This window comes from Pseudomonas sp. GD04019 (genome assembly GCF_029837695.1).
Classification (GTDB): domain Bacteria; phylum Pseudomonadota; class Gammaproteobacteria; order Pseudomonadales; family Pseudomonadaceae; genus Aquipseudomonas.
Genome location: NZ_JAOEEA010000008.1, coordinates 223,211 through 275,542 on the forward strand (window position 1 = coordinate 223,211; position 52,332 = coordinate 275,542).

Below are 52,332 nucleotides of genomic sequence, written 5' to 3' on the forward strand. Positions count from 1 at the left end.
GCGGCCTGCCACGAGCACAATGAGCGCGATCAGGGTGGGCGTTTCCTCGCCCGTTTACAGGCGGGCGAGGATGTGGCGCTGATCTCCGATGCCGGCACGCCGCTGATCTCAGATCCGGGCTTTCATCTGGTGCGCGCCGCGCGTGCCGCCGGCATTCGCGTGGTGCCGGTGCCGGGGGCATGCGCGCTGATCGCCGCGTTGTCGGCGGCGGGGCTGCCGTCCGATCGTTTCAGTTTCGAGGGTTTTCTGCCGGCCAAGACGGTCGGGCGCCGCTCGCGTCTGGAGCAGGTCAGGGAGGATGGTCGCACGCTTATCTATTACGAGGCGCCGCATCGCCTGCTCGAATCCCTCGCCGATATGCGCGACATCTTCGGTGCGGATCGCCTGGCGGTGCTGGGACGCGAGCTGACCAAGACCTTCGAGACCCTCAAGGGCCTGCCGCTGGGTGAGCTGCACGACTGGGTGACGGCGGATAGCAATCAGCAGCGCGGTGAGTGCGTGATTCTGGTCGCCGGCTGGCAGGCGCCGGAGGGCGACGAGGCGGTGAGTGGCGAGGCCTTGCGTGTGCTTGATCTGCTGCTTGCCGAACTGCCGCTCAAGCGCGCGGCGGCGCTGGCAGCGGAGATCACCGGAGTGCGCAAGAACCTGCTGTACCAGGTTGCTCTCGATCGGCATAAAGACGCTTGAGCTTGTCCTGAGTCGCCTGGATCGCTACCCTTGGCGGCGGAGAGTCGATCGGACAGTCGCCGCCTTCTTTATTGAGGGGGGAGGAAAGTCCGGGCTCCATAGGGCGGAGTGCCAGGTAACGCCTGGGAGGCGCGAGCCTACGGAAAGTGCCACAGAAAATAACCGCCTAAGCGTTTCGGCGCCGGTAAGGGTGAAAAGGTGCGGTAAGAGCGCACCGCACGGCTGGTAACAGTCCGTGGCTAGGCAAACCCCACTCGGAGCAAGACCAAATAGGGTTCCATCGGCGTGGCCCGCGCTGGAACCGGGTAGGTTGCTAGAGGCGTGCAGTGATGTACGTCGTAGAGGAATGACTGTCCTCGACAGAACCCGGCTTACAGATCGACTCTCCTCCTTTCTTCTATCTGCTTCGCCCCTCAATACCGAAAAATTCTTACTCTTAAGAAATCACTTTAAGTTCGAAGTTTAGCTTCATGAGCTTGAAGAATTTCGCCTCCGAAATACCTCTGTTTTGTTGCTGAAAAAGCCCCGCTAAGTTCGCTAAATCACCGTCCCATAAGGATTTTTCCTAGTTTGCGCGCCTTGACGCTAGGGTGTGCGCATTCCTATAGTGTGCCGAAGTGGCACAAAGTGGAAAAAAGTGGGTCATAAGGGCACGGAAAGCTAATAACAGTGGGGAAGCGCAGCCTTGTTTCGTGGAGCTAACGCCATCAGTCTCGACGCCAAAGGGCGACTCGCGATGCCGAGCCGGTATCGTGACGAGCTCGTTTCGCGTTGTGCTGGCCAGCTCATCGTCACCATCGATGCCGTAGACCCCTGCCTGTGTGTTTATCCCCTGCCAGAGTGGGAGCTGATCGAAGCCAAGCTCCGCGACCTGCCTTCCCTGCGTGAAGAAACCCGCCGCCTACAACGCCTGCTGATCGGCAACGCCGTGGATATCGAGTTGGACGGCAGCGGCCGCTTCCTCGTGCCGCCGCGTCTGCGCGCGCACGCGGGGCTGGATAAGCACGCGATGCTGGTCGGCCAACTGAACAAATTCCAACTGTGGAACGAGGATGCCTGGAACGCACTTGCCGATGCCGACCTGGCCGCCATCAAACAACCCGGCGCTCTGCCGGATGACCTGCGCGACCTGATCCTGTGACCACGACCAGCAGCTTCCGCCACATCACCGTGCTGCTCGACGAGGCCGTCGAGGCCCTCGCCGTGCGCGCCGATGGCTGCTACCTGGATGGCACTTTCGGGAGGGGCGGGCATAGCCGGCTGATCCTCGAAAGGCTCGGTCCAGAGGGCCGGTTGCTCGGGTTCGACAAGGACCCACTGGCAATCGCAAGCGGAAATGCACTGGCGGCCGAAGACGGCCGCTTCGTCGTTGTACAGCGCAGCTTCGCCGACCTCGGCGAAGAGGCTGCCGCCCGCGGCCTGGTCGGCAAGGTCGACGGCCTGCTGCTAGACCTCGGCGTGTCCTCGCCGCAGCTGGACGACGCCGAGCGTGGTTTCAGCTTCCTCAACGATGGCCCGCTGGACATGCGCATGAATCCGGATGCCGGCGTCAGCGCCGCCCAGTTCATCGCCACCGCCAGCGCCGACGAGATCGCCCGGGTATTCAAGGAATACGGCGAGGAGCGCTTCGCCAAGCGCATGGCTCGCGCCGTGGTCGAGCGTCGCGAGCAGAAGCCATTCGAGCGCACCGCCGATCTGGCAGCCGTGCTGACCGAGGCCAATCCTGCCTGGGAAAAGGGCAAGAACCCGGCGACCCGTGCCTTCCAAGGCCTGCGTATCCACGTCAACAACGAGCTGGGCGATCTCGAGCGTGGCCTCGATGCGGCCCTCGAGTCGCTGGCAGTGGGCGGTCGCCTGGTGGTGATCAGCTTCCATTCGCTGGAAGACCGCATCGTTAAACAGTTCATGAAGCGCCAGGCCAAGGGCGAGGCGGACAACCTGCCGCGCGACCTGCCGATCATCCCCAAGGCGTTCGAACCGCGCCTGAAGCTGCTGGGCAAGCCGATCTACGCCGGCGAGGCGGAGCTGAAAGCCAACCCGCGCTCGCGCAGCGCGGTGATGCGCGTGGCGGAGAAGCTGCGTTGAGCCGCCTGTACGCCAAGCCCCTGCCGCCCGGCAGCCTGCTGCTGGCGCTGCTGTTCGGTGGCGTGCTGCTGTCGGCTATCGCCGTGTCCTATAGCGCGCACTGGAATCGTCAGCTGCTCAATGCTCTTTATGCCGAGCTCAGCGTGCGCGACAAGGTGCAGGCCGAGTGGGGCCGTCTGGTGCTGGAACAGAGCACCTGGACCGCGCACAGCCGCATCGAGACCCTGGCCGCCGGTCAACTGAAGATGCGCATTCCCGAGCCCACCGAAGTCCAGATGGTGGCGCCATGATCGGCCTCGAAGGCGCTCTCTATCCCTGGCGCTTCCGCCTGGTGCTGGTCCTGCTGGCGCTGATGGTCGGCGCCATCGTCTGGCGCATCGTCGACCTGCACGTGATCGACCACGACTTCCTCCAGGCCCACGGCGACGCGCGCAGCGTGCGGCATATCCCGATTCCGGCGCACCGCGGCCTGATCACCGACCGCAACGGCGAGCCGCTGGCCGTCAGCACCCCGGTGACCACCTTGTGGGCCAACGGCAAGGAGCTGGCCAAGGCGCCGCAGCGCTGGAGCGATCTGGCCACCGCCCTGGGTCAGGAGCCACAGGCCTTCGCCCAGCGTCTGCAGCAGGCCAAGGAGCGCGAGTTCATGTACCTGGTGCGCGGCCTGACCCCCGAGCAGGGCCAGCGCATCCTCGATCTCAAGGTGCCGGGCGTGTACGGCCTGGAAGAATTCCGCCGCTTCTACCCGGCTGGCGAAGTGACCGCCCATGTGGTCGGCTTCACCGACGTCGACGACCGTGGTCGCGAGGGCGTCGAGCTGGCCTTCGAAGACTGGCTGGCCGGTGTGCCGGGCAAGCGCCAGGTGCTCAAGGATCGTCGCGGTCGCCTGATCAAGGATGTCCAGGTGGCGCAGAACGCCAAGGCCGGCAAGGCCCTGGCGCTGTCCATCGACCTGCGCCTGCAGTACCTGGCCCACCGCGAGCTGCGCAACGCGCTGATCGAGCAGGGTGCCAAGGCCGGCAGCCTGGTGATGATCGATGTGAAGACCGGCGAGATCCTCGCCATGGTCAATCAGCCGTCCTACAACCCGAACAACCGCCGCAACCTGCAGCCGGCCGCCATGCGCAACCGCGCCATGATCGACGTGTTCGAGCCCGGCTCCACCGTCAAGCCGATCTCCATGGCCGCCGCCCTGCAGACCGGGCGCTGGAAGCCGGAAGATAAAGTCGAGGTCTACCCGGGCTCGCTGCAGATCGGGCGCTACACCATCAAGGATGTGTCCAAGACCCAGGGGCCGATCCTCGACCTGACCGGCATCCTGATCAACTCGTCCAACGTCGGCATGAGCAAGATCGCCTTCGATATTGGCGGCGCGACCATTCACGACATGATGAGCAAGGTCGGCTTCGGCCAGGACACTGGTCTCGGCTTCCCGGGGGAACGTGTCGGCGAGCTGCCCAGCCATCGCGAGTGGCGCAAGGCCGAGACCGCGACCCTGTCGTACGGCTATGGCGTGTCGGTGACCGCCATCCAGATGGCTCACGCCTACGCCACCCTGGCCAACAACGGTCAGGTGCTGCCGCTGTCGATGACTCGCGTGGACAACAAGCCGGTCGGTGCCCAGGTGGTGCCGCCGGAAGTGGCCAAGAACCTGCAAGCCATGCTGCAGCAGGTGGTCGAGGCGCCGCGTGGGGTATTCCGTGCCCAGGTGCCGGGTTATCACGTGTCCGGCAAGAGCGGCACCGCGCGCAAGGCTAGCGTCGGTACCAAGGGTTACACCGAGAACGCTTACCGCTCGATGTTCGCCGGCTTCGCGCCCAGCTCCAACCCGCGCATCGCCCTGATGGTGGTGATCGACGAGCCGAGCAAGGGCGGCTACTACGGTGGCCTGGTCTCCGCACCGGTGTTCAGCAAGGTGATGGCCGGCTCCCTGCGCCTGATGAACATCACTCCAGACAACCTGCCGCCGCCAGTCGATCCGGCTGCGGCGCCGCAGCCGCAGCCGCAGACTGCCGACGCGGCCGCCAATCCGGGAGGGCGAATCTGATGCCCATGCCCCTCAATCAACTGCTGCCGCAGGCAAGCGGCGCCACCCTGATCCGTGAACTGACCCTGGACAGCCGCAAGGTGCGCCCGGGCGACCTGTTCCTCGCCGTACCCGGCCTAGCCCAGGACGGTCGCGCGCATATCGCCGATGCCATCGCCCGCGGGGCCACTGCCGTGGCCTATGAGGCTGAAGGCGCCACCGCCATGAGCGCGAGCAGCGCCGAGCTGGTGCCGATCAAGGGTCTGGCCGGCCAGTTGTCGGCCATCGCCGGACGCTTCTATGGCGAACCGAGCCGTGGCGTGCGCCTGGTCGGCGTTACCGGCACCAACGGCAAGACCAGCGTCAGCCAGTTGCTGGCCCAGGCCCTGGACCTGTTGGGCGAGCGCTGCGGCATCGTCGGTACCCTCGGCACCGGCTTCTTCGATGCGCTGCAGAGCGGCCGCCACACCACGCCGGACCCGATCGCCGTGCAGGCCACCCTGGCCGACCTGAAGCAGGCCGGCGCTCGCGCCGTGGCCATGGAAGTGTCGTCCCACGGCCTGGATCAGGGTCGTGTGGCGGCCCTGGACTTCGACGTGGCGGTTTACACCAACCTGTCCCGCGATCACCTCGATTATCACGGCTCGATGGAAGCTTACGGCGCGGCCAAGGCCAAGCTGTTCGCCTGGCCGGAACTGAAGTGCCGGGTGATCAACCTGGACGACGACTTCGGCCGCCAACTGGCGAGCGAAGAGCGCGAGTCGCGCTTGATCGGCTACAGCCTGAGCGATGCTTCCGCCTACCTGTTCTGCCGCGAGGCCCGGTTCGACGATCACGGCGTGCAGGCCAGCTTAATCACTCCCCAGGGCGAAGGTCATCTGCGCAGCCCGCTGCTCGGTCGCTTCAACCTGAGCAACCTGCTGGCCGTGGTCGGCGCATTGCTCGGCCTGAACTACGGCCTGGACGAAATCCTTCGCGTGCTGCCGCAGCTGCACGGCCCGGTGGGCCGTATGCAGCGCTTCGGTGGTCAGCAGCTGCCGCTGGTGGTGGTCGACTACGCCCATACCCCGGATGCGCTGGAAAAAGTGCTGGAGGCCCTGCGCCCGCACGTCACCGGCCGCCTGCTGTGCCTGTTCGGCTGCGGCGGCGACCGCGACCGCGGCAAGCGCCCGCTGATGGCCGCCGTGGCCGAGCGCCTGGCCGACGCGGTCCTGGTCACCGACGACAACCCGCGCAGCGAAGACCCGGCGCAGATACTGGCTGACATTCGCGCCGGTTTCGCCAAGCCCGAGGCGGCCGAGTTCGTCCATGGTCGCGGCGATGCCATCGCCCGCCTGATCGCCACCGCCCAGGTGGGCGATGTGGTGCTGCTGGCCGGCAAGGGTCACGAGGATTACCAGGAGATCGCCGGCACTCGCCATGCCTTCTCCGACCTGATTGAGACCGCCAAGGCTCTGCAGGCCTGGGAGGCCGCCCATGCTTAAGCCATTGCTGCTTAGCGAAGTGGCCCCGGCGCTGGATGCCTACGTGGTGGGCGCCGATGTGGCGTTTTCCGCCGTGTCCACCGATAGCCGCAAGATCGCCAGCGGCCAGCTGTTCATTGCCCTGGTCGGGCCGAACTTCGACGGCCACAACTACCTGGCCGAAGTCGCCGCCAAAGGCGCCGTCGCCGCCCTGGTGCAGCGTGAAATCGCCGATGCCCCGCTGCCGCAGCTGGTGGTTGCCGATACCCGCATCGCCCTGGGTCAACTCGGCGGGCTCAATCGCGCAGCCTTTGACAAGCCGCTGGCTGCCGTCACCGGCTCCAGCGGCAAGACCACGGTCAAGGAGATGCTCGCCAGCATCCTGCGTGCCGGCCTGAGCGGCCCGGTGCTGGCCACCCGTGGCAACCTGAACAACGACCTCGGCGCGCCGCTGACCCTGCTGGAGCTGGCTCCGGAGCACGTCGGCGCGGTGATCGAACTGGGCGCCAACCATGTCGGCGAGATCGCCTATACCGTCGACCTGACCAAACCGCAGGTGGCGATCATCACCAACGCCGGTCTGGCCCATGTCGGCGAGTTCGGCGGGCCGGAGAAGATTGTCGAGGCCAAGGGCGAGATTCTCGAAGGCCTGGCCGGCGACGGTGTGGCCGTGCTCAATCGCGACGACAAGGCCTTCGCCACCTGGCAGGCCCGTGCCAAGGGCCGCCGGGTGCTGAGCTTCGCCCTGCGCGACCAGGCGGCCGATGTGCATGCCAGCGAGCTGTGGCGTGATGCCCGCGGCTGCGCCGGCTTCGCTCTGGCTGGCGCTGCCGGCGAGGCGCGCATCCAGCTCAATCTGCTCGGCGAGCACAGCGTGGCCAATTCCCTGGCCGCCGCCGCCGCTGCTTACGCCCTCGGTGTGCCGCTGGTCGGGATCAAGCAGGGCCTGGAAGCGCTGCAACCGGTCAAGGGCCGCGCCGTGGCTGACCTGGCGCCGAACGGCGTGCGGGTCATCGACGACAGCTACAACGCCAACCCGCTGTCCATGTGCGCGGCAGTGGATATACTCGCCGCCTTCTCCGGCCGCACCGTCCTGGTGCTGGGAGATATGGGCGAGTTGGGCGAATGGGCCGAGCGGGGCCATCGCGACGTCGGCGCCCATGCCGCCGGCAAGGTCGATGCGCTCTATGCCGTGGGCCCGCTGATGGCGCATGCCGTCGCTGCTTACGGTGCCAATGGCCGCCATTTCGCCGATCAAGCCAGCCTGATCGAAGCGCTTCGCCTCGAGTCGGGCGACACCACCATTCTAATTAAAGGCTCGCGCAGCGCGGCGATGGAACGAATCGTCGACGCGTTGCTGCAACGGGCATCGGGGGAGGCTCACTAATCATGCTGCTGCTGCTGGCCGAGTACCTGCAACAGTTCTACACCGGCTTCGGGGTGGTCCAGTACCTCACCCTGCGCGGAATCCTCGGCGTGCTCACCGCGCTGGCGATGTCGCTGTGGCTGGGCCCGTGGATGATCCGCACCCTGCAGATCCGCCAGATCGGCCAGGCCGTGCGCAACGACGGTCCGCAGTCGCACTTGTCGAAGAAGGGCACGCCGACCATGGGTGGCGCGCTGATCCTCACCGCCATCGCCGTCAGCACCCTGCTCTGGGCCGACCTGACCAACCGCTACGTGTGGACCGTCCTGGCCGTGACCCTGCTGTTCGGCGCCATCGGCTGGGTCGACGACTACCGCAAGGTGATCGAGAAGAACTCGCGCGGCCTGCCGAGCCGCTGGAAGTATTTCTGGCAGTCGGTATTCGGCCTGGCCGCCGCCGTCTTCCTCTATATGACCGCGCAGAGCCCGGTGGAAACCACCCTGATCGTGCCGATGCTCAAGGATGTGGCCATTCCGCTGGGCGTGGGCTTCGTGGTGCTGACCTATTTCGTCATCGTCGGCACCAGCAACGCGGTGAACCTGACCGACGGCCTCGACGGCCTGGCCATCCTGCCGACCGTGATGGTGGCCGGCGCGCTGGCGATCTTCTGCTACCTGTCAGGCAACATCAAATTCGCCGAATACCTGCTGATTCCCTACGTGCCGGGCGCCGGTGAGCTGATCGTGTTCTGCGCCGCGCTGGTCGGTGCCGGTCTCGGCTTCCTGTGGTTCAACACCTACCCGGCCCAGGTCTTTATGGGCGATGTGGGTGCGCTGGCCCTTGGCGCCGCGCTGGGCACCATCGCCGTGATCGTCCGCCAGGAGATCGTGCTGTTCATCATGGGCGGCGTGTTCGTCATGGAAACCCTGTCGGTGATGATCCAGGTCGCCAGCTTCAAGCTGACCGGCAAGCGCGTGTTCCGCATGGCGCCTATCCACCACCACTTCGAACTCAAAGGCTGGCCGGAGCCGCGCGTGATCGTGCGCTTCTGGATCATCACCGTGATCCTGGTGCTGGTCGGCCTGGCTACGTTGAAACTGAGGTAATAGAGAGTGTCGCTGATCGCTTCCGACCAGTTCCGCATCGTTGTCGGCCTCGGCAAGAGCGGCATGTCTCTGGTGCGCTTCCTCGCGCAGCAGGGCGTGCGCTTCGCCGTGGCCGACACCCGCGCGAACCCGCCGGAGCTGGCGACCCTGCAGCGCGACTACCCGCAAGTGGAAGTACGCTGCGGCGAGTTGGACGTGGACTTCCTGTGCCGCGCCTCGGAGCTGTACGTGAGCCCCGGCCTGGCCCTGGCTACCCCGGCGCTGCGTGAGGTGGCCGCCCGTGGCGTGAAGATGTCCGGCGATATCGACCTGTTCACCCGCTATGCCAAGGCGCCGATCGTCGCCATCACCGGCTCCAACGCCAAGAGCACCGTCACCACCCTGGTCGGCGAGATGGCTGCGGCGGCCGGGCGCAAGGTCGCCGTCGGCGGCAATATCGGCACGCCGGCGCTGGACCTGCTGAGCGATGACGTCGAGCTGTATGTGCTCGAGCTGTCCAGCTTCCAGCTGGAGACCACCGAGCGCCTGGGCGCCGAGGTCGCCACCTGCCTGAACATCAGCGAAGACCACATGGATCGCTACGACGGCATGGCCCAGTACCACCTGGCCAAGCACCGGATCTTCCGTGGGGCGCGCCAAGTGGTGGTGAATCGTGACGACGCCCTGTCGCGTCCGCTGATCGCCGACCAGGTGCCGTGCTGGTCCTTCGGCCTGGGCAAACCCGACTTCAAGCGCTTCGGCCTGATCGAAGAGGGCGGCGAGAAGCAGCTGGCCTTCCAGTTCGAGACGCTGATGCCGACTGCCGAACTGAAGATTCGCGGCGCGCACAACCAGTCCAATGCCCTGGCGGCTTTGGCTCTCGGTCATGCCGTCGGCCTGCCGTTCGAGGCCATGCTGCAGACCCTGCGTAGCTTCGCCGGCCTGCCGCACCGCTGCCAGTGGGTGCGCGAGCTGCGCGGCGTGGGCTACTACGACGACTCCAAGGCCACCAACGTCGGCGCCGCCCTGGCCGCCATCGAGGGCCTGGGCGCAGACATTACCGGCAAGCTGGTGCTGATCGCCGGTGGCGACGGCAAGGGTGCCGACTTCTCCGCGCTGAAAGCGCCGGTGGCCAAGTTCTGCCGCGCCGTGGTGCTGATCGGTCGTGATGCCGATCTGCTTGCCACCGCCCTGGGCGATGCCGCGCCGCTGGTGCGGGTGAAGACTCTGGAAGAAGCGGTGCAGCGCGCCGCCGAGCTGGCCCAGTCGGGCGACGCCGTGCTGCTGTCGCCGGCCTGCGCCAGCCTGGACATGTTCAAGAACTTCGAAGAGCGTGGGCGTCTGTTCGCCCAGGCGGCGGAGGGCCTGCAATGACCCTGCTGGCCCGCCTGCTCGCCGCCCCGTCGCCGCTGCGCACCCGTCGCGGCATCGACCTCGACTTCCCGCTGCTGGCCGGTTGCCTGGCCCTGCTCGGCCTGGGCCTGGTGATGATCACCTCGGCCAGTTCGGAAGTGGCCGCGGCCATGTCCGGCAACCCGCTGTACCACATGATCCGCCACCTGATTTACCTCGGCTTGGGCATCTCCGCCGCGCTGCTCACCCTGCTGATCCCGATGTCGCTGTGGCAGCGTTTCGGCGGCAGCCTGCTGATCGTCGCCTTCGTCCTGCTGGTGCTGGTATTGCTACCGGGCATCGGTCGTGAAGTGAACGGCGCCAAGCGCTGGATCGGCTTCGGCCTGTTCAATCTGCAGCCGTCCGAACTGGCCAAGCTGTTCACCCTGGTGTTCATCGCCGGCTACCTGGTGCGTCGCCAGGAAGAAGTACGCGAGAAGCTCTCCGGCTTCCTCAAGCCGATGCTGGTGCTCGGGCCGATGGCCGTGCTGCTGCTGGCCGAACCGGACTTCGGCGCCACCGTGGTGCTGTTCGGTTCCTGCATCGCCATGCTGTTCCTCGGCGGCATCAACCTGGTGCGTTTCATTCCGCTGGCCGGCGTGGTGCTCGGCCTCGGCGTGCTGGTGATGACCAGCCAGGCCTACCGCCTGGAGCGCCTGACCAACTTCGTCGACCCCTGGGCCGACCAGTACGGCGCCGGCTACCAGCTGAGCCAGGCGCTGATCGCCTTCGGCCGTGGCGAATGGCTCGGCGTGGGCCTAGGCAACAGCATCCAGAAGCAGTTCTACCTGCCGGAAGCGCACACCGACTTCGTCTTCGCCGTGCTGGCCGAGGAACTGGGCATGGTCGGCGCGCTGGCCACCGTCGGTCTGTTCGTCTTCGTCGCCGTACGCGCCCTGTACATCGGCCTGTGGGCGGAGAAGGCCAAGCAGCTGTTCTCCGCCTACGTGGCCTACGGCATCGCCATGCAGTGGATCGGCCAGGTGCTGATCAACATCGGCGTGAACGTCGGCCTGCTGCCGACCAAGGGTCTGACGCTGCCGTTCCTCAGCTATGGCGGCAGCTCGCTGATCATCTGCTGCGTCAGCCTGGCCATGCTCCTGCGCATCGAGTGGGAGCGTCGCACCCAACTGGGCAGCGAGGAAGTGGAGTTCACCGAGTCGGACTTCTTCGACAGCGAGGAGGCCGGCCATGCGCGGTAATGTCCTGATCATGGCTGGCGGCACTGGCGGCCACGTGTTCCCGGCCCTGGCCTGCGCCCGCGAGTTCAAGGCGCGTGGCTATTCCGTGCACTGGCTGGGCACCCCGCGTGGCATCGAGAACGAACTGGTGCCGGCGGCCGAGCTGCCGCTGCACCTGATCCAGGTTTCCGGCCTGCGCGGCAAGGGCAAGCTGTCCCTGCTCAAGGCACCGTTCCAGCTGATCCGCGCGCTGTGGCAGGCGCGCAAGGTGATGCGCGAGCTGCAGCCGGTCTGCGTGCTGGGCATGGGTGGCTATGTCACCGGTCCGGGCGGCCTGGCCGCGCGGATGAACGGCGCGCCGCTGGTGATCCATGAGCAAAATGCTGTGGCCGGCACTGCCAACCGCAGCCTGGCGCCGTTCGCCAGCCGTGTGTGCGAGGCCTTCCCGAACACTTTCTGCAAGGGCGACAAGCTGCGCACCACCGGCAACCCGGTGCGCGAGGAGTTGTTCCTGGAAACCCCGCGCGATGCCCTGGGCAAACGCCGGCCGCGCCTGCTGGTGCTGGGTGGCAGCCTGGGTGCCGAGCCGCTGAACAAACTGCTGCCCGCGGCCCTGGCCAAAGTGGCCGGCGAGCTGCGCCCGCAGGTGTTCCACCAGGCCGGCAAGCAACATGATCAAGTCACCGCGGAGCGTTATCGCGAAGCCGCGGTCGAAGCCGAGGTCGCGCCGTTCATCAAGGACATGGCTGCTGCCTACGCCTGGGCCGATCTGGTGATCTGCCGCGCCGGCGCGCTGACCGTCAGCGAGCTGGCCGCCGCCGGCCTGCCGTCGTTCCTCGTGCCGCTGCCGCACGCGATCGACGATCACCAGACCCGCAATGCCGAATATCTGGCCAAGGAGGGCGCCGCCTTCCTTCTGCCGCAACATGCCACTGACGCGGACAAGCTCGCCGCGCAGTTGACCGAGGTTCTGATGCATCCCGAAAAACTCAAGGCCATGGGCCGCACCGCGCGCAGCCTGGCCAAACCGGACGCCACCCGCACGGTGGTCGAAATCTGCCTGGAGGTGGCCCGTGGCTAAGTCTCCCGCTGCTGCCCGTTCGGAAATCCGCCGCATGCGCCGCATCCGCCGCATCCACTTCGTCGGTATCGGCGGCGCCGGCATGTGCGGCATCGCCGAGGTGCTGCTCAACCTGGGCTACGAAGTCTCCGGCTCCGACCTCAAGGCCTCGGCCGTGACCGAGCGCCTGGAAAGCTTCGGCGCGATCATCTTCATCGGCCACCGTGCCGAGAACGCCGAGCAGGCCGACGTGCTGGTGGTATCCAGCGCGGTCAACACCAGCAACCCGGAAGTCGCCACCGCCCTGGAACGCCGCATTCCGGTGGTGCCGCGCGCCGAGATGCTCGCCGAGCTGATGCGCTACCGCCACGGCGTGGCCGTGGCCGGCACCCATGGCAAGACCACCACCACCAGCCTGCTGGCCTCGGTATTCGCCGCCGGCGGCCTGGACCCGACCTTCGTCATCGGCGGCCGCCTGAACGCTGCAGGCACCAACGCCCAGCTCGGTAGCAGCCGCTACCTGATCGCCGAGGCCGACGAGAGCGACGCCAGCTTCCTGCACCTGCAGCCGATGGTCTCGGTGGTCACCAATATCGACGCCGACCACATGAGCACCTACGGCGGCGACTTCAATGTCCTGAAGAAGACCTTCATCGAATTCCTGCACAACCTGCCGTTCTACGGCCTGGCCGTGCTCTGCGTAGATGACCCGGTGGTGCGCGAGCTGCTGCCGCAGGTGGCCCGCCCGACCGTGACCTACGGCTTCGCCGAGGACGCCGACGTGCGCGCCATCAACGTGCGCCAGGAAGGCATGCGTACCTTCTTCACCGTGTTGCGCCGCGACCGCGAGCCGCTGGATGTGTCGGTGAACATGCCGGGCAACCACAACGTGCTGAATTCCCTGGCCACCATCGCCATCGCCACCGACGAGGGCATCGACGATGCCGCCATCGTCGCCGGCCTGTCCGGCTTCCAGGGTGTCGGCCGGCGCTTCCAGGTCTACGGCGAACTGCCGGTCGACGGCGGCAGCGTGATGCTGGTCGACGACTACGGCCACCACCCGCGCGAAGTCGCGGCGGTGATCAAGGCCGTGCGCGGCGGCTGGGCCGAGCGTCGCCTGGTGATCCTGTATCAGCCGCACCGCTACAGCCGTACCCGTGACCTGTACGACGACTTCGTCCAGGTGCTGGGCGACGCCAACGTGCTGCTGCTGATGGAGGTCTACCCGGCCGGCGAGGAGCCGATTCCCGGTGCCGACAGCCGCCACCTGTGCCACAGCATTCGCCAACGCGGCCAGCTCGACCCGATCTACGTCGAGCGTGGCACCGAACTGGCCCCGATCATCAAGCCGCTGCTGCGTGCCGGCGACATCCTGCTGTGCCAGGGCGCCGGCGATATCGGCGGGGTAGCCCCACAACTGATCAAGCACCCGCTGTTCGCTGTTCAAGGTGAGTCGAAATGAGCCTGCATTCCACCCTCGATCCCAAGGCCTTCGGCCGCGTCGCCGTGCTGTTCGGCGGCAAGAGCGCCGAGCGTGCGGTGTCGCTGAAGTCCGGCGCTGCCGTACTGGAAGCCCTGCAGAGCGCCGGTGTGGACGCCTTCGGCATCGACGTGGGTGATGACTTCCTGCAGCGCCTGGTGGCCGAGAAGATCGACCGCGCCTTTATCGTGCTGCACGGCCGTGGCGGCGAAGACGGCGCCATGCAGGGCCTGCTGGAGTGCGCCGGCATTCCTTACACCGGCAGCGGCATCCTCGCCTCGGCCCTGGCCATGGACAAGCTGCGCACCAAGCGCGTGTGGCTGAGCCTGGATCTGCCGACGCCGGCCCACGCCGCCCTGGTCTGCGAAGAAGATTGCCGCACCGCGGCTGCCGAGCTGGGTTTCCCGCTGTTCGTCAAACCGGCCCACGAAGGCTCCAGTATCGGCATGGCCAAGGTCGCTGATGTCGACGCGCTGATCGCGGCGTGGAAAGACGCCAGCCAGTACGACTCGCAGGTGCTGGTCGAGCAGATGATCGACGGTCCCGAGTACACCGTGGCCATGCTGCGCGGTCAGGTGCTGCCGCCCATCGGCCTGGGCACCCCGCATAGCTTCTACGACTACGACGCCAAGTACCTGGCCAATGACACCCAGTACCGCGTTCCCTGCGGCCTGTCGGCCGACAAGGAAGCCGAGCTGAAGGAGCTGACCGCGCGTGCCTGTGAGGCCGTGGGCACCCAGGGCTGGGCGCGCGCCGACGTGATGCAGGACGCCGCCGGCAAGTTCTGGCTGCTGGAAGTCAACACCGTGCCGGGCATGACCGATCACAGCCTGGTACCGATGGCCGCACGCGCCGCCGGCCTGGACTTCCAGCAACTGGTGCTGGCGATCCTGGCCGACAGCGTCGAGGCAAGGGGCTAAGTCATGGTCGCCACTCTCCGTCACCACTCGCAGCCGATAGGAGGCGCCACCCGGCGTCAGCCTATCGCTGCGCGTGGCGCGAGCCGGATGGTGGCCAAGGCACCGCTGTCCGCACGCCTGCCGAAGGCGGATTTCGGCGGTGTCGGCCGTGGCCTCAAGCGCCTGGGCTGGCCGTTGCTGCTGGTGGCCCTGGGCCTCGGTACCTACGAGGGCGCCCAGCGCCTGCTGCCATACGCCGACCGGCCGATTGCTCGGGTCAGCGTGCAGGGCGAGCTGAGCTACATCAGCCAGCAGGCCGTACAGGAGCGCATCGCGCCGTACGTCTCGGCCAGCTTCTTCACCATCAACCTGGCCGGCATGCGTGCCGAGCTGGAGCAGATGCCGTGGATCGCCCACGCCGAAGTGCGCCGGGTGTGGCCGGACCAGGTGTCGATCACCCTGGAAGAGCAACTGCCGGTGGCCCGCTGGGGCAACGAGGCGCTGCTCAACAACCAGGGCCGCGCCTTCGCCCCGCGCGAGGCGGCCAATTACGAACACCTGCCGATGCTGTCCGGGCCGCAACGCGCCCAGCAGCAGGTGATGCAGCAGTACCAAGTGCTCAGCCAGTTGCTGCGGCCGATGGGTTTCACCATCAGCAGCCTGGAGCTGCGCGAGCACGGCAGCTGGTTCATCAGTACCGCCCAGGGCGTGGACATCCTCCTGGGCCGGGATCACCTGGTCGACAAGATGCGCCGGTTCGCCGGCATCCACGACAAGGTGCTCAAGCAGCAGATCGCGAATATCGCGCGCATCGACCTGCGCTATGCCAACGGCCTGGCCGTGGCCTGGCGCGAGCCGGTGCCGCCGACGGCAACCGAAACGACGGTCGCCGTCCAGTGAATCGAGGAGAACAGTAGAGATCATGGCAAGCGTGCAGAGCGGCAAGATGATCGTCGGCCTGGACATCGGCACCTCCAAAGTGGTGGCGCTGGTGGGCGAGGTGACGGCCGATGGCGAGCTGGATATCGTCGGTATCGGCACCAGCCCGTCGCGCGGCCTGAAGAAGGGCGTGGTGGTGAACATCGAATCCACCGTGCAGTCGATCCAGCGCGCCATCGAAGAGGCACAGCTGATGGCCGGCTGCCGTATCCACTCGGCCTTCGTCGGCATCGCCGGCAACCACATCCGCAGCCTGAACAGCCATGGCATCGTCGCCATCCGCGACCGCGAAGTGAGCCCGGCCGACCTGGAGCGCGTGCTCGACGCCGCCCAGGCCGTGGCCATCCCGGCCGACCAACGCGTGCTGCACACCCTGCCGCAGGACTACGTGATCGATAACCAGGAGGGCGTGCGCGAGCCGCTCGGCATGTCCGGCGTGCGTCTGGAAGCCAAGGTGCACGTGGTCACCTGCGCCACCAACGCCGCGCAGAACGTCGAGAAGTGCGTGCGTCGCTGTGGCCTGGAAGTGGACGACATCATTCTGGAACAGCTGGCTTCCGCCTACTCGGTGCTGACCGAGGACGAAAAGGAGCTGGGCGTGTGCCTGGTCGATATCGGTGGCGGTACCACCGACATCGCCATCTTCGCCGATGGTGCGATACGTCACACCGCGGTGATTCCGATCGCCGGCGACCAGGTCACCAATGATATTGCAATGGCATTACGCACCCCGACCCAGTATGCCGAGGAAATCAAGATTCGGTATGCTTGCGCCCTAGCCAAACTGGCGGGTCCAGGGGAAACCATCAAGGTTCCCAGTGTGGGAGACCGGCCACCGCGGGAGCTGTCCCGTCAAGCTCTGGCCGAGGTTGTTGAGCCCCGTTACGACGAGCTCTTCACCCTCATTCAGGCCGAGCTGCGGCGCAGCGGCTACGAGGACATGATCCCTGCCGGGATCGTCCTCACCGGCGGCACCGCCAAGATGGAAGGCGCCGTCGAACTGGCCGAAGAGATCTTTCACATGCCGGTGCGTTTGGGCGTACCCCACAGCGTCAAGGGACTGACCGACGTCGTGCGTAATCCAATTTATTCCACAGGCGTGGGCCTGCTGATGTACGGGCTGCGGAAACAGTCCGACGGCTTCCACGCGCCTGGGATTCAGTATGGCGATGAGCCCAAAACACCGGTACTGGAACGGCTGAAACGCTGGGTCCAGGGCAATTTCTGATGTGAAACCCGCGGTAGCTGTAGGCGATAACTAAAAAAGAAGGAGAGGGGAAATGTTCGAACTAGTAGATAACGCTCCACAAAGCGCAGTTATCAAAGTCATCGGCGTGGGCGGCGGCGGCGGTAACGCTGTCAACCACATGATCAAGAACAACATCGAAGGCGTGGAATTCATCTGCGCCAACACCGATGCCCAGGCGTTGAAGAACGTCGGCGCGCGCACCGTGCTGCAACTCGGCCCGGGCGTGACCAAGGGCCTGGGTGCCGGTACCAACCCGGAAATCGGCCGCCAGGCCGCCATGGAAGATCGCGAGCGCATCGCCGAAGTGCTGAGCGGTGCCGACATGGTGTTCATCACCACCGGCATGGGTGGCGGCACCGGTACCGGTGCGGCGCCGATCATCGCCGAAGTGGCGAAAGAGATGGGCATCCTTACCGTTGCCGTGGTGACTCGTCCGTTCCCGTTCGAAGGCCGCAAGCGCATGCAGGTCGCCGACGAGGGCATCCGCGCTCTGTCCGATGTGGTCGACTCGCTGATCACTATCCCCAACGAGAAGCTGCTGACCATCCTCGGCAAGGACGCCAGTCTGCTGTCCGCCTTCGCCAAGGCTGACGACGTGCTGTCTGGCGCCGTACGCGGTATCTCCGACATTATGCAGCGTCCGGGCCTGATGAACGTCGACTTCGCCGACGTGAAGACCGTGATGGGCGAGATGGGCATGGCCATGATGGGCACCGGCTGCGCCAGCGGTCCGAACCGTGCTCGCGAGGCCACCGAGGCCGCCATCCGCAACCCGCTGCTGGAAGACGTCAACCTGCAGGGCGCGCGTGGCATCCTGGTCAACATCACCGCCGGTCTCGACCTGTCCCTGGGCGAGTACGCCGCGGTCGGCGAGATCATCGAGGCCTTCGCCTCGGAAGCCGCGACCGTCAAGGTCGGTGCTGTGATCGATCCGGACATGCGCGACGAGCTGCACGTGACCGTGGTCGCTACCGGCCTGGGCGCGCGCATCGAGAAGCCGGTCAAGGTGGTCGACAACACCATCGCGGCTGCCGCCGTTGCCGTTCCGGCTGCCACCATCAGCGCCGCTCCTCGCGCTGCCGAGCAGCCGGCCGTCAACTACAAGGACTACGAGCGCCCGACCGTTCAGCGCCAAAGCCTCGCCGGCAGTGCCGCCGCGGCCAAGCTGAACACTCAGGACGACCTGGACTATCTGGACATCCCGGCCTTCCTGCGTCGTCAGGCTGATTGATGGTATCTATCAGGAGTATATCGGTGATTGGTGTTCAGCAAAGGGCGGTTCTGCTATCATCGCCGCCCATTGTTGAAAACAGTTCGCAACAAGCGCAGCCAAAACCATGATCAGACAACGCACCCTGAAGAACATCATCCGAGCCACCGGCGTTGGCCTGCACTCGGGGGAAAAGGTTTACCTGACCCTCAAGCCGGCCCCGGTGGACACCGGAATCGTGTTCCGTCGCACCGATCTGGATCCGGTCGTGGAAATCCCCGCCCGCGCCGAGAATGTCGGTGAGACCACCATGTCGACCACTCTGGTCAATGGTGATGTCAAGGTGGACACCGTCGAGCACTTGCTTTCGGCCATGGCAGGCCTGGGCATCGACAACGCCTACGTCGAGCTGTCGGCGTCAGAAGTCCCGATCATGGACGGCAGTGCCGGTCCCTTTGTATTCCTGATTCAGTCTGCTGGCCTGGAAGAGCAGGAAGCGCCGAAGAAGTTCATCCGCGTGCTCCGCGAAGTGACAGTGGAGGAGGGCGACAAGCGCGCCACCTTCCTGCCCTTCGACGGCTTTAAGGTGAGCTTCGAGATCGATTTCGATCACCCGGTGTTCCGTGGTCGCACCCAGACCGCCAGCGTCGACTTCTCCAGCACTTCCTTCGTCAAGGAAGTGAGCCGCGCACGGACCTTCGGGTTCATGCGCGACATCGAGTTCCTGCGTTCGCAGAACCTGGCACTCGGCGGCAGCGTGGAGAACGCCATCGTGGTCGATGAGTTCCGCGTGCTCAACGAAGACGGCCTCCGTTACGAGGACGAATTCGTCAAGCACAAGATCCTCGACGCCATCGGCGACCTCTACCTGCTGGGCAACAGCCTGATCGGCGAGTTCAAGGGCTTCAAGTCCGGACACGCGCTGAACAATCGTCTGCTGCGCACCCTGATCGAGCAGCAAGATGCTTGGGAAGTGGTGATCTTCGACGACGCCAGCACCGCGCCGATCTCCTACATGCGCCCGGTTGCGGCCGTGTAAGCAATACCCTTCCCTTCTGTTGTATTCAGGCCACCCTCGGGTGGCCTGTTTTTTTCTGACGCCTACCTCTACTACATCGAGAACTCAGTCGCGCTTGGCGTTGCGCGCCAGGCGCTCCAGGGCGGCGCGCAGCTTGGGGTCGCCGATACCTTCGGCGGCGCTGCACAGGCTGTCGGCGGCAGCCTCGGACAGCTCGCTCTTGTTTGCCTGATAGGTGGCGTGGGTGCTCGGTGGACGCACCTTGACCTGGATCTTCTGCAGCCCGGCGAACTCCGGCAGTACCTGCAACATGCGCTGCAAGCGGCGCTGCTGATAGTGCAGGCGAGTGGCCCAGTGGCCGTTGCTGGTCAGCAACAACAGACAGCCATCGTGCCAGCTGGCCACCTGGCAATGCTCGCGGGCGGCCGGCTCCAGCTGTGCCTCGACCAGCGCCTGCAGCTTGCCCAGGCGCTGGGCGGCACTGAGCAGCGCGCGCAGCGGCTTGTGCTCGCGCAGCAGGGCATCGGCGGTCTTGGCGGGTGGTGGGCGAAGGCTCATGGCGGCGGATTCGTGGGCTGGTGCGCCCATGTTAGCAAAGGCCCTTGCAGCTGTCGGTCACCGTCCCCATATAAGGCTTACGGCGTGCCTGCGGGCATGCTTGGCGTATCCGGCAGACTCGCAGGAGTTCACCCTTTTCTCGCCAACGTTTCCGAGTAGAATGCCCCCTTTGCACGCAGCCGAGCTGGCTGCCGGGCTGGCCTTCTGCGCCGCCCCCCATCCCCCAGAGTGGAAGAATCTGCCGATATGTTTGCGCCACTGTTGAAGAAACTCTTTGGAAGCAAGAACGAGCGCGAAGTCAAACGCATGCTCAAGACAGTGACCGCGATCAACGCCCTGGAAGAGCAGATGCTGGCGCTCTCCGACGAGCAGCTGAAGGCCAAGACCGAAGAGTTCAAGGCGCGTGTGGCCAAGGGCGAGAGCCTCGACCAGATTCTTCCCGAAGCCTTTGCCGTGGCCCGTGAGGCCGGCAAGCGGGTGATGGGCATGCGTCATTTCGACGTACAGCTGATCGGTGGCATGACCCTGCACGAAGGCAAGATCGCCGAGATGCGCACCGGCGAGGGCAAGACCCTGGTGGGCACCCTGGCGGTGTATCTCAACGCCCTGTCCGGCAAGGGCGTGCACGTGGTCACGGTGAACGACTACCTGGCTCGCCGCGACGCCAACTGGATGCGCCCGCTCTACGAATTCCTCGGCCTGTCCGTCGGCGTGGTGATTCCCTTCATGCCGCCGGAAGAGAAGCGCGCCGCCTACGCCTCCGATATCACCTACGGCACTAACAACGAATTCGGTTTCGACTACCTGCGCGACAACATGGCCTTCGCCCTGGAGGAGAAATTCCAGCGCGAACTCAACTTCGCCGTGATCGACGAAGTCGACTCCATCCTCATCGACGAAGCCCGTACCCCGCTGATCATCTCCGGCCAGGCCGAAGACAGCTCCAAGCTGTACATGCAGATCAACCAGCTGATCCCGCGCCTCAAGCAGCACATCGAGGAAGAGGAAGGCGTGGTCACTCAGGAAGGCCACTACAAGGTCGACGAGAAGACCCGCCAGGTCGAGCTCAACGAGGCCGGCCACCAGTACGTGGAAGAGATGCTCAGCGCCGCCGGCCTGCTGGCCGAGGGCGAGAGCCTCTATGCCGCGCATAACCTCAGCCTGCTGACCCACGTCTACGCCGGCCTGCGCGCGCACAAGTTGTTCCACCGTAACGTCGAGTACATCGTGCAGAACGGCCAGGTCATCCTGATCGACGAGCACACCGGCCGTACCATGCAGGGCCGCCGCCTGTCCGAGGGCCTGCACCAGGCCATCGAGGCCAAGGAAGGCGTGAACATCCAGGCCGAGAGCCAGACCCTGGCCTCGACCACCTTCCAGAACTACTTCCGCCTGTACAAGAAGCTCTCTGGCATGACCGGCACCGCCGACACCGAGGCCTTCGAGTTCCGCCAGATCTACGGCCTCGACGTGGTGGTCATCCCCACCCACCGTCCGGTGGCGCGCAAGGACTACAACGACCTGGTCTACCTGACCCAGGAAGAGAAGTACCAGGCGATCATCACCGATATCCGCGAGTGCCAAGCCCAGGGCCGTCCGATCCTGGTCGGTACCGCCTCCATCGAGACTTCCGAATACGTCTCCAAGCTGCTCGAGCAGGCCGGCATCGAGCACAAGGTGCTCAACGCCAAATACCACGAGAAGGAAGCCGAGATCATCGCCCAGGCCGGTCGTCCGGGCGCCGTGACCCTGGCCACCAACATGGCCGGTCGTGGTACCGACATCCTCCTCGGCGGCAACTGGGAAGCCGAAGTGGCCGCCCTGGAAGCGCCGAGCGACGAGCAGGTCGCGCAGATCAAGGCCGACTGGCAGAAGCGTCACCAGCAGGTGATCGAGGCCGGTGGCCTGCACGTCATCGCCTCCGAGCGTCACGAGTCCCGCCGTATCGACAACCAGCTGCGTGGCCGTGCCGGTCGCCAGGGTGACCCGGGCTCCAGCCGCTTCTACCTGTCGCTGGAAGACAGCCTGATGCGCATCTTCGCTTCCGATCGGGTGAAGAACTTCATGAAGGCCCTGGGCATGCAGTCCGGCGAGGCCATCGAGCACAGCATGGTCACCAACGCCATTGAGAAGGCCCAGCGCAAGGTCGAAGGCCGCAACTTCGACATGCGCAAGCAGCTGCTCGAATACGACGACGTGGCCAACGAGCAGCGCAAGGTGATCTACCACATGCGCAACAGCCTGCTGGCCGCCGACAACATCGGCGAGACCATCATCGAATTCCGCGAGGAAGTGCTGGCCGCCACCATCAACAACCATATTCCGCCGCAGTCGCTGCCCGAGCAGTGGGACATCACCGGCCTGGAAATGGCGCTGAACAGCGACTTCGGCGTGCGTTTGCCGATCCAGCAGTGGCTGGACTGCGACGAGAAGCTGTACGAAGAGACCCTGCGCGAGAAGATCCTCGCCGAGCTCTTGGCCGCCTACTCCGAGAAGGAAGACCTGGCCGGCGTCGAGGCCCTGCGCACCTTCGAGAAGCAGATGCTGCTGCGCGTGCTGGACGATCTGTGGAAGGACCACCTGGCGACCATGGACCACCTGCGCCACGGCATCCACCTGCGCGGCTATGCGCAGAAGAACCCCAAGCAGGAATACAAGCGCGAGTCCTTCACCCTGTTCCAGGACCTGCTCGACTCGATCAAGCGCGACACCATCCGCGTGCTGTCCCACGTCCAGGTCCGCCGCGAAGACCCGGTCGAGGAAGAGGCGCGTCTGCGCCGCGAGGCCGAGGCCATGGCCGAGCGCATGCAGTTCCAGCATGCCGAGGCATCGGCCATGCCGGCTGCCGAGGGTGAGGAGGCCGAAGGCGAGCTGGCGGTTGCTACCCCGGTGCGCAGCGATCCGAAGATCGGCCGTAATGAGCCTTGCCCCTGCGGTTCTGGCAAGAAGTACAAGCACTGCCACGGTCAGGTCGGCTAAACCGCACCAGGCCTGCTATACAAGAAACGCCGCGACCGGCTCTGCCGCTCGCGGCGTTTTTCCAATTGATGTGTCACTGTCCAAGTAAGGAGCGCTCCTATGGCCGTTGGTCTCGGTCCCCTGCCCACACTGCATCCGGTTCCCGGTTTCGAACTCGGCATTTCCTCCGCCGGCATCAAGCGCCCGGGGCGCAAGGACGTGGTGGTGATGCGCTGCGCCGAAGGCTCGCGGGTGGCCGGCGTGACCACCACCAACGCCTTCTGCGCCGCCCCGGTGATCGTCACCCGTGAGCGCATGGCCGGCGATGTGCGCTACCTGCTGACCAACACCGGCAACGCCAACGCCGGCACCGGTCCGGATGGCCTGAGCAACGCCCGCCGCACCTGCGCCGCGCTGGCCGCGCTGACCGGTGTGGCCGAGGAGGCGGTGCTGCCGTTCTCCACCGGTGTCATCGGCGAGCCGCTGCCGGTGGCCAAGATCGAGGGCGCGCTGCAGGCTGCCCTGGACGATCTGCACGAGGATCACTGGGCCGAAGCCGCCACCGGCATCATGACCACCGACACCCTGCCCAAGGGTGCCAGCCGCCAGTTCCAGCATGATGGCGTGACCGTCACCGTGACCGGCATCAGCAAAGGCGCCGGCATGATCCGTCCGAACATGGCCACCATGCTCGGCTACATCGCCACCGACGCCAAGGTTGCTGGCGATGTGCTGCAGGCTCTGGTGCGTGACGCTGCCAACAAGTCGTTCAACCGCATCACCATTGACGGCGATACCTCGACCAACGACTGCTGCATGTTGATCGCCACCGGCCAAGCCAAACTGCCGGAAATCACCGCGGCCTCCGGCGAGCTGTTCGCCAAGCTCAAGCAGGCGGTGCTGGAGGTGTTTATGGAAGTGGCCCAGGCCATCGTCCGTGACGGCGAGGGCGCCACCAAGTTCGTCACCGTGCAGGTCAACGGCGGCGGCAATCCCCAGGAGTGCCTGGATGTGGCCTACGCCGTGGCCCACTCGCCGCTGATCAAGACCGCGCTGTTCGCCTCCGATCCCAACTGGGGCCGTATCCTCGCAGCCGTTGGCTACGCCGGCGTGCCGAACCTGGACGTGAGCCTGATCGATGTGTTCCTCGGTGATGCGCTTCAAGGAGAGGTGCGTATTGCCAGCCAGGGTGGCCGCGACGCGGCTTATACCGAGGACCAAGGCGCGGCGGTCATGGCCCGCGAGGAGATCGGCATCCGCATCGAGCTGGGCCGCGGCGATTGCAGCGAAACGATCTGGACCACCGATCTGTCCCACGAGTACGTGAAGATCAACGCCGAATACCGCACCTGAGCCATGTGCTTCCCCTCTCCCTGTGGGAGAGGGGTTGGGGGTAAGGGTGTTGCAGGCGACTCGCAGCCCCGGCTCTGTGCTGCCATTCCCCTGCTCATAGGGGCATGCGCAAGCGGAATTGTCCGCGGCCGGCGAGGCCGCGTACGCTCCGCCTACAACCTTTCTAGGAGAGCGAACATGTCCCTCAAGCTGGTGATCGGCGACAAGAACTATTCCTCCTGGTCGCTGCGCGCGGCCCTGGTCATGGACCTGACCGGGGTGCCCTACGAGGAGATCCTGGTGCATCTGTACCGGCCGGACAGCCGCAGCCAGCTGCTGGCCCATGCGCCGACCGGCAAGGTGCCGGTGCTGCACACCGAGGAAGGTCCGGTGTGGGATTCGCTGGCCATCGCCGAATACCTCGCCGAGCGCTTCCCCGAAGCGCACCTCTGGCCTCGTGGCCAGTACGCCCGCGCCTTGGCGCGCAGCGTGTGCGCCGAGATGCACAGCGGCTTCATGGCCCTGCGCAGCCACATGTCCATGGACCTGGCGCGCGACCAGGCCCTGGCCGAGATTCCCGCCGAGGCCCAGGCCGATATCCAGCGCGTATGCAAGCTATGGGCGGACTGCCGTCAGCGCTTCGGCCAGGACGGTCCGTTCCTGTTCGGCCATGCCAGCATCGCCGATGCCTTCTTCGCCCCGGTGGCGGCGCGCCTGCGCAGCTATCGCGTGGAGCTGCCGGCCGAGGCCGCCGCTTACGTCGACACCATCTACCAGTGGCCGGCCTTCCAACGCTGGTACCAGGCCGCGCTGCAGGAGACCAGGGCTTGAAACGCATTCATGTGGCCGCCGCGGTGATCCGTGGCGGCGATGGCCGGGTACTGCTCGCCAAGCGCCCGCAGGACAAGCACCAGGGTGGCCTCTGGGAGTTTCCCGGCGGCAAGGTGGAGGAGGGCGAGGCGGTCGAGCTGGCCCTGGCCCGCGAGCTGGAGGAGGAGCTGGGCATTCGCGTAGGCACCGCCCGGCCGCTGATCCAGGTGCACCACGACTACCCGGACAAGCAGGTGCTGCTGGATGTCTGGGAAGTCTCCGCCTTCAGCGGCGAACCGCACGGCGCCGAGGGCCAGCCACTGGCCTGGGCCAGCGAGCGCGAGCTGCTCGACTACGAGTTCCCCGCCGCCAACCAGCCGATAGTTGCGGCGGCGCGCCTGCCCGACACCTACCTGATCACACCCGAGGGCCTGGAGCCGGCCGAACTGATGCGCGGCGTGCGTGCGGCCCTGGCCAGCGGCGCCAAGTTGATCCAGCTGCGCGCGCCGAACATGTTCGATCCGCAGTACCGTGACCTGGCCGTGGATATTCAGGGCCTGTGTGCCGGCAAGGCGCAGTTGATGCTCAAGGGGCCGCTGGAGTGGCTGGGCGACTTCCCTGCCGCCGGCTGGCATCTGACGGCCGAGCAGCTGCGCAAGTACGTCGCCAACGGCCGGCCGTTCCCCGGCCAGCGCTGGCTGGCAGCTTCCTGCCACACGGCCGAGGAACTGGCACTGGCCGCGCGCATGGGGGTGGACTTCGTCACCCTGTCGCCGGTGCAGGCCACCCAGACGCATCCCGAGGCCACGCCGCTGGGCTGGGAGGCCGCTACCGAGCTGCTGCGTGGCTGTAACCTGCCGGCCTTCCTGCTCGGTGGCGTCGGCCCGCAGGATCGCCAGCGGGCCTGGCAGGCCGGGGCGCAGGGCGTGGCTGGTATCCGCGCGTTCTGGCCGCAATGACATCAGCGATGCCCTTGGCATCGCTATCTTTCAGCCTTGCGGCGGTTTCTCCGCCGCCTGCCACAGCACCTCGTCGATGCCCTGGCGGCGAGCGATCAGCCGGCCGGCGACGAACAGTAGGTCGGACAGGCGGTTGATGTAGGCCATGCCCACCGGGCGTAGCGGTTCTTCGGCGTTGAGCTGTTGGCAGCGCCGCTCGGCACTGCGCGCCAGGCTGCGGCAGACATGGGCCTGGGCCACCAGGCGTGAGCCGCCGGGGAGGATGAAGTTCTGCAGCGGGCCGAGTTCCTCGTTCCACAGGTCGATGGCCGCCTCCAGGCGCGCCACCTCGCCTTCCTGCAGGGCCTGGTAGTCCGGCATCGCCAGCTCGCCGCCGAGGTCGAACAGGCGGTGCTGGCAGGGCGCCAAGACCGCGATGATCTCGCCCAGTCCGGGGCATGTGGCGGCCTGTTCGGCCAGGTCCGCCAGCAGCAGGCCGAGCTGGCTGTTCAGCGTATCCAGCTCGCCCATGGCCTCCACCCGCGGGTGGTCCTTGGCCACGCGGCGGCCATCGGCCAGGCCGGTCTCGCCCTTGTCGCCGGTCTTCGTGTAGATCTTGCTCAGTCGGTGGCCCATCAGATGCTCGTGTTTTCGGCGGGGGCGGTCAGCGGCAATCGCAGGGTGAAGCAGGTGCCCTGGCCCTGGGTGGACTGCACTTCCAGCTGCCCCTTGTGGTTGTTGGTGACGATGAAATACGACACGGATAGGCCCAGGCCGGTGCCCTGGCCGACTTCCTTGGTGGTAAAGAACGGCTCGAAAATGCGCTTGCGCACCGGCTCGGGCATGCCGATGCCGTTGTCTTCCACCTGGATCTCCGCCCACGGCGGGTTGCAGCGGGTGCGCAGGACGATACGCCCCGGCTCGTCCTCGTCATCGCGCAGGTGGATGGCCTGGGCGGCGTTCTTCAGCAGGTTGAGCAGCACCTGCTCCATCTCGTTGGCGGTGGCCGGGACCGGGCCCAGGCTGGGGTCGAAGTCGCGTTCGATGGCGATGCCGCGGAAGTCGAAGCTCTCGGTCAGGTCGAAGTCGTTGCCGGCGATCTCCAGCGCCTGGTCGATCAGCACCGGCAGTTGGCAGGGCGCCAGCTGGCGGTTGCTGCGGCGGCTGAAGGCGAGCATGTGGCTGACGATCTTGGCCGCCCGCGAGCCGGCCTGGGCGATGCCGTCGAGCAGTTGGGGAATCTCGCGGGCGTCCAGGTAGGCGGTGACGTCGTCCAGGGCGATGCCAACCTCCACGGCCAGGTCCTGGTTCTTCGCCAGTTCCGGCGAAAGGCGCCGGCGGATGTTCTGCACGTTGTGCAGGATGGCGCCCAGCGGGTTGTTGATCTCGTGCGCCATGCCGGCGGCCAGGCCGCCCACGGAGAGCATCTTCTCCGACTGCACCATCATCTCCTCCAGCGACAGGCGCTGGGTGATGTCGTCGATACGGATCACCACGCCACGGCCGCCGGCGCCCATCAGCGGGTAGAAGGTCAGGGCGTAGTGGTGGGCGTCCTCGTCCTTGCGCCAGGTGACGCGCTCGATCTTCTCTACCTTGTGCTGTTCGGCGGTGCGCTTGAGCTGGGCGAGGAACGGCTTGAGCGGCGGGAAGGCGAGGAACACCGGCTGGTTCAGCGCCTCGTCCAGCGGCGTGCCGGAGAGGGCGCTGGCCTCCTGGTTCCATTGGGTGACGTAGAGCTGGTCGTCGAGGGCGATCAGCGCCGAGGGCATGGAGTCGATGATGTTGTTGAGGTAGTTCTGGAAGCCGGTGAGCTTCTTCTCGATCTTGCTGCGCACCTGCACTTCCAGCTCCAGCTTGCGGTTGGAGTGGCGGGTCTCCTCGGCCAGGCTCTGGGCCTGGCTGAAGGCGCTCTCGGCGTCGTCGCGGGCGCGCTTGAGCTGCTGCTCGCGGGCCTCGATGCGGCCGAGCATGGTGTTGAAGGCATCGGCCAGGCTACCGATCTCGTCGCGGTTGCCGCGGGCGGCGCGCAGCGAATAGTTCTCCTCGCGGGTGACCTGGCGCGACAGCTCCTCCAGCCGGCGGATCGGCCGGGTGATCAGGCGGCGCACCTGGCGGGCGATCAGCGCCCAGAGCACCACGCTGATGGCGAGGATCGCCAGGCTGGCGGTCAGGGTGCCGGTGTAGAAGGCGCCGGGCAGCTCGCTGGAGGCCACCAGCAGCAGGTAGCCGGGCGGCTGGCCCGCTTGCGGCAGGGGAATCACCTGGGTGGAGCGGAATTCGCGCAGGCGCCAGTGCTCCAGTTCGTCGCTGCGTGACGGCAGCTGCAGGGCGTCGCCCAGTTGCAGCTCGGCCAGGCGCACGCCGGTGCCGTTGTACAGGGCGGCGGCGCGTAGCGGGGTGTAGCTTTCCAGACGTTCCAGCAGCTTGTGTGCGGCTTGCGGCGTGGCCAGGGCGTGCCGGCTCAGCTCGGGGGTGGCGATCAGTTTGCCGATGGTCTGCAGGGCCTGGGGCGCGACGCTTTCCTGGGAGATCCAGTAGGCCGCGCTGATGAACGCCAGGTTGGCCACCAGCATGACCGCGGCCAGCAGGATCAGCAGCGCGAAGAGCAGCTTGCGGCCGACCGGCAGGTTGTCGAGGCGCTGGCGCAGACGGGTCAAGGGCGCGGCTTCCATTGAGACTGGAGGGGCAGGGTACCGCTCGTTCAGGTCACGGGCAATCCGCGGGCGGTGAGGTGCTCGCGCAGGCGCTGCAGCAGATCGTCCAGGCGCGGCAGCCTCAGCTGCAGGCGCTCGGCCTCGGCGCAGGCGTGGCCCAGCAGGTAGGCGATCTCGGTGCGCCGGCCCTGGGCCACGTCCTGGTGCATCGAGGAGTAGTTGGCCGCGGTGCCGTCGATCACCCGCAGTACCTCGGCGTACAGGTCCTCGGCGGCGTCTGGCTGGCCGGCCTGGCGCAGCAGCTCGGCCAGCTCCGTGCACAGCCCGGCCACTTCCTCCGGCCAGTCACGCAGGCCGCCGTTGCGGCAGTCGTGCAGCACGGTCAGCGGGTTGATCGCGCAGTTCAGCGCCAGCTTGCGCCACAGCTTGGCGAGGATGTCGTGCGTCCACTGATGGGGAATGTCGGCGGTCTGCAGGTCGTCGAGCCATTCCGGGGTGCGTCGCTCGCCCTGCACGCCGAGCCAGGTATGGCCGCGGCCGGCGTAGACCACACGGAAATCACCGTCGCGGAACGCGCCTTCGGTGCTGGAGGCGAACACGCAGCGCGCACGCGGCAGGCGCGTGGCAACCGCCTCCTGGCTGCCCAGGCCGTTTTGCAGCAGGATGATCTCGGCGCCGGGTGCCAGGCGTGCTGCCAGGGCGGCGGTGGCTTCTTCGGCGTCATAGGCCTTGCAGGCCACCAGCAGGCGGCGGATCGGCGCGCCATGGCTCGGTGTTTCCGCGGCGATGGGGTGCAGGTTGGCCTGGCCGTCTTGCACCAGGGTCAGGCCGCCAGCGGCGCGGTAGCGGGTCAGGCTGGCCTGGTCGCGTAGGATCAGTCTTGTCGGCACCCCGGCACGAGCCAGGCGGGCGGCCCACAGGCCGCCCAGGCTACCGGCTCCGAGTACGTGCCAGCTCACTGTGGTAGCGGCAGGCGCAGTGCACTGACCCGGCCGCTGGCGTAGGACTCCGGCAGCACGCGGCTGGCTTCTGCGAACAGGTAGTGCGGCTCGACGGGCAGCGATTTGGCGTCCAGGCCGACCAGCGAGATGCCGGCCTTGAGGCTGATGAAGCCTTCGCTGGTCTTGAAGGCCTTGAGGTTGAGGCCTTCGTGCAGGCGCTTGAAGCTGCTCGGCGAGCATTCGTGCAGGTCGTCGAGCATGGCGATCATGCCGAAGTGGGTCTCGTCGACGCGAGTCAGCACGTCCAGCGGACGAACCAGCTGTTGCAGGCGCCGCGCGACACCGTGCAGCACCTCGTTCCAGAAGCCGTTGCCGTACTGGCGGCGCAGCGCCTCGCCTTCCTGCAGGCCGATCAGCAGGTAACACAGGGCGCCGCCGCGGGACTCGACCTGACGCAGGCAGTCGTTGAGCTTCTGCTGCAGGTAGCGCGGGTTGCCCAGGCCGGTCAGCGAGTCGACCAGGTTGCGCTGCTCCAGGCTGGAGATGTTCTGGGTCAGCATGCGGTTCTCGTTGAGCAGGCGCTGCAGGGTGTTGCACAGGCGGTCGGCGGCGTACACGCGCGGCACCAGCTGTTCGTTCATCGCCGCCTTGCTGATGAAGTCGTCGACGCCACGGTCGAAGGCCTCCACCAGCACGTTCTCGCCTTCCTTGCCGGTGAGCAGGATGACGTAGGTGTAATGCTCGGCCGTCTCGTCCAGCTGGCGCACCCGCCCGGTCAGCTCGAGGCCGTCCATCTCCGGCATCAGCCAGTCTGCCAGCAGCACGCTGGCGGGACGTTTTTCCAGCAGGCGCAGGGCTTCCGCGGCACTGTTGGCGAAGCGCACATCCTGGTAACCGGCCTGGCTCAGGGCACGGCCGATCATGGCGCTGGAAAACTTGGCGTCGTCCACCACCAGGATGCTGAGATGGGGGTTGGGCATTGAGGGGCTCACTGGCAGGAAAGGGTGGCCGCCGCAGGTTGGCTGAGCGGCGTGGGTCAGACTGGTTATAATGGGCGCGCCAATTTTATCGTCAAGTCAGGCGCGCTCAGTCCGTGAGGGGGATCGCGCCGTCCATCAGGAGCAAGCCCATGCCTTCGTTCGACGTGGTGTCGGAACTGGACAAGCACGAACTCACCAACGCGGTCGACAACGCCGTCAAGGAACTCGACCGCCGCTTCGATCTGCGCGGCAAGTGCAGCATCGAGAGCAAGGACAAGACCATCACCCTGACCGCCGAGGCCGAGTTCATGCTCGAGCAGGTCCTCGACATCGTGCGCGCCAGCCTGATCAAGCGCAAGATCGATTGCCAGTGCATGGAAGCCAAGGACGCCTATGCATCCGGCAAGGTGATGAAACAGGAAGTGACCTTCCGCGAAGGCATCGACAAGGAGCTGGCGAAGAAGATCGTCGCCCACATCAAGGACAGCAAGCTCAAGGTCCAGGCCGCCATCCAGGGCGAGCAGGTGCGCGTCACCGGCAAGAAGCGCGACGACCTGCAGGAGGCGATCGCCGCCCTGCGCGCCAAGGAGTTCGGCATGCCGCTGCAGTACAACAACTTCCGCGACTGATCTGCCGGGAACCTCCGGCGTCGCACGCGCATCCTAAGCAGTACACCCCTCACCGCCATGGCCAGCCATGGCGGTGTCGTTTCTGCCGTCCGAACAGGAGTGCGCTCATGCAATTCTCATACGATGAACTGGTGCGGATGTCCCAGGCCTGGCTGCCGGTGGTGCTGGAGTACAGCGGCAAGCTGACCCTGGCGCTGGTGACGCTGATGCTCGGCTGGTGGCTGATCAACCGCGTGACCGGGCGCCTGCAGCTGCTGATGGAAGGGCGCAAGGTGGACCGGGCACTGACCGGTTTCATCGGCAGCCTGGCCAACATCCTGCTCAAGGTGCTGCTGATGGTCAGCGCGGCGACCATGATCGGCATCTCCACCGCCTCCTTCATTGCCGCCATCGGTGCCGCCGGCCTGGCCATCGGCCTGGCCCTGCAAGGCAGCCTGGCCAATTTCGCCGGCGGTGTGCTGATCCTGCTGTTCCGCCCGTTCCGCATCGGCGACTGGATCGAGGCCCAGGGCCAATCCGGCACCGTGGACAGCATCCAGATCTTCCACACCGTGCTGCGCACCGGGGACAACCGGACGGTGATTCTGCCCAATGGCGCGCTGTCCAACGGCGCCATCGTCAACACCTCGCGCCAGGCGACCCGGCAGATCGTGTTCGACGTCAAGGTCGACTACGACAGCGACCTGCAGAAGGCCCAGCAGGTGCTGCGCGAGATGGCGGAAGACCCGCGCGTGCTCAAGGACCCGGCGCCGGCGGTGGTGGTCGCGGGGCTCGGCGAAACCGCGATCACTCTATCGCTGCGGGTATGGACGGCCAACTCGGACTACTGGCCGGTGACCTTCAGGTTCAACGAGGAGATCCGCGACCGCCTGCGTCAGGTCGGCGTCGACATCGCTGTGCCGGGGCTGCTGGCGCGCACCATCAAGACCACCGCGCCGGCCTGATCAGGGTTCGCTGCGCGGCGTCGGCGTGCTCGGCGCGGGCAGCGGTTGGCTGCCCTGCTGGCGCCACTGCAGGATGATCAGCAGCAGGGTGGGAATGCCCAGCAGCGCGGTGGCGAGGAAGAACTGGGCGTAGCCGGCCTTCTCCACCATCACTCCCGAGTAGCCACCGACCAGGCGCGGCAGCAGCAGCATGATGGAGCTGAGCAGGGCGTACTGGGTGGCGGAGAACTTCAGGTTGGTCAGGCTCGACAGGTAGGCGACGAACGCCGCCGTGGCCAGGCCCGAGCTGAGGTTATCGAGGGTGATGGTGCCCACCAGCATCAGCATGTGCGGGTCCAGCGCCCACAGCAGATGGCTGACCGTCTGTGCGCCGTACAGCACCGGGTCGGCCACCACGCCGAGGCCGGAGAGGGTAGCGAACAGGAGGTTGGTGCCGGCCGAGGCCGCACCGCCCAGCAGCAGGATCGGCAGGATGCCGAAGCGCACGATCAGCAGGCCGCCGAGGGCTGCGCCGAGCAGGGTCATGATCAGGCCGAACAGCTTGCTGACGCTGGCGATCTGGCTCTTGGCGAAGCCCATGTCGATGTAGAAGACGTTGGCCATCACGCCCATCACCGTGTCCGACATGCGATAGGTGGCGATCAGGCCGAGCAGCAGCAGGGCCTGCCAGCGGTAGCGCAGGATGAAGTCGTTGACCGGCGTCAGCACCGGCGCCAGGCCGCGGCGGCCCATGCGCGACAGGCACACGGCGGTGAGGATGCTGTAGAGCAGGAAGCGCAGGGTGGCGCGGTCCTCGCGCAGCAGCTCGCCGAGGCCGATCTCGCCGCTGAACAGCAGGAAGATGTCGCTGCGGAAGAACTGGGTGAACATGGCTGGCACCGACACCAGCAGCACGATCAGCACCAGCACCGAGGCCAGCTGGCGGTACAGGCCGTAGCGCGCCGCGGCCATCTGGGTCTGCATTGGCACCGCGGGTTCGCGCATCCACAGGGTGGTGATCACCCCCGGCAGCATGAGCATGGCAAACAGCAGGTAGGTGCTGGCCCAGGCGCCGTGCTGGTAGCCGGCGCCGGGGTTGCCGAACCAGCCGGCGAAATACAGCGCGCCGGCGGTGGCCAGCAGGGCGGCGACCCGGTAGCCGGCCATGTAGCTGGCGGCCAGGGCGGCCTGGCGGGTGTCGTCGACGATTTCCAGGCGGTAGGCGTCCACCGCGATGTCCTGGGTGGCGGAGGCGAAGGCTACCACCACGGCCACGCCGATCAGCCAGGACAGGTGCTGCTGCGGGTCGCACAGGGCCATACCGATCAGGCCGAAGGCCACCAGGCCCTGGGACAGCACCAGCCAGGAGCGGCGTCGGCCGAGGCGGCCGAGCAGCGGCAGGCGCCACTGGTCGAGCATCGGTGCCCACACCCATTTGAAGGCGTAGGCCAGGCCGATCAGGCTGGCGTAACCGATGGTCTGGTGGGCCACGCCGGCCTCGCGCAGCCATACCGAGAGGGTGGAGAACACCAGCATGTACGGCAGACCGGCGGCGAAGCCCAGCAGGAGCAGAGCCAGGGAGGCCGGGTGGGCATAGGTGGCGAGGGCGGCGCGCCAGGTTCTACGGGGCATGGGCGTGTTCGGACGAGGGCTCGGACAAAGGGCGCACTCTAACCGTTAGGCTCCATCGGGCGCCAGCCGTGGCGGCGCATGTCGACGCGATCATTGCGGATGGTCAGGCCCTCGGCGCGCAGGCGTGCGCGCTGCTCCTCGCCGGAGGGCGTGCCGGCGGCCAGGCTGAGGCGTCCACCGGCAGCGAGTACGCGGTGCCAGGGTAGGCGGGTGTCCTGCGGTAACTGGCTGAGGGTACGGCCGACCCAGCGCGCGGCCCGGCCGAGGCCGGCCAGGGCGGCCAGTTCGCCATAGCTGATCACTTTGCCCTCGGGGATCTGCGCCATCACCAGGTACAGTGCCGCGCGGCGTCCTTCGGCACTTGCCGTGGGCTCCAGGGCTGGGGCATGTTCTGCCTTGTCGTTTCGTTCCTTCTTCGGTGATCTGGCCATGGTGCGCGTCCTGCTGTCCTGTCTGTTGCTGAGCCTGGCTTGGCCTGTCTTCGCGGATACCGTGTGGCTGAACAACGGCGACCGCCTGAGTGGCGAGATCCTGCTGCTCGATGGCGGCAAGCTGGCGCTGAAGACCAAGTATGCCGGGCGCGTGGTGATCGACTGGAAGGATATCGACACCCTGGCCTCGGACAAACCCCTGATGCTGCGCCGCGAGGGCCTGGACAGCGAGGTTGGCCACCAGCTCAAGGCGGCCGACAAGGGCAGGGTGCAGGTAGTCAACGGCAGTAGCGAAACGGTGGCGCTGGCCAGCATCACCCGTCTGGTGCCGCCGCGCCCGCTGCTCAAGGACCGCATCTGGGAGGGCAACCTGGACGCCAAGCTGGACATGGAGCGCAACGAGGACCGCACCGACGAGTGGAAGCTCAAGGGCAACACCCGCATCGAGCACGGGCGCTGGCGCCATGTGCTCAGCGGCGAGTTGGAGCACGAGACGGAGAATGGCGAGAAGACCGAGGACAACTGGGAGCTGGAGTACGACCTCGACCGTTTCTTCACCGATCACTGGTTCTGGCGCAGTGGCTACGAGCAGCAGGAGGACCAGTTCGAGGGTGTCACCCGCCAGCGCGTCCTCGGCACCGGGCCGGGCTATCGCTTCTGGGACAACGAGCTGGGTCGCCTCGATCTGGTCGGCCAGGTCAACCGGGTGCGCCTGGACTCGCCCTATGGCGATCTGTCGTTCGATACCTGGTCCATGGAGTGGGATTACAAGCGGCTGCTGTGGGGCACGCGCCTGGAGTTCTACAGCACCGCCGAGCTGCAGGTGCCGCAGATCGACGAGATCGACTACGTGTTCGATGGCGAGGCGGGGCTGCGCTATCGCCTCAACGACTGGGCGCGGCTGTCGTTGCTGTACGAGCTGAACCAGCTGAGTGGGCTGGGCACCACGGTGTCCGACCGGCATTACCTGATCGGTTTGGGCGTGGGTTGGTAAGCGGCTCGGCTGAACTTAGGCGGTCATTCGCCGGTCTGTGCTTGCTCATGCGGCGTGCATCCGGATAATGCGCGCCTTTTTCCAGGACCAGCCCGTTGTCGATGCCCATGAAGCCGTCCCGCTCCCTGCTCTGCCTGGCGCTCGCCGCCGTCCCCTCATCGCTGCTCGCCGATACCGTCTGGCTGAAGAACGGCGACAAGCTCACCGGTACCATTCAGCTGTTCGACAGCGGCAAGCTGCTGCTGCAGACCGAGTATGCCGGCAGCATCACGCTGGATGTGAAGAAGATCGCCACCCTGGAGAGCGACCGCGAGCTGCTGGTGAAGCAGAACGATTTCGTCGGTGAACATGCCAAGTCGCTCAAGCCGGCCGGGCAGGGCCAGGTCGAGCTGGTCAACGGCACGGCGCCGCGGGTGGTGGAGCTGGCGTCGATCAGCCAGATGCTGCCGCCCAAGCCACTGGTGCAGGACCTCACCTGGACCGGTTCGCTGGACTTCTCCGCCGACTACAAGCAGGCCGAGAACGACATCAAGGACTACGACATCGACCTCGATACCAAGGCGCGCCACGGCGCCTGGCGGCACGGCTTCGCCGCCGAGTATAACCACGAGACCAAGGACGACGAGCGCAAGACCGACCGGGTCGAGCTGGAGTACGACCTCGATCGCTTCCTGACCCAGAAGTTCTTCTGGCAGGGCCAGCTGAAGTACAGCCACGACCGTGTCGAGGACCTGGAGACACAGCGCACCATCGGTACCGGTCCCGGTTACCAGTTCTGGGACAACGAGCTGGGCGCCTTCTCCATGGCCGGCCTGTTCAACCGCAACGACTACGTGTTCGCCGACGGCACGAGCGAGCATTTCAACTCCGCCGCCATGGAGTGGGACTACAAGCGCTACCTGCACGGCAAGAACCTCGAGCTGTATACCCAGGGCGAACTGGGCGCGCCTTTCACCGACGAGGTCGAGTACGTCATCGATACCGAGGCCGGCGTGCGCTACAAGCTCAACAGCTGGGCGGCGCTGAGCCTCAAGGCCGAGTGGGACAAGGTCGCCAGCGAGCATGGCGACACCAATGAGCGGCGCTACATGATCGGCCTGGGCGTGGGCTGGTAAGCCGCTCAGTCGTACGCCGCTTCCTCGTGGTCGCCCAATAGCCTGCGCTGGCGCGGCGTGCAGGCGGCCAGCACTTCCGGATTGAAGCGCCACTGCAGATAGGGCGAGAACTTCTGCGCCACCATGCGCCGGCCGTAATGCACCTGCAGCAGGTAGCGGCTGCGGTCGGAGCTGCGATTGCGGCTGCCGGCGTGCCACAGCTCGCTGCGCAGGAACAGCACGTCGCCGGCGTGGCATAACACCGGTTGCGGTTCATGGCCGCGCCAAGTCTGCTCTCCCGACGCGGGAGGGCGGCCGGCACGGTGACTACCGGAAATCACCAGGGTCGGGCAGAGGTCCTCGTCGATATCGCTCAGGTACAGCTGCGCCGTGCAGATCTGCATTGGCAGCTCGAAGGTCGGATCGTCCAGCAGGCTGCTCGGCAGCTGCACCGCCAGGTAGTCGAGATGCAGCTCGGCACCGATAAAGCCGGGATGACAGCGCCAGGCGGTCTGACCGATGACATGGCAATCGGCGCCGAGCGCCGCCTCCGCCAGTTCGATCACGCCCCGCAGGTCCAGATAGGGCAGCCACAGCGGGTCGCGGTTGAACACGCACTTGTAATGGTCGAGCAGGCCGCTGTAGTCCCAGTGCTGGGGTTGCAAGGCATCTATGGCGGTGCGCAGCTCGGCGATCTGGCCAGCATCCAGCACGCCTCGCAGCAGCGCGAAGCCCTGCTGGTGCAATGACTGCAGGTGATCCGCGGTGGTCTGATCCATGAGTGTGCTCCGCTGGCGGAAGTCCACTCCATGCTGGCACGCAGGCAAATCGCAGGCAAAAAAAGACCCGGCAAAGTGCCGGGTCAATAACCGTGATTAGCCTGATGAGGAGATAATCTGAAGAGTCCGACTGCGTGGTCTCTTGAGCTTATCGGCTGATCTCGCGACCAGTTGTGGTAATAATAACAATTCTCATTTTGCAGTCAACACCTGGATGAGAATTATTTTCGACTGGTTGGCAAAACCCTGGAAAAACAAACCCCGGCCTGGGCCGGGGTCTGGTACGTCAGCTGAGGACTTACGTGGGCTGCAGTTGGGTGCGCAGCTGAGTGACCTCTTTGTTCAGCAGGTCGATGCGCCGCGCCATGCTCTCGATCAGGCTGTGGGCAATGCGCGGATTGCTCTGCATCAGGCTGAGGAACTGATCCTTGGGGATCACCATCACGGTGCAGGGCTCGCTGGCGATCACCGTGGCGCTGCGCTTCTCGCGGGTGAACACGGCCATGGCGCCGAAGATCTCGTCCTTCTGCACGTCGCCGACCTTCTGCCCGTCCACATGGGCCTCGGCGTGGCCTTCGATGATCACGAACACGTGGTCGGCGTCGTCACCCTGGTGGATCAGCTCCTCGCCGGCGGCGAAGTGCTGGAAGCCGGTTGCCGGGCGGATTTCCGGCTGCTTGAGGCGCGCCAGAGCGTCGGAGAGCAGGGCGGTGTGGCCGATCAGGTATTGGATGAACAGCTCCTGGCGCTGCTCGCTACCGTAGATGTGTTTGAACACCTCGTTGCGCGCATAGGGCACCAGACTCAGCTGCTCTTCGCTGCTGTAGCGGCAGCTGGGCAGGTCGATGCCCTGGCGCAGGCCGACCAGATCGCCTTCCTGCAGATAGAACAGCGGGCGCTCATCGACCTGGGCATGCAGCAGGCCGTTCTCGATGATGTACAGCTGGTTGCCGGGCAGGATCTTCGCCAGGTCGTCGACCTGTTCCAGGCGCAGGGAGGCACCGCTGGGCTGCAGCCCGTCGAGCAACTGCGTGGGAATGCTCTGCAGGCGTTGGATCAGCTGATCGGCGTAGGCCGGTTGCTCCCCGAGTAGGTACATAACGGTAATTCCTTGAACTGGCTGCGCTGACGATAAGGCACGCGGGTGTCCGCAACAATAGGTGGCGACGTGGTACAGGTAAATCCCGCCGCTCGGAGGTTGTGAGCTAGCTCTTGTTGCTTGTCCCCGGTTCGTCCAGTTGGCCGTTGAGTCTGGCCTTCAGCCCGGGGGGCAGATCGTTCCAATGGACGTCGAGCAAGGCGCCCTCGATCGCATAGAGCAGGACCTTGGACGCGCGGAAACCACGGGCGCGTACCGCCCGATAAGCGTCCACCGCGCCCAGGCGGCGCAGGTCGTTGGCGCTGTGAATGCCTACCGCGTGCAGCCACTGTGCCGAGGTCTTGCCCAGGTTCTTCAGGTGTTGCAGTTCATCGTTCATGGCGCCTCCTTGCCTTTCTGCGCTGTCACGAATGAGGCCGGGTCGGGAGGCCTGCGAGAAAGTGTAGCGGCCAACGCACAAAACGCTTTTGCTGCCCGTCGCCCCAGGCCCGGCGCAGTTTGGGCAGCAGTTCCGGCAGGGGATCGCGACCGCTGGCCTGCTCCAGCTTCTGCACGGCGGACCAGGTGCCGAGATAGCCCATCAGTTGCTGCAGATCCCACTCCAGCTCGATGGCGAAGGCAGGTACCTCGATGCGCGCGAACGGCGGCTGGATATCGCGGTAGCCGGCATCCACGCTGGCGCGGCCGCTGGGCCAGTAGCCGCCCAGAGTGTTCCAGTATAAGTCGTCGAGCACCGCGTCCAGCGCAGCGTCGATGCGCAGCAGGCTGTAGCACCAGGCGCAGAACAGCCCGTCCGACCTGAGTAAGCGGCGTGTCTCGGCGAAGAATGCCGGCGTGGCGAACCAGTGCAGGGCCTGGGCTACCACGATCAGGTCGAGGCTGGCATCGGCCAGGGGCTGGGCGCTGGCATCCGCGGCGAAGCAGTCGATGCCTTGCAGGTCGGGGGCGGCGCGCAGTTGTTCGGGACTGCCGTCACAGGCCAGCACCTGGTGGAAGTATTTCATTAGCGGGCGGCTGGCCTGGCCGTTGCCGCAGGCGATATCCAGCGCGCGCTCCTGGCCGGGGCTGTTGGCGGCCAGCCAGGTGAACAGGCCGTCGGGATACTGTGGGCGGAAGCTGGCATAGGCGCCGGCACGGTTACCGAACAGGCGGGTGATCTCGCTCATGGAGCCTCGGCGTCAGAGAGAGCGATAGCGCATGCGGGTGCCGAACTGCATGGACAGGAGAATCTCGTCGGCGCACAGCTGGGCCGGGAAATAGGCGCCGGAAATCTGCGCGTGAGCGATGCTCGCGCCTTCCAGATTGGCCTCGCGCAGGTCCACGCCGCGTAGGTCGGCGCCGCGGAAATAGGCGTCGGTGAAGTCGATGCGGCTGGCGTCCAGCACACGCAGGTCGAGACCGCGCAGATCGGCGCCGCGCAGGTCGACGGCGCCGTCCTTGGGTTTCTGCTTGTTGAAGTCGGCAACCTTCTCGTCACGCAGCAGGCGGTAGAGCGGGTTGTCCAGTTGGCGGGGCTGGCTCATCGGGTGCCTCCATTCAGGGCCTGCCGGCAGTATAGACAGGCCCCGAATGGTAGGGCTCAGAGCCCGGGCAGGCGCTGGCGGATGCTGTCGATCAGGCCGTCCAGGCTGGCCGCCTGGTGGGTGTCGACGCGGCGGCTGTGGGCCTGCTCGTCGGCGTCCAGCTCATCGCGGCTGGCGTGTTGAGCCTGAATCACGTCCAGGGTTGCGTCGGACGGGTCGTTGCCCTCGGCCTGGCGCTGCTGCAACCAAGCGGCGATCACGTCTTGCGGGGCCTGGCAGTCGAGGATCAGGAACGGCGCGCCGTTCTGCTCGGCGACCTGCCAGGCGGCGGCACGTTGGTCGCGCTTGAGGTAGGCGGCGTCCAGTACCACCGGGAAGCCGGCGTGCAGGGCGCTTTCTGCCAACTGGTGCAGCCGCGCATAGGTCGCGGCGCTGGCCTCGGCGCTGTAGATGCCGCCGTTCAGGCTGCCTTTGGCATTATCCGGTTGCTCGCCGAACAGGCGCTTGCGCTCCACGTCCGAACGCAGGCGGATGGCGCCCAGCGCCTCGACCAGACGCAGTGCTACCTGGCTCTTGCCGACGGCGGAGACGCCGCTGGTGATGGCCAGGAAAGGCGTGGGAATGGCGCTGTAGCTTTCTGCCAGGTTGGCGTAGTTGCGGTACTGGCGCAGGGTGGCGGCCTTCTGCACCGCATCGCTCTGGTGCGCCAGGCTGAACAGCGCGACTTTAGCCCGCACCAGGGCGCGGTGGGCTTTATAGAGGTTGAACAGCTCCAGCGCGTCGTAATCGCCGCTGCGCTCCAGCCAGGCGCTGACGAAGCGCCGCGACAGGGCCTTGAGGCCACGGTCTTCCAGGTCCATGGCGAGGAAGGCGGCGTCCAAGGCGATGTCGATCAGGCGGAATTCCTCGTTGAATTCGATGCAGTCGAACAGCACCACGGCGCCGTCGAGCAGGGTGGCGTTGCCCAGGTGGATATCGCCATGGCACTCGCGGATCGCGCCGTTCGCCGCACGGCGGGACAGCAGTGGCTCCAGGCGAGCGATGCTGGCCTCCATCCAGGCCTCCAGGGCCTCGAGCTGGCGCAGGTCGGCGGCATCGGCGAGCAGCGGGCGGATTTGCTCGAAGTTCTGCCGCATCGGCGCGACGATGGCCTGCGGCGCGCACAGCGGATGGTCGACGGCCACGGCGGGAGTACGGCCGTGGAAATCGGCGATCTGCTGGGCCAGGGCGTCGATATGCGCCGGGGTCAGCTCGCCGCGCGACTGTACGGCGCTGAGCAGCTGGGTTTGCGGGAACTGGCGCATCTTCAGCACGTACTCGATGGCCGCGCCTTCACCGCCCAGTTGCGGGGCGCTCTCGCTGCCGGTGATCGGCAGCACATCCAGGTACAGGCCTTCGGTCAGGCGCTGGTTGAGGCGCAGCTCTTCGCCGCAGAAGTGCTGGCGCTTGCCCAGGTCGGTGAAGTCGAGGAAGCCGAAGTTGACCGGCTTCTTGATCTTGTAGGCGAAGGGACCAGTGAGCAGCACCCAGGAGATGTGCGTCTCGATGACCTGGAATCCTTCTACCGGATGGGGGTAGAGGGCCGGGTTCTGCAGGGCGGCGATCAGGGCTTGGCTCACGGTCTTTCCTTGTGCTTCTGGTATCGATAAGAGGCGGCATTATGGCCGCTGTGAGGCGCTCTGCAAACCGCCGGGGCGCGCCTGTCGGCCCCTGGCAAAGTGCGTATAATGCCGCGCCATGACTCGTTCCCGTACCCCCCGCAAAGGCGCCAAGCGCCGCGCCAGCAGCCGTTCCTGGCTGGGCTGGCTGTTCAAGCTGTCGCTGGTCGGCCTGGTGCTGCTGGCTGGTTTCGCCGTCTACCTGGACGCCGTGGTGCAGGAGAAATTCTCCGGCAAGCGCTGGACGGTGCCGGCCAAGGTCTACGCGCGACCGCTGGAGCTGTTCGTTGGCCAGAAACTGAGCAAGGAGGACTTCCTCACCGAACTGGATGCCCTCGGCTATCGCCGTGAAGGCGCTGCCAACGGCCCGGGTGCAGCGGCGGTGAACGGCAATCTGGTCGACCTGCATACCCGCGGCTTCCAGTTCTATGAGGGCAACGAGCCGGCCCAGCGGGTGCGGGTGAAGTTCTCCGGTGACTACGTGGCCGGCCTCAATCAAGGCAGTGGCGCCAAGCTGGCGGTGGCGCGCATGGAGCCGCTGCTGATCGGCGGCCTGTACCCGGCCCACCACGAGGACCGCATTCTGATCAAGCTGGACCAGGCGCCGCCGTACCTGGTCGAGACCCTGGTGGCGGTAGAGGATCGCGAGTTCTTCAACCACTTCGGCGTGTCGCCCAAGGGCATCGCTCGTGCCGTGTGGATCAACGCCACGGCCGGCCAGTTGCGTCAGGGCGGCAGTACCCTGACCCAGCAGCTGGTGAAGAATTTCTATCTCACCAGCGAACGCAGCCTGACCCGCAAGTTGACCGAAGCCATGATGGCGGTATTGCTGGAGCTGCATTACGACAAGCAGGAGATCCTCGAGGCCTATCTCAACGAGGTGTTCCTCGGTCAGGATGGCCAGCGTGCAGTGCACGGTTTCGGCCTGGCCAGCCAGTATTTCTTCAGCCAGCCGCTGGGCGAACTGAAGCTCGAGCAGGTGGCGCTGCTGGTCGGCATGGTCAAGGGGCCGACCGTATACAACCCGCGGCGCAATCCGGAATTGGCGCTCAAACGCCGCAATCTGGTGCTCGATCTGCTGGCGGAGCAGGGCGTGGTCACGGCCGAAATGGCCGAGGCGGCCAAGCAGAAGCCGCTGGGCGTGACCAAGCGCGGCAGCCTGGCCGACAGCTCCTTCCCTGGCTTCCTCGACCTGGTCAAGCGCCAGCTGCGCGAGGACTATCGCGAGGAAGACCTGACCGAAGAAGGCCTGCGCATCTTCACCAGCTTCGACCCGATCCTGCAGCTCAAGGCTGAATCGGCGCTGGGCGAGACCCTTAAGCGCCTGTCAGGGCGCAAGGGCGTGGACGAAGTGGAAGCGGCCATGGTGGTGACCAATCCGGAGACCGGCGAGATACAGGCGCTGATCGGCAGTCGCCAGCCGCGCTTCGCCGGTTTCAACCGGGTGCTGGATGCCAATCGGCCGATTGGCTCGCTGATCAAACCGGCCGTGTACCTCACTGCCTTGGAGCGTCCGAGTCAGTACACGCTGACAAGTTGGCTGGAGGACACGCCGTTCTCCGTGAAAGGCCAGGACGGCCAGGTCTGGCGGCCGAAGAACTACGACGGCAAGGCCCACGGCTCCATCTACCTGTACCAGGGGCTGGCCAATTCCTACAACCTCTCGACCGCCAAGCTCGGCCTGGAACTGGGCGTGCCGAACGTGCTCAAAACCCTCGAGCGCCTCGGTGTCGAGCGCGAGTGGCCGGCCTATCCGTCGATGCTGCTGGGCGCCGGCGCACTGAGCCCGATGGAAGTGGCGAGCATGTATCAGACCCTGGCGAATGGCGGCTTCAATACCCCGTTGCGTGGCATTCGTAGCGTGCTGGCTGCCGAGGGTGAGCCGCTCAAGCGCTATCCCTTCCAGATACAACAGCGTTTCGATCCGGGTGCCATCTACCTGGTGCAGAACGCCATGCAGCGGGTGATGCGCGAGGGCACCGGGCGCTCGGTGTACAGTCAGCTGCCGGCGTCGCTGAATCTGGCTGGCAAGACCGGTACCAGCAACGACTCGCGTGACAGCTGGTTCGCCGGTTTCAGTCAGGATCTGCTGGCGGTGGTGTGGATGGGGCGCGACGACAACGGCGTCACGCCGCTGACCGGTGCGACGGGCGCTCTGCAGGTCTGGACCGGTTTCATGAAGAAAGCCGACCCGCTGCCGCTGGATATGCCGATGCCGGACAATGTCGCGCCGGCCTGGGTGGACGCCTATAGCGGCCAGGGCTCCGCCGCAGGCTGTCCGAATGCGGTGGAAATACCCTATATCCGTGGCAGCGAGCCGGCTCCCGGTCAGCCCTGCGGTCTGCTGGAGGCTCCGGCAGGCGAGGTGATGGACTGGGTGCGTGGCTGGCTCAACTGAATTCGCTGAAGTGAGAAAATGCATGGCTAAGTGGTGGGTTTGCGTGGTGCTGGCATCGGCGGTTCTGTCCGGTTGCGCCAGTGTGCCCAGGGGCTCGATTCCGGTGCAGGACGCTTCGGGGCGTTTGATGGAAGACGAACAGGGCGCCTTCGCTGGTCGCGGCGCTGCGAGTGGCCAAGCGCCGCAGCAGACGCAGGCCCAGAGCCTGCCGGAGGATTCCGGTGTGGTAGTGATGGTGCCGGGCGGCGTGACCTCTGCACCCTTGGAAACCTATCCGGACGGTAGCAGTGCGACGCCGGCTACCTATGGCTCCGCCCCGCTGAGCACTGGCCCGATTTCCAGCGCCGGTGCCTATCAGCAGCCGAGTGCACCGAGCATGCCCAGCGGTATTCCTGCCGGCGGTAGTCTGGCCGGCGATGAGCAGCTGGATGGTCCGGTTCTGGCGTTGCTCACCAGTGCCCAGCAGCAACAGGGCAGTGGCGATCTTGAGGGGGCATCGTCCAGTCTGGAGCGTGCTCAGCGCATCGCTCCGCGGGAGCCGCAGGTGCTCTATCGCCTGGCCGAGGTGCGCTTGGCCCAAGGGGATGCGGCACAGGCCGAACAGCTGGCACGCCGTGGTCTGAGCTTCTCCAGTGGCCGACCGGCTCTGCAGGCTGGCCTATGGGGGCTGATCGGTCAGGCGCGGGAGCGCCAGGGCGATCCTGCCGGCGCCGCCCAGGCCCGCGAGCGCGCTCGGGTCAATCTCTGATGGATTCGCGCGTTTCGGCCTTGACCGATCAGTTGTTGCTGATCGAGCGTGAACTGCGAGTGCTGGGCTGGTGGTCGGTCGAGGCCCCATCGGCCGAGGCGCTGGCCAGCCAGCAGCCGTTCTGCGTCGATACCTTGGACTTTGAGGCTTGGCTGCAGTGGATTTTCCTGCCGCGCATGAAGCAGCTGCTGGAGTCCGCCGGGCCATTGCCGTCGGTATCCGGTATTCGTGAAATGGCGGAAATGAGCTGGCCCGGTCGTGAGGCTCAGGCGCGAGCGCTGTTGATAGCGCTAGGGGAGTTTGATCGATTGATCGGGAGCGCTCATTGAGCGCTCCTAGGCGGGCAGCGCTACTGGCAATTCTCTGCAATAGCCTTTTCAATTTCAGATATCTGAGCTTGGCGCTCCTCTTCTGAAAGTCGGCGTACCTCGCCTTTTACCTCAATACGAGCACGCGGATTGTTCTTGAGCTGGGCCAGATTGTAACGGGCCGCTTCGCAAAATTTTTTCCGTTCAGCCTCCTGTTTGGCAACTTCCTGCCTTACTTTCTCGTCGACAATGTCTTGCTCCGATTTTTCTGTGTTTTTGACTGCAGGAGTTGGGGCTGTCAGCTTTGGCTGGGCGATATTGGGGGTCACCGCCGCTGCATCCTGCCCCTCCGGCGGTTGCGAGCCGAAGTGAACATTGCCTTGGCCATCCACCCACTTGTAAATCTGGCCGGCAGTGGCACCGGTGCTCAGTGCGAGCAGCACACTGCACGCGAGAATCATGCGACGCATGTCGTTTCCTTTTTATCGGCAGCAAAACCTGCCCGTTACTATAACCAAAACCCGCGAATCTTCATCCTGCGCCATGTCACACGCCGGCAGAGCAAGAAACTGTGACGTATAACTTGACTTGGCGTTCGCTAATCCGAACAATCGGCCCTTCCTGCTGTTGTGAGGTCCGCCGCAAGCGTCCCTCAGCTCAGTGGAAAAAGGCGCTACCCGTGCCGACCCCCGTTACACCCGCAACGCGTTACCTCGCGCTGGGAAGGAAAGGCTCCGCAAGATTGGGCCGTTCCGCTACTCGTCAGGCAGACCCCTGCACTATCCGCGACCACAGTCGCGCTCGTCCGCTGACCAGTAAGACCTACTCAAAGGACCACTCGTTGTCGGGTGGTGATCTGGCGTTCTAGAGGTGAACAACGTGGAGCTTTTATCCGGCGCTGAAATGGTCGTCCGCTCGTTGCGTGACGAAGGCGTTAAGTACATCTACGGGTACCCGGGCGGTGCCCTCCTGCACATCTACGATGCCCTGTTCAAGGAACCGGAAGTTACCCACATCCTGGTTCGTCACGAGCAGGCCGCCACTCATATGGCCGACGGCTACGCCCGCGCCACCGGTAAAGCTGGTGTGGTGCTGGTGACTTCCGGCCCGGGGGCAACCAATGCCATCACCGGCATTGCCACCGCCTACATGGACTCGATCCCGATGGTCGTCATCTCCGGTCAGGTGCCCAGCACCGTGGTCGGTACCGACGCCTTCCAGGAAACCGACATGGTCGGTATCTCGCGTCCGATCGTGAAGCACAGCTTCATCATCAAGCATCCTTCGGAAATCCCCGAAGTGATTAAGAAGGCTTTCTACCTCGCCCAGTCCGGCCGTCCCGGCCCGGTGGTCGTGGACATTCCCAAGGATATGGGCGACCCGTCGCAGAAGTTCGAGTACAGCTACCCGAAGAAGGTCAAGCTGCGCTCCTACAGCCCGGCTGCCCGTGGTCATTCCGGGCAGATCCGCAAGGCTGCGGAGATGATCCTGGCCGCCAAGCGTCCGGTCATGTACTCCGGCGGTGGTGTGGTCATGGGCGGGGCCTCTGAGCCACTGACCGAACTGGCGCGCATGCTCAACATCCCGGTGACCAACACCCTGATGGGCCTTGGCGCCTTCCCCGGCACCGATCGCCAGTTCGTCGGCATGCTCGGCATGCACGGCAGCTACACCGCCAACCTGGCCATGCACCACGCCGACGTGATCCTGGCCGTCGGCGCGCGCTTCGATGACCGCGTGATTAACGGTGAGACGGCGGCCAAGTTCTGCCCGAACGCCAAGATCATCCACATCGACATCGACCCGGCCTCGATCTCCAAGACCGTCAAGGCCGACATTCCGATCGTCGGTCCGGTGGACAGCGTGCTTACCGAGATGGTCGCCATCCTCAAGGAAATCGGCGAGACCCCGAACAAGGAAACTGTCGCCAACTGGTGGAAGCAGATCGACGAGTGGCGCGGTAGCGGCCGCCTGTTCCCCTACAACGAGGGCGACGGCAGCATCATCAAGCCGCAAGCGGTGATCGAGACTCTCAGCGAAGTGACCCGTGGCGACGCCTACATCACGTCCGACGTGGGCCAACACCAGATGTTCGCGGCGCAGTACTACAAGTTCAACAAGCCCAATCGCTGGATCAACTCCGGTGGCCTGGGCACCATGGGCTTCGGTTTCCCGGCCGCGATGGGCGTCAAGCTGAACTTCCCGGAGGCCGACGTGGCCTGCGTCACCGGCGAGGGCAGCATCCAGATGAACATCCAGGAGCTGTCGACCTGCCTGCAGTACGACCTGCCGGTGAAGATCATCAACCTGAACAACGGTGCCCTGGGCATGGTTCGCCAGTGGCAGGACATGCAGTACAGCAGCCGTTATTCGCACTCCTACATGGAATCGCTGCCTGACTTCGTCAAGTTGGCCGAGGCCTATGGTCACGTGGGCATGCGCATCACTGACCTGAAAGACCTCAAGCCGAAGATGGAAGAAGCCTTCGCCATGAAGAACCGCCTGGTATTCCTCGACATCGCCGTGGATACCAGCGAGCACGTGTACCCGATGCAGATTCGCGGCGGTGCCATGCGTGACATGTGGCTGAGCAAGACGGAGCGGACCTGAACATGCGCCATATCATCTCCCTGTTGCTGGAAAACGAACCCGGTGCCCTGTCGCGTGTGGTTGGCCTGTTCTCCCAGCGCAACTACAACATCGAAAGCCTGACCGTGGCGCCAACCGAAGACCCGACCCTGTCGCGTCTGACGCTGACCACCGTGGGCCATGACGATGTGATCGAGCAGATCACCAAGAACCTCAACAAGCTGATCGAAGTGGTTAAGCTGGTGAACCTGTCTGAAAGTGCCCACATCGAGCGCGAGCTGATGCTGGTCAAGGTCAAGGCCACCGGCGCCCAGCGCGCCGAGGTCAAGCGCACCACCGACATCTTCCGTGGGCAGATCGTCGACGTCACCAGCAGCGTCTACACCATTCAGCTGACCGGCACGAGCGACAAGCTGGACAGCTTCATCCAGGCCATCGGCACCTCGTCGATCCTGGAAACCGTGCGCAGTGGTGTCACCGGTATTGCGCGTGGCGACAAGGTCTTGAGTATCTGATCGTCAGGTTGCAAAGAAAGCCCCGCCAAGTGCGGGGCTTTTTATTTTTAGCGATTCCAGAAGGCGGCGATCAGCGGGTCCTTGAGGCGCTTCTGCAGGGCGAACAGGCCGATGTCGTAGGCAGTCAGTGGCGGCTGGATGTCGTATATGCGGATGCGCGCGGTCAGTGGGCTGTTGTCCAGCACGATCTGTGGCACCACGCCGATGCCGAACCCCAGGCTCACCATGCTGACGATGGCCTCGTTGCCGCTGACCTGGGCGTAGATGCGTGGCTTGATGTTGTGGCTCTTCAGCCAGCGGTCGGTGCGGGTGCGCGCCAGGCCCTCTTCCGACAGGATCATCGGAACGTCCCGCCAGCTCTCCGCGCTGGGTTTTTTCAGCTGCTCATCGCTGAGTAGCTGGGATGACTGCGGGCCGATGAAGCGCAACTCGGAGCGAGCGATGGGTTGGAATTCGACGTCGGCCGGCAGGTTGTCCGGGCGGGCGCCGATGGCCAGGTCTTCCAGCTCCTGCTGTACGCGCTCGACGGCCTTGGCCGGGTCGCCGGTATGCAGCTTCATCTCGATGCGTGGGTAGTTCTGCCGGAAGCTGCTGAGGATGTCGTAGAGAAAGCTGTAGCTGGCGGTGACCGAGCAATACAGGGAAAGTTCGCCGTGCAGGATCAACTGGTCCTGCTTGAATGTCTGGCGAATAGCCTGCCAGCCATTCATGACTTCCTGGGCGTACCCGCGAAACTGCTGCCCCTCGCGAGTCAGGCGGACCGAGCGGTTGTCGCGCAGGAATAGCGGGGCGCCCAGTTCATCTTCGAGCTGCTTGATGCTGCGGCTGAGCGCGGAAGGGCTGACGTGCTGCTCGCGGCTGGTTTTGCCGAAGTGCAGGTTGTCCGCCAAAGAAAGAAAAAGCCTGAGTGCGTGGCTATCCATAATCGTTTCGTATATCGGCACGTTGTGTTGCAAATATATCATTTTACGCAATGGCGGGGATCGCTTAAGGTGCCTCCGTAGCGGTGCTCAGCACCCCCTCCATTCGATCCAGAAGAGCCAAGAACATGAAAGTTTTCTACGACAAAGACTGCGACCTCTCCATCATCCAGGGCAAGAAAGTCGCCGTTATCGGCTACGGCTCCCAGGGCCACGCTCAAGCGTGCAACCTCAAGGATTCCGGTGTAGACGTCACCATCGGTCTGCGTAAGGGCTCCGCTACCGTTGCCAAGGCCGAGGCCCATGGCCTGAAAGTCACCGACGTGGCCACTGCCGTTGCCAACGCCGACCTGGTCATGATCCTGACCCCGGACGAGTTCCAAGGCCGCCTGTACAAGGACGAGATCGAGCCGAACATCAAGAAAGGCGCCACTCTGGCCTTCTCCCACGGCTTCTCGATCCACTACAACCAGGTCGTACCGCGTGCCGACCTCGACGTGATCATGATCGCGCCGAAGGCCCCGGGCCACACCGTGCGCTCCGAGTTCGTCAAGGGCGGCGGCATCCCCGACCTGATCGCCATCTACCAGGACGCTTCCGGCAATGCCAAGAACGTCGCCCTGTCCTACGCCTGCGGCGTTGGCGGTGGCCGTACCGGCATCATCGAAACCACCTTCAAGGACGAGACCGAAACCGACCTGTTCGGCGAGCAGGCCGTTCTGTGCGGCGGTTGCGTCGAGCTGGTCAAGGCTGGTTTCGATACCTTGGTCGAAGCTGGCTACGCGCCGGAAATGGCCTACTTCGAGTGTCTGCACGAGCTGAAGCTGATCGTCGACCTGATGTTCGAAGGCGGCATCGCCAACATGAACTACTCGATCTCCAACAACGCCGAGTACGGCGAGTACGTGACCGGCCCGGAAGTCATCAACGCCGAATCCCGTCAGGCCATGCGCAATGCTCTGAAGCGCATCCAGGACGGCGAATACGCCAAGATGTTCATCCAGGAAGGCGCAGCCAACTACCCGTCCATGACTGCCTACCGCCGCAACAATGCCGCTCACGGCATCGAAGTGGTCGGCGAGAAGCTGCGTGCGATGATGCCGTGGATCTCCGCCAACAAGATCGTCGACAAGACCAAGAACTAAGGTCTTCCGATGCTCGAAAAGAACGCGGCTTAGGCCGCGTTTTTTTATACGCGCGGTGGGCTTCTGGTATAAAGCCCTCTCGCTTAACCGTGCCGCTGGCGAACCTGTGTCGCCGCAGTCGGTCGAAGTCCTATCAAATCGCTGCAAGGTATTGTTCATGAACGAACGTCCCGAGGATTCTGGCAAGGCTCTCGAACAGGAGAGTCTGTTGCCCATCGATGAGCACGTGGAAGAAGGCCAGGACGCCGAGGGCCGCAAGGTTCGCCACCGTGGCATTTACCTGTTGCCCAATCTGTTCACCACGGCTGCGCTGTTTTCCGGCTTCTACGCCATCGTCAACGGCATGAACGGCCAGTTCGATCACGCCGCCATCGCCATCTTCGTGGCCATGGTGCTCGATGGCCTTGATGGTCGCGTCGCTCGCCTGACCAACACCCAGAGCGCCTTCGGTGCCGAATACGACTCGCTGTCCGATATGGTCGCCTTCGGTGTCGCGCCGGCGCTGGTGGCCTTCGAGTGGGCCCTGGGCAGCCTGGGCAAGGTCGGCTGGATGGTTGCCTTCATCTATGTAGCTGGTGCGGCCCTGCGCCTGGCGCGCTTCAACACCATGGTCGGCAAGGCCGACAAGCGCTACTTCATCGGCCTGGCCAGTCCGGCTGCAGCTGCACTGGTGGCCGGTACCGTGTGGGCGTTCAGCGACTTCGGCATCAAGGGCTCGAACATGGCCTTCGTGGTCGCCCTGCTGGTGGCTGCTGCCGGTACGCTGATGGTCAGCAACATCAAGTACCACAGCTTCAAGGACCTGGATCTCAAGGGGCGAGTGCCTTTCGTGGCCATTCTCATCGTGGTGCTGGTGTTCGCCGTGGTGTTCAGCGACCCACCCCGTATCCTGCTGCTGATCTTCCTCGCCTACGCGGCTTCCGGTCCCGTGCAATATTTGTTGCAACTGCGCCGACGCAAAGCGGCCGAGTGATGTAATTTCCTCGCGGCTCCGCAGTCTACTGGCGCACTCGATGTCCAGGCTGTGGAGCCCGCCATGCTGATCAAGACTCCTCTCGCATCCGCCGCCCGCGAATGCGACATCACCCCCGAAGCCGTTTACCTCTCTCGTCGTCGTTTTATGGCCGCTGCTGGCGGTGTCATGGCGCTGGGTGCGTTACGAGCGCATGCGGACGTAGCGCGATATGCGGATGTCGAGCCTGGCCCTATGCCGGGCTGGTTTGCCGAGAAGTTGCCCGGCGTGCGCTGGCAGTCGGCTGCGATAGGTGAAGAGGCGCTCACGCCCTATCCGGATGTCACCCAGTACAACAACTTCTACGAGTTCGGAACCAGCAAGGGCGATCCGGCGCGCCATGCCGGCAAGCTCGAGGTGGAACCTTGGTCGGTGATGATCGATGGCGAGGTGGCCAAGCCAGGCCCGGTATCGCTTGAGCAGCTGGTCCAGCCCTATCGGTTGGAGGAGCGCATCTATCGCCTGCGCTGTGTCGAAGCCTGGTCGATGGTCATTCCCTGGCTCGGCTTCCCGCTGGCCGAACTCCTCAAGCGCGCTGAGCCGACCGGCAATGCCAAGTTCGTCCGTTTCGAAACCAAGGTGGCGCCACAACAGATGGCGGGGGTGCGCTCCGGATTCTCGCTGATTGACTGGCCCTATGTGGAGGGGCTGCGCATGAATGAGGCCATGCATCCCTTGGCGATCATGGCGGTGGGGCTCTACGGACGCGTTCTGCCTAATCAGAATGGTGCGCCGCTGCGTCTGGTGGTGCCGTGGAAATACGGCTTCAAGAGCATCAAATCTATCGTGCGTATCAGTCTGGTTGCCGAACAACCGAAAACTACCTGGGAAAGCCTGGCGCCCGACGAATATGGCTTCTACGCCAATGTGAACCCGGGCGTCGACCACCCGCGCTGGAGTCAGGCGACCGAGCGCCGTCTACCCAATAGTCTGTTCAGTCCCAATGTCATCGACACCAAACTGTTCAACGGCTATGACGAAGTCGCCAGCCTCTATGCCGGTCTCGATCTGCGGAAGCATTACTGATGCGCTTCCCGGTCTGGCGTGGGCTGGTGTTCGTCGTTGCCTTGTTGTTTCCCTTGTACTGGCTGTATGAAGGACTGCAGCGACTCACCGGCCCCGATCCCGGCAAGGTACTGGTGGATAACCTGGGGCAGGGTGGGTTGATCCTTTTGTTGCTGACGCTGAGCATGACCCCGTTGCGCCGATTGACCGCCTGGGGTGGCTGGTTGGCGGTGCGGCGTCAGCTGGGGCTGTGGTGCTTCTTCTATATAGTGCTGCATCTCTGTGGCTATCTGCTGTTCATTCTCGGCTTGCGCTTTGATCGTCTGCTGGCGGACATCAGTGAGCGTCCTTACATCATTGTTGGTGCGTTGGCGCTACTTGGGCTGCTGCCGCTCGCGCTGACTTCTAATCGCTACAGCCAGCGCCGCCTGGGGTCAGGTTGGCGCCAGCTGCATAAGTTGGTGTATCTGATTCTCGGCCTGGCATTGCTACACGTGCTGTGGGTAGTGCGCTCTGATATAGGTGAATGGCTGGTCTACGCGTTATGCGGTGCAGCTCTGATGCTGCTGCGTCTGCCAGGCGTGGCGACCGATTTGCCGGCCGTTCGCGAGAAGATGAC

At 65.2% G+C, this 52,332-nt stretch carries 49 protein-coding genes and 1 other RNA gene (1 of these 50 running past the window's edge); 35 read left to right on the top strand and 15 right to left on the bottom strand.

The window, feature by feature from the left end:
- From rsmI to lpxC, 18 genes are all read left to right on the top strand, one after another.
- Positions 1-687, top strand: partial view of a 16S rRNA (cytidine(1402)-2'-O)-methyltransferase gene (rsmI, locus tag N7607_RS14540; RefSeq protein WP_279866186.1) — the 3' portion only. It extends 213 nt beyond the left edge of the window; the window shows 687 of its 900 coding nt (coding positions 214-900); its start codon lies off the left edge, out of view; it ends in the stop codon at positions 685-687.
- 40 nt (positions 688-727) lie between these two features.
- An RNA gene (gene rnpB / locus N7607_RS14545) (RNase P RNA component class A) lies at positions 728-1,077 on the top strand.
- 295 nt (positions 1,078-1,372) lie between these two features.
- Positions 1,373-1,828 carry a division/cell wall cluster transcriptional repressor MraZ gene (gene mraZ, locus N7607_RS14550; RefSeq protein ID WP_137974911.1) on the top strand — a complete coding sequence of 152 codons (456 nt, stop codon included), beginning with the start codon at positions 1,373-1,375 and terminating at the stop codon, positions 1,826-1,828.
- Positions 1,825-2,772, top strand: coding sequence for a 16S rRNA (cytosine(1402)-N(4))-methyltransferase RsmH (gene rsmH, locus N7607_RS14555; protein WP_279866185.1), 948 nt, complete (start codon positions 1,825-1,827; stop codon positions 2,770-2,772). The genes mraZ and rsmH overlap by 4 nt, the downstream gene beginning before the upstream one ends.
- Positions 2,769-3,062, top strand: coding sequence for a cell division protein FtsL (gene ftsL / locus N7607_RS14560; protein ID WP_279866184.1), 294 nt, complete (start codon positions 2,769-2,771; stop codon positions 3,060-3,062). Before rsmH ends, ftsL begins: the two co-directional genes overlap by 4 nt.
- Positions 3,059-4,819, top strand: a complete 1,761-nt coding sequence (locus N7607_RS14565) for a penicillin-binding protein 2 (RefSeq protein WP_279866182.1) — start codon at positions 3,059-3,061, stop codon at positions 4,817-4,819. The genes ftsL and N7607_RS14565 overlap by 4 nt, the downstream gene beginning before the upstream one ends.
- Positions 4,819-6,282: a UDP-N-acetylmuramoyl-L-alanyl-D-glutamate--2,6-diaminopimelate ligase gene (locus tag N7607_RS14570; RefSeq protein WP_279866180.1), complete on the top strand. Its 1,464-nt coding sequence runs from the start codon at positions 4,819-4,821 to the stop codon at positions 6,280-6,282. The genes N7607_RS14565 and N7607_RS14570 overlap by 1 nt, the downstream gene beginning before the upstream one ends.
- Positions 6,275-7,648, top strand: coding sequence for a UDP-N-acetylmuramoyl-tripeptide--D-alanyl-D-alanine ligase (gene murF / locus N7607_RS14575; protein ID WP_279866178.1), 1,374 nt, complete (start codon positions 6,275-6,277; stop codon positions 7,646-7,648). The genes N7607_RS14570 and murF overlap by 8 nt, the downstream gene beginning before the upstream one ends.
- Before the next feature lie 2 nt (positions 7,649-7,650).
- A complete protein-coding gene (gene mraY / locus N7607_RS14580) occupies positions 7,651-8,733 on the top strand; it encodes a phospho-N-acetylmuramoyl-pentapeptide-transferase (RefSeq protein ID WP_279866176.1) in 1,083 nt (360 codons plus the stop codon).
- Positions 8,734-8,739: 6 nt separating this feature from the next.
- Complete coding sequence (murD, locus tag N7607_RS14585; RefSeq protein ID WP_279866174.1) at positions 8,740-10,086, top strand: UDP-N-acetylmuramoyl-L-alanine--D-glutamate ligase; 1,347 nt, start codon at positions 8,740-8,742, stop codon at positions 10,084-10,086.
- A gap of 2 nt (positions 10,087-10,088) precedes the next feature.
- A complete protein-coding gene (gene ftsW / locus N7607_RS14590; RefSeq protein ID WP_279866302.1) occupies positions 10,089-11,306 on the top strand; it encodes a putative lipid II flippase FtsW in 1,218 nt (405 codons plus the stop codon).
- A complete protein-coding gene (gene murG / locus N7607_RS14595) occupies positions 11,296-12,366 on the top strand; it encodes an undecaprenyldiphospho-muramoylpentapeptide beta-N-acetylglucosaminyltransferase (RefSeq protein WP_279866172.1) in 1,071 nt (356 codons plus the stop codon). The genes ftsW and murG overlap by 11 nt, the downstream gene beginning before the upstream one ends.
- Before the next feature lie 34 nt (positions 12,367-12,400).
- Positions 12,401-13,807, top strand: coding sequence for a UDP-N-acetylmuramate--L-alanine ligase (gene murC / locus N7607_RS14600; RefSeq protein ID WP_279866301.1), 1,407 nt, complete (start codon positions 12,401-12,403; stop codon positions 13,805-13,807).
- Positions 13,804-14,745: a D-alanine--D-alanine ligase gene (locus N7607_RS14605; RefSeq protein ID WP_279866170.1), complete on the top strand. Its 942-nt coding sequence runs from the start codon at positions 13,804-13,806 to the stop codon at positions 14,743-14,745. Before murC ends, N7607_RS14605 begins: the two co-directional genes overlap by 4 nt.
- Positions 14,746-14,748: 3 nt before the next feature.
- Positions 14,749-15,624, top strand: coding sequence for a cell division protein FtsQ/DivIB (locus N7607_RS14610; protein WP_279866169.1), 876 nt, complete (start codon positions 14,749-14,751; stop codon positions 15,622-15,624).
- A 22-nt stretch (positions 15,625-15,646) separates the two neighbouring features.
- Positions 15,647-16,891 (top strand): cell division protein FtsA, encoded by a 1,245-nt coding sequence (gene ftsA, locus N7607_RS14615; protein ID WP_137974899.1) that lies wholly within the window; start codon positions 15,647-15,649, stop codon positions 16,889-16,891.
- Between the two features lie 52 nt (positions 16,892-16,943).
- On the top strand, positions 16,944-18,143 hold the full coding sequence (ftsZ, locus tag N7607_RS14620; RefSeq protein WP_279866168.1) for a cell division protein FtsZ: 1,200 nt from the start codon (positions 16,944-16,946) through the stop codon (positions 18,141-18,143).
- A 106-nt stretch (positions 18,144-18,249) separates the two neighbouring features.
- Positions 18,250-19,161 carry a UDP-3-O-acyl-N-acetylglucosamine deacetylase gene (gene lpxC, locus N7607_RS14625; protein ID WP_043309095.1) on the top strand — a complete coding sequence of 304 codons (912 nt, stop codon included), beginning with the start codon at positions 18,250-18,252 and terminating at the stop codon, positions 19,159-19,161.
- An 84-nt stretch (positions 19,162-19,245) separates the two neighbouring features.
- Here the strand turns inward: lpxC and N7607_RS14630 are convergent, their stop codons facing one another.
- On the bottom strand, positions 19,246-19,698 hold the full coding sequence (locus tag N7607_RS14630; protein WP_279866166.1) for a DciA family protein: 453 nt from the start codon (positions 19,696-19,698) through the stop codon (positions 19,246-19,248).
- A 246-nt stretch (positions 19,699-19,944) separates the two neighbouring features.
- On the opposite strand from N7607_RS14630, the gene secA reads away from it, so the two are divergent.
- The 4 genes from secA (at position 19,945) to N7607_RS14650 (ending at position 25,757) form a co-directional block, all read left to right on the top strand.
- Positions 19,945-22,677 (top strand): preprotein translocase subunit SecA, encoded by a 2,733-nt coding sequence (gene secA / locus N7607_RS14635; RefSeq protein WP_279866165.1) that lies wholly within the window; start codon positions 19,945-19,947, stop codon positions 22,675-22,677.
- 99 nt (positions 22,678-22,776) lie between these two features.
- The gene (gene argJ / locus N7607_RS14640) at positions 22,777-24,009 is read left to right on the top strand and encodes a bifunctional glutamate N-acetyltransferase/amino-acid acetyltransferase ArgJ (RefSeq protein ID WP_279866164.1); all 1,233 of its coding nucleotides are present in this window, start codon (positions 22,777-22,779) and stop codon (positions 24,007-24,009) included.
- 177 nt (positions 24,010-24,186) lie between these two features.
- Complete coding sequence (locus N7607_RS14645; protein ID WP_279866161.1) at positions 24,187-24,819, top strand: glutathione S-transferase family protein; 633 nt, start codon at positions 24,187-24,189, stop codon at positions 24,817-24,819.
- The gene (locus tag N7607_RS14650; protein ID WP_279866159.1) at positions 24,816-25,757 is read left to right on the top strand and encodes a Nudix family hydrolase; all 942 of its coding nucleotides are present in this window, start codon (positions 24,816-24,818) and stop codon (positions 25,755-25,757) included. The genes N7607_RS14645 and N7607_RS14650 overlap by 4 nt, the downstream gene beginning before the upstream one ends.
- 30 nt (positions 25,758-25,787) lie before the next feature.
- On the opposite strand, the gene N7607_RS14655 is transcribed toward N7607_RS14650, so the two are convergent.
- The 4 genes from N7607_RS14655 to N7607_RS14670 are packed head-to-tail and all read right to left on the bottom strand — an operon-like array spanning position 25,788 to position 30,311.
- Complete coding sequence (locus tag N7607_RS14655) at positions 25,788-26,372, bottom strand: cob(I)yrinic acid a,c-diamide adenosyltransferase (RefSeq protein WP_279866157.1); 585 nt, start codon at positions 26,370-26,372, stop codon at positions 25,788-25,790.
- On the bottom strand, positions 26,372-28,384 hold the full coding sequence (locus N7607_RS14660; protein ID WP_279866300.1) for an ATP-binding protein: 2,013 nt from the start codon (positions 28,382-28,384) through the stop codon (positions 26,372-26,374). Before N7607_RS14660 ends, N7607_RS14655 begins: the two co-directional genes overlap by 1 nt.
- 53 nt (positions 28,385-28,437) lie before the next feature.
- Positions 28,438-29,349, bottom strand: a complete 912-nt coding sequence (locus N7607_RS14665; protein WP_279866155.1) for a putative 2-dehydropantoate 2-reductase — start codon at positions 29,347-29,349, stop codon at positions 28,438-28,440.
- The gene (locus N7607_RS14670; protein ID WP_279866154.1) at positions 29,346-30,311 is read right to left on the bottom strand and encodes a response regulator; all 966 of its coding nucleotides are present in this window, start codon (positions 30,309-30,311) and stop codon (positions 29,346-29,348) included. The genes N7607_RS14665 and N7607_RS14670 overlap by 4 nt, the downstream gene beginning before the upstream one ends.
- A gap of 149 nt (positions 30,312-30,460) precedes the next feature.
- Between N7607_RS14670 and N7607_RS14675 the strand changes: the two genes are divergently transcribed.
- Both N7607_RS14675 and N7607_RS14680 read left to right on the top strand, forming a co-directional pair.
- On the top strand, positions 30,461-30,940 hold the full coding sequence (locus tag N7607_RS14675) for a YajQ family cyclic di-GMP-binding protein (protein WP_279866153.1): 480 nt from the start codon (positions 30,461-30,463) through the stop codon (positions 30,938-30,940).
- A gap of 107 nt (positions 30,941-31,047) precedes the next feature.
- Entirely contained in the window at positions 31,048-31,884 is an 837-nt protein-coding gene (locus N7607_RS14680; RefSeq protein ID WP_279866152.1) for a mechanosensitive ion channel family protein, read from the top strand.
- Here the strand turns inward: N7607_RS14680 and N7607_RS14685 are convergent, their stop codons facing one another.
- Positions 31,885-33,495, bottom strand: coding sequence for an AmpG family muropeptide MFS transporter (locus tag N7607_RS14685; protein WP_279866151.1), 1,611 nt, complete (start codon positions 33,493-33,495; stop codon positions 31,885-31,887).
- 38 nt (positions 33,496-33,533) lie between these two features.
- Entirely contained in the window at positions 33,534-33,926 is a 393-nt protein-coding gene (locus tag N7607_RS14690) for an MGMT family protein (RefSeq protein WP_279866150.1), read from the bottom strand.
- Between N7607_RS14690 and N7607_RS14695 the strand changes: the two genes are divergently transcribed.
- Both N7607_RS14695 and N7607_RS14700 read left to right on the top strand, forming a co-directional pair.
- A complete protein-coding gene (locus N7607_RS14695; protein WP_279866149.1) occupies positions 33,925-34,920 on the top strand; it encodes a DUF481 domain-containing protein in 996 nt (331 codons plus the stop codon). The genes N7607_RS14690 and N7607_RS14695 overlap by 2 nt on opposite strands.
- A gap of 107 nt (positions 34,921-35,027) precedes the next feature.
- Positions 35,028-36,035, top strand: a complete 1,008-nt coding sequence (locus tag N7607_RS14700; protein WP_279866147.1) for a DUF481 domain-containing protein — start codon at positions 35,028-35,030, stop codon at positions 36,033-36,035.
- 5 nt (positions 36,036-36,040) lie between these two features.
- On the opposite strand, the gene N7607_RS14705 is transcribed toward N7607_RS14700, so the two are convergent.
- From N7607_RS14705 to N7607_RS14730, 6 genes are all read right to left on the bottom strand, one after another.
- Positions 36,041-36,793: a phytanoyl-CoA dioxygenase family protein gene (locus tag N7607_RS14705; protein ID WP_279866146.1), complete on the bottom strand. Its 753-nt coding sequence runs from the start codon at positions 36,791-36,793 to the stop codon at positions 36,041-36,043.
- Between the two features lie 298 nt (positions 36,794-37,091).
- Positions 37,092-37,892 (bottom strand): cyclic nucleotide-binding domain-containing protein, encoded by an 801-nt coding sequence (locus N7607_RS14710; RefSeq protein ID WP_137974880.1) that lies wholly within the window; start codon positions 37,890-37,892, stop codon positions 37,092-37,094.
- Between the two features lie 106 nt (positions 37,893-37,998).
- Positions 37,999-38,271, bottom strand: a complete 273-nt coding sequence (locus N7607_RS14715; protein ID WP_279866145.1) for a TfoX/Sxy family protein — start codon at positions 38,269-38,271, stop codon at positions 37,999-38,001.
- Between the two features lie 25 nt (positions 38,272-38,296).
- Positions 38,297-39,058, bottom strand: coding sequence for a class I SAM-dependent methyltransferase (locus N7607_RS14720; RefSeq protein ID WP_279866144.1), 762 nt, complete (start codon positions 39,056-39,058; stop codon positions 38,297-38,299).
- A 12-nt stretch (positions 39,059-39,070) separates the two neighbouring features.
- Positions 39,071-39,415, bottom strand: a complete 345-nt coding sequence (locus N7607_RS14725) for a pentapeptide repeat-containing protein (protein WP_279866143.1) — start codon at positions 39,413-39,415, stop codon at positions 39,071-39,073.
- A gap of 56 nt (positions 39,416-39,471) precedes the next feature.
- Positions 39,472-41,034: a bifunctional aminoglycoside phosphotransferase/ATP-binding protein gene (locus tag N7607_RS14730; RefSeq protein WP_279866142.1), complete on the bottom strand. Its 1,563-nt coding sequence runs from the start codon at positions 41,032-41,034 to the stop codon at positions 39,472-39,474.
- Between the two features lie 118 nt (positions 41,035-41,152).
- Here N7607_RS14730 and mrcB point away from each other — a divergent pair, with 118 nt between their 5' ends.
- From mrcB to N7607_RS14745, 3 genes are read left to right on the top strand one after another with little or no spacing between them, the layout of a single operon-like run.
- Positions 41,153-43,471 carry a penicillin-binding protein 1B gene (gene mrcB / locus N7607_RS14735; protein WP_279866141.1) on the top strand — a complete coding sequence of 773 codons (2,319 nt, stop codon included), beginning with the start codon at positions 41,153-41,155 and terminating at the stop codon, positions 43,469-43,471.
- Positions 43,472-43,493: 22 nt separating this feature from the next.
- Complete coding sequence (locus tag N7607_RS14740) at positions 43,494-44,219, top strand: tetratricopeptide repeat protein (protein ID WP_279866140.1); 726 nt, start codon at positions 43,494-43,496, stop codon at positions 44,217-44,219.
- Positions 44,219-44,548 carry a YqcC family protein gene (locus tag N7607_RS14745; protein WP_279866139.1) on the top strand — a complete coding sequence of 110 codons (330 nt, stop codon included), beginning with the start codon at positions 44,219-44,221 and terminating at the stop codon, positions 44,546-44,548. The genes N7607_RS14740 and N7607_RS14745 overlap by 1 nt, the downstream gene beginning before the upstream one ends.
- Before the next feature lie 20 nt (positions 44,549-44,568).
- Here N7607_RS14745 and N7607_RS14750 read toward each other — a convergent pair whose 3' ends face one another.
- Complete coding sequence (locus N7607_RS14750) at positions 44,569-44,997, bottom strand: DUF4124 domain-containing protein (RefSeq protein WP_279866138.1); 429 nt, start codon at positions 44,995-44,997, stop codon at positions 44,569-44,571.
- 409 nt (positions 44,998-45,406) lie between these two features.
- Between N7607_RS14750 and N7607_RS14755 the strand changes: the two genes are divergently transcribed.
- Both N7607_RS14755 and ilvN read left to right on the top strand, forming a co-directional pair.
- Positions 45,407-47,137: an acetolactate synthase 3 large subunit gene (locus tag N7607_RS14755; protein WP_279866137.1), complete on the top strand. Its 1,731-nt coding sequence runs from the start codon at positions 45,407-45,409 to the stop codon at positions 47,135-47,137.
- A 2-nt stretch (positions 47,138-47,139) separates the two neighbouring features.
- On the top strand, positions 47,140-47,631 hold the full coding sequence (gene ilvN, locus N7607_RS14760; RefSeq protein WP_279866136.1) for an acetolactate synthase small subunit: 492 nt from the start codon (positions 47,140-47,142) through the stop codon (positions 47,629-47,631).
- 47 nt (positions 47,632-47,678) lie between these two features.
- Here the strand turns inward: ilvN and ilvY are convergent, their stop codons facing one another.
- The gene (ilvY, locus tag N7607_RS14765; RefSeq protein ID WP_279866135.1) at positions 47,679-48,554 is read right to left on the bottom strand and encodes an HTH-type transcriptional activator IlvY; all 876 of its coding nucleotides are present in this window, start codon (positions 48,552-48,554) and stop codon (positions 47,679-47,681) included.
- A 125-nt stretch (positions 48,555-48,679) separates the two neighbouring features.
- Here ilvY and ilvC point away from each other — a divergent pair, with 125 nt between their 5' ends.
- The 4 genes from ilvC to msrQ all read left to right on the top strand — a co-directional run.
- Positions 48,680-49,696, top strand: coding sequence for a ketol-acid reductoisomerase (gene ilvC / locus N7607_RS14770; RefSeq protein WP_279866134.1), 1,017 nt, complete (start codon positions 48,680-48,682; stop codon positions 49,694-49,696).
- Positions 49,697-49,853: 157 nt separating this feature from the next.
- Entirely contained in the window at positions 49,854-50,669 is an 816-nt protein-coding gene (gene pssA / locus N7607_RS14775) for a CDP-diacylglycerol--serine O-phosphatidyltransferase (RefSeq protein ID WP_279866133.1), read from the top strand.
- A 63-nt stretch (positions 50,670-50,732) separates the two neighbouring features.
- Positions 50,733-51,734 carry a protein-methionine-sulfoxide reductase catalytic subunit MsrP gene (msrP, locus tag N7607_RS14780; RefSeq protein WP_279866132.1) on the top strand — a complete coding sequence of 334 codons (1,002 nt, stop codon included), beginning with the start codon at positions 50,733-50,735 and terminating at the stop codon, positions 51,732-51,734.
- Positions 51,734-52,332: protein-methionine-sulfoxide reductase heme-binding subunit MsrQ (gene msrQ / locus N7607_RS14785; protein ID WP_279924026.1), on the top strand; the 599-nt coding region annotated here is incomplete at its 3' end. The genes msrP and msrQ, both read left to right, overlap by 1 nt.

Excerpts from the sequence above, each read along its gene's own strand:
- N7607_RS14565 (WP_279866182.1), top strand. The coding sequence starts at position 3,059 with ATGATCGGCCTCGAAGGCGCTCTCTATCCCTGGCGCTTCCGCCTGGTG.
- N7607_RS14570 (WP_279866180.1), top strand. The coding sequence starts at position 4,819 with ATGCCCATGCCCCTCAATCAACTGCTGCCGCAGGCAAGCGGCGCCACC.
- murF (WP_279866178.1), top strand. The coding sequence starts at position 6,275 with ATGCTTAAGCCATTGCTGCTTAGCGAAGTGGCCCCGGCGCTGGATGCC.
- mraY (WP_279866176.1), top strand. The coding sequence starts at position 7,651 with ATGCTGCTGCTGCTGGCCGAGTACCTGCAACAGTTCTACACCGGCTTC.
- murG (WP_279866172.1), top strand. The coding sequence starts at position 11,296 with ATGCGCGGTAATGTCCTGATCATGGCTGGCGGCACTGGCGGCCACGTG.
- murC (WP_279866301.1), top strand. The coding sequence starts at position 12,401 with ATGCGCCGCATCCGCCGCATCCACTTCGTCGGTATCGGCGGCGCCGGC.
- N7607_RS14605 (WP_279866170.1), top strand. The coding sequence starts at position 13,804 with ATGAGCCTGCATTCCACCCTCGATCCCAAGGCCTTCGGCCGCGTCGCC.
- N7607_RS14610 (WP_279866169.1), top strand. The coding sequence starts at position 14,749 with ATGGTCGCCACTCTCCGTCACCACTCGCAGCCGATAGGAGGCGCCACC.
- ftsA (WP_137974899.1), top strand. The coding sequence starts at position 15,647 with ATGGCAAGCGTGCAGAGCGGCAAGATGATCGTCGGCCTGGACATCGGC.
- ftsZ (WP_279866168.1), top strand. The coding sequence starts at position 16,944 with ATGTTCGAACTAGTAGATAACGCTCCACAAAGCGCAGTTATCAAAGTC.
- lpxC (WP_043309095.1), top strand. The coding sequence starts at position 18,250 with ATGATCAGACAACGCACCCTGAAGAACATCATCCGAGCCACCGGCGTT.
- N7607_RS14630 (WP_279866166.1), bottom strand. The coding sequence starts at position 19,698 with ATGAGCCTTCGCCCACCACCCGCCAAGACCGCCGATGCCCTGCTGCGC.
- secA (WP_279866165.1), top strand. The coding sequence starts at position 19,945 with ATGTTTGCGCCACTGTTGAAGAAACTCTTTGGAAGCAAGAACGAGCGC.
- argJ (WP_279866164.1), top strand. The coding sequence starts at position 22,777 with ATGGCCGTTGGTCTCGGTCCCCTGCCCACACTGCATCCGGTTCCCGGT.
- N7607_RS14645 (WP_279866161.1), top strand. The coding sequence starts at position 24,187 with ATGTCCCTCAAGCTGGTGATCGGCGACAAGAACTATTCCTCCTGGTCG.
- N7607_RS14655 (WP_279866157.1), bottom strand. The coding sequence starts at position 26,372 with ATGGGCCACCGACTGAGCAAGATCTACACGAAGACCGGCGACAAGGGC.
- N7607_RS14670 (WP_279866154.1), bottom strand. The coding sequence starts at position 30,311 with ATGCCCAACCCCCATCTCAGCATCCTGGTGGTGGACGACGCCAAGTTT.
- N7607_RS14675 (WP_279866153.1), top strand. The coding sequence starts at position 30,461 with ATGCCTTCGTTCGACGTGGTGTCGGAACTGGACAAGCACGAACTCACC.
- N7607_RS14680 (WP_279866152.1), top strand. The coding sequence starts at position 31,048 with ATGCAATTCTCATACGATGAACTGGTGCGGATGTCCCAGGCCTGGCTG.
- N7607_RS14685 (WP_279866151.1), bottom strand. The coding sequence starts at position 33,495 with ATGCCCCGTAGAACCTGGCGCGCCGCCCTCGCCACCTATGCCCACCCG.
- N7607_RS14695 (WP_279866149.1), top strand. The coding sequence starts at position 33,925 with ATGGTGCGCGTCCTGCTGTCCTGTCTGTTGCTGAGCCTGGCTTGGCCT.
- N7607_RS14690 (WP_279866150.1), bottom strand. The coding sequence starts at position 33,926 with ATGGCCAGATCACCGAAGAAGGAACGAAACGACAAGGCAGAACATGCC.
- N7607_RS14700 (WP_279866147.1), top strand. The coding sequence starts at position 35,028 with ATGAAGCCGTCCCGCTCCCTGCTCTGCCTGGCGCTCGCCGCCGTCCCC.
- N7607_RS14705 (WP_279866146.1), bottom strand. The coding sequence starts at position 36,793 with ATGGATCAGACCACCGCGGATCACCTGCAGTCATTGCACCAGCAGGGC.
- N7607_RS14710 (WP_137974880.1), bottom strand. The coding sequence starts at position 37,892 with ATGTACCTACTCGGGGAGCAACCGGCCTACGCCGATCAGCTGATCCAA.
- N7607_RS14715 (WP_279866145.1), bottom strand. The coding sequence starts at position 38,271 with ATGAACGATGAACTGCAACACCTGAAGAACCTGGGCAAGACCTCGGCA.
- N7607_RS14720 (WP_279866144.1), bottom strand. The coding sequence starts at position 39,058 with ATGAGCGAGATCACCCGCCTGTTCGGTAACCGTGCCGGCGCCTATGCC.
- N7607_RS14725 (WP_279866143.1), bottom strand. The coding sequence starts at position 39,415 with ATGAGCCAGCCCCGCCAACTGGACAACCCGCTCTACCGCCTGCTGCGT.
- mrcB (WP_279866141.1), top strand. The coding sequence starts at position 41,153 with ATGACTCGTTCCCGTACCCCCCGCAAAGGCGCCAAGCGCCGCGCCAGC.
- N7607_RS14740 (WP_279866140.1), top strand. The coding sequence starts at position 43,494 with ATGGCTAAGTGGTGGGTTTGCGTGGTGCTGGCATCGGCGGTTCTGTCC.
- N7607_RS14745 (WP_279866139.1), top strand. The coding sequence starts at position 44,219 with ATGGATTCGCGCGTTTCGGCCTTGACCGATCAGTTGTTGCTGATCGAG.
- N7607_RS14750 (WP_279866138.1), bottom strand. The coding sequence starts at position 44,997 with ATGCGTCGCATGATTCTCGCGTGCAGTGTGCTGCTCGCACTGAGCACC.
- ilvN (WP_279866136.1), top strand. The coding sequence starts at position 47,140 with ATGCGCCATATCATCTCCCTGTTGCTGGAAAACGAACCCGGTGCCCTG.
- ilvY (WP_279866135.1), bottom strand. The coding sequence starts at position 48,554 with ATGGATAGCCACGCACTCAGGCTTTTTCTTTCTTTGGCGGACAACCTG.
- ilvC (WP_279866134.1), top strand. The coding sequence starts at position 48,680 with ATGAAAGTTTTCTACGACAAAGACTGCGACCTCTCCATCATCCAGGGC.
- pssA (WP_279866133.1), top strand. The coding sequence starts at position 49,854 with ATGAACGAACGTCCCGAGGATTCTGGCAAGGCTCTCGAACAGGAGAGT.
- msrP (WP_279866132.1), top strand. The coding sequence starts at position 50,733 with ATGCTGATCAAGACTCCTCTCGCATCCGCCGCCCGCGAATGCGACATC.